Here is a 57671-nt window from a genome sequence, read left to right on the forward strand (position 1 = left end):
GGAAACGATCTCCTGTGTCATCGGGCTGCACTTCTACAGGATCGCCTGTGAATAGACCTCCTTGTCAACACGCACGCCTACGGGTTCCCCGCCGCACATGCCCCGGTCTTCCATCTCCGGCGGCTCTCCGGGGGCGATCTGTTCGACACCTACGCTGACAGCTTCGACCGCGTCTGGTCCAGCGCCGCACCGATCTGGCCCCCGCCCGTGGCAGGCTAGGAGCCGTGGCCAGGACCGAGCACTTCAACAACCCGGACGCCCCTCGACCGAACTCGATCGTTGTCGCTGTGACCGCCTTCGTCCTCGACGCGGACAACCGCGTTCTCCTGGTACGACGCACAGACAACGACCTGTGGGCGCTACCGGGCGGGGCGCAGGACTTCGGCGAGTACATCGCCGAGACAGCCGTGCGTGAGACCAAGGAGGAAGCCGGGGTTGACATCGAGGTGACCGAGATCGTCGGCCTCTACACCAACCCGAACCATGTCATCGAGTACAGCGATGGCGAGGTACGGCAGCAGTTCTCCATCTGCTTCCGCGCCCGGTACCTGTCTGGCGAACCCACCACAAGCGACGAGTCGTCCGAAGTCCGATGGGTCGCCAAGGATGAGCTGAGCACGCTGACGATCCATCCGTCCATGCGGCTGCGCATCGATCACGGCTACGAGGGGCGTTCGAAGCCGTACATCGGTTAGGACACCGCGAGCCGACCCGTGGTGCGCTCGACGGCTTCCAGCAGTGTCGGTCTGGCCCGTACCCAGAATCTGGTGACCAGGTGATCCGGGCCATAGCGTTGCTCGATCTCCGCCAGCCGGTCCGCAACGGCGACGTCGTGTCCGTCCGGGCCGGTCGTCATGTCCGCGTACCAGAGGGCATCAGCCGTGAGCGACTGTTCCTGCGGGAACTCAGCGGCCAACTCGTCCCGAAGGCCACGTTCCTCCGCCTCGAACAACGCGCACGAGTGATGAGCCACCAGAGCGGCCACGCGATCGGACACCCCGACACGACGCAGCCACCGCCCGCCATCGAGAGCGTGCAGGCCGGTATCCGCCACGCCAGGGGCGTACCCGACATCGTGCAGCCACGCGGCAGCGACGAGAACCTCAGCGTCCGTCGGGTCCAGGACATGACTGACCTCGCCGGCCTTCCCGGCAACGGCCTGCACATGACGCCAGCGCCGAGGTAGAGCAGCAGCTAACTGTTCCTCGGCAAGCTCAGCCGCTCGCGCCACCAGTCCCGACATACCCGAGAGCGTACGGCGGCCCTAGAAGTCCCGACCGGCTTACGGCGGTCGGTTACGCGCCCGGTGCCGGCCGCCCGCCCGCCGCCGACTGCCGATGTTCAGCACGTGTGGTGTTGGGCCGGCCACCAGCCGGGGCGCGGAGTGGCCGAGCGCACGCCGCGCCGATCGCACGGGAGCCGGGCGCGTGCGGGGTTGCGGTCGCTGCGCCTCCGGCGGGGGCGCTCCGGCTTCAGGAATGGACGGGCCGCCGTCGGCTCGCGGTCCGTGGGTGGTGACGGTGGGGAGCCATTCCGCCCGCCGTCGACCCGGGCGAGCCGAGCAGACCACTGACCGACCCGCCAGCGTCCGTACGCACGTCAAGGCCGTCTTGACGTGGCGGGCCGGGCGGGCGGCCCGCTCCACGGTGTGCGGGGTCGACGGCAGACGGGATGGGGGGTGGATGCCCCCTATCGCTTCTCGCATTGCAGAGAGGGAGGCCCCGAGATGGTGATCTTGGCTCGTCCTCCGCAGCGAGCTACCCGGAGACCGGTGTGCCAAGTCCGACCTGCACGTGACTGACCTCGCCGGCCTTCCTGGCAACGGCCTGTACATGACGCAGGCTCAGCCGCTCGCGCCACCAGCCCCGACATATTCGAAGCGTACGGCGTCCCTAGACGGGCTAAGGTGCGGGTCAGGGGCCAGGTGAGGCGTGCAGCCCGCAACTCGACGCGGCACCGAACAGCGAGGGCTTACTGGTTAGAAGAGCCCGGCCTGGCGGTCCAGGCCGCCGGGCAGCGCCGGCAGCCGTACGGTGTCCCACGGCACCCGCTGCAGCAGGCGCAGCAGCAGCCAGCCGAGCAGCAGCCCGGCGACCGAGTCGGTCAACCAGTGGTAGCCGAGGTAGACCGTGCTGCAGAACAGGACCGCCGCCGGCAGCAAGCGCAGCGCCAGGTAGCCGGGAAACGGCCGCCGGGCCGGGACCTGCCGGCCGTACGACCGCAGCAGACCGGTGATCAGCAGGGCGATCACCGCGTACCAGACGATAGCGTTGGTGACGTGCCCGGACGGGTACGCCATCGCCGGGGTCGCCTCGGTGAACAGCCGCTCCGGGAACGGGTCGTCGAAGTTGTGCGGGTAGCCCCGGGGCAGCAGCACCTTCATCGCGCCGACGCTGAGGTAGGTCGCCACCACCGCGCCGAGCACCGGCAGCAGCGGGCGCACCGAGCGGACCCGCCGGGCCAGCCAGAGCGCCAGCACGGTCGAGACCGGGATCAGCAGCCAGCCACCCTGGCCGAAGAAGTTGAGCACCCGGGCAGCCCAGTAGGCCACCGGCGGCCGGTGCGCGTCGACCCAGTCCCGTACCGCCAGGTCGGTGTCGAGAAACACACCGGCGGCGAGCGCCCCGGTCAGCCCGGCCAGCGCGGCCAGCAGCACCGCGTCGAGCCACCAGCCGGCCGGCGTCGGCCCGGACCGGCTCGGCGCGTCGGCCAGCGGCGCGGACGGGCGGGTGGCGGTCGGCTCGGGCACGCCGGCCAGGTTACCGAACCGACGCGGTGACGATGTCGTGTCGCTACGGCGACAGCTTGACGGCGGGACCACCACAAAAACCCGAATATGGATCAAATCAACAGTGTTAGCCGAGCCACGGCAGGGGGCATCGCGGCGTCGTACCCGTCATGCTTGATCCCGTGCGGATCACCTCGGCCCTTGTGGACCCGGCGCTGCTCGACCTGCCCTGGTCGACACCGCTGGAGCAGTGGCCTGCCGACCACCTGGTGGCGCTGCCGCAGGGCATCTCCCGGCACGTCGTCCGGTTCGTCAAACTCGCCGGCACCGTCTACGCCGTGAAGGAGACCGGCGAACGGGTCGCCGAACGCGAGTACGACCTGCTGCGCGCCCTGGAGCGGATCGACTTCCCGTCGGTCGAGGCGGTGGCGATCGTCGCCGACCGCACCGACGCCGACGGCGAGCCGCTCGACCCGGTGCTGATCACCCGGCACCTGCAGTTCTCGCTGCCGTACCGGGCGCTGTTCTCCAACCAGCTGCGCCCGGAGACCCTGGCCCGACTGCTCGACGCGCTCGCCGCGCTGATCGTCCGGATGCACCTGACCGGCTTTTTCTGGGGTGACTGCTCGCTGTCCAACACGTTGTTCCGCCGCGACGCCGGCGCGTTCGCCGCGTATCTGGTCGACGCCGAGACCGGGGCGCTGCGGCCGGGCCTGTCCAACGGGCAACGCGGCGAGGACCTGGAGATCGCCCGGGTCAACATCTTCGGCGAGGCCCTCGACCTGCAGGCCGCCGGCCTGCTGCACGAGTCGATCGACCCGGAGACCGTCGCCGACGAGGTGGTCACCCGCTACGAACGGCTGTGGCACGAGATCACCTACGAGCAGCACATCGAACGGGAGTCCCGGCACGACATCGAACGGCGGATCCGCCGGCTCAACGAACTCGGCTTCGACGTCGCCGAGGTGGCGATGTCGGTCGTCGACCGCGGCTCCTACCTGGTCCGACCGAAGGTGGTCGACGCCGGCTACCACAGCCGACGGCTGCTGCGGCTGACCGGCCTGGACGCAGAAGAGAACCAGGCCCGCCGGCTGCTCAACGACCTCGACGCGCACCGGGCGGAGAGCGACCTGACCGACGAGCAGCAGGCCGCGCACCGCTGGCTGACCGAGGTCTTCGAGCCGGTGGTCCGCGCCGTCCCGGCCCACCTGCGCCGCAAGGTCGAGCCGTCGGAGCTGTTCGCCCAGGTCATCGAACACCGGTGGCGGCTGTCCGAGGAGGCCGGCCGGGACGTGGGGCTGGCCCCGGCGGTCCAGTCGTTCCTGGCCGACGTGCTGGTGCACTACCCGGATGAGCAGGCGGTGCTCGGCACCGAGGTGCCGGCCGCCTGACCGACCCGGCCCTGATCAAGGGCCTGCCCGGCCCGGGTCAGGGTGCCGGCTCGGCGTCGTCGACCGCTTCGGTGGCCTGCTTGAGCAGCCAGCTCAGCCCGGACCGGCGGGCCACCACGGTGATCCGGTCCCGGGCCCGCAGCCGGAATCCCGACGCCGGCAGCCACACCGGTCCGGGTTCGCCGAACTGCGCGAACGCGATCACCCGTACGCCCGGATTGTCGCCGGCGGCGGCGAGTGACCCGCCGTCCAGCGCCGACCCGGCGGCGACGATCACCTCGGCGACCAGCAGCACGTGCCGGGCCACCGGGATGGTCGCGATCACCTCGCGGTCCATCAGCGCGGCGGCGAACGCCGGTGCCGCCAGGTACGACACGCTGCGGGATATGCCGATGTTGAAGGTGCGCTGGATCCGGCTGGCGAAGTCGCCGTCGAACAGCCGCAGCACGACGTGCACGTCGCTGTGGATCTCCCGGGCGTACAGCGCCGCCTGCAGGTTCGTCACGTCGTCGGTGGAGACGATCACCAGCGCACGGCAGGTCGCCACCGAGGCGGCGCGCAGCGTCTCCTCCTGGGAGCCGTCGCCGACGATCAACGGAATGTCCAGCTCCCGCGCGACCGAGACGCCCCGCGCGTCCGGGTCCTTGTCGACCCCGACCACCTCGACGCCGAGGTCGTGCAACTGCCACATCACCCGGGTGCCGACATTACCGAGCCCGACGACCACCACGTGCCCAACCCGCTCCGGCCGGGTCTGCCGGTCGGCGATCGCCAGTCGGGCGTTCACCAGACCGTCCACCACGGCGGCGGTGAGCAGCGGGATCAACGCCAGCCCGGCCAGGCTGAGCACCACCTGCATCACCTGTACGGCGGCCGACTTGCCCAGGTCCGGATCGGCGCCGCTGAGCGTCATCACCACGGTCAGGTAGACCGCCTCGGCGACGCTCACCCCCTCGGCACGTGACAGCAGCATGCCGAAGACCACCACCACCGCCAGTACGCCGAGCGTGGCCATCCCGATCTTGCGGGTGGCGAAGGACCGCAACGCCCGGACCGGGTCCCGCCACAGCCGGGCGCGCTGGCGGGCCCGGACGATCCGACGGGCCGCCCGGGCCGGCGTCAGCTGGCTGCCGGCCGCCTCGGCCAGCACCAGATCGGCGGTGTGCTGGTCGGCCGGCAGCACCCGAGGACTGCCGGCGTCGCTCAGGTCGGCCAGCCCGCAGATGACGTGCTCGGGGCGGACCTCGTCGCGCTGCGCCACATGCAGCGTCCGGCCGCCATGGCGGAAGTGGGTCGGCGACACCACCCCGAGGGCTGCCGCGACAAACGCAGGTGCCGCCATCGACGCGTCGGACAGCACCTCGCAGTCGGCGAACAGCCGCTTCACCCGGCTACCCAGCCGGGTGTTGAACATCCGCATCACCACCCGCAGGTCTGGCTCGACCTCCTGGGCGCACAGCGCGGCGTTGATGTTGCCGACGTCGTCCTGGTTGAGCAGCGCCAGGCCGCGCGCGCCGGCCAGCCCGGCGCTGCGGAACGTCTGCTCGGTGAGCCGGTCGGCCCGCAGCAGCCGGATCCCTTTGATCGACCGCATGTCCGGGCCGTCCGGCCGGGGCCGGGTCGGCACGATGACCGTCACCGTGGCGGCCGCCGCCACCAGCTCGCCGACCAGCCGGTAGGCCAGCGGGTCGTGCCCGCAGACGACGTAGTGCGGCCGGTTGTCGCCGTTGCTGCGCAGCCGACCGCCGACGGCGCGGCGGGCGCGGTCACGCCACGGGTCGACAGCCATGGTCCGGATGGTAGCCACCGACGGCACGCGCGGGGTGACCCCAAAGTCGCCTCCCCGCCCGACCGGACCGGCACACTGGACCCCGACACCGGACCCATCACCGCGGGCGGGAGGACGAACTCTTGGGACTGTCCCGAACGGTCGGCCGGCTCTTCGGCGTACGGTCCGAGCTGGTCCGGGCGGATCCGGCCGGCACCGACCGGGTGGCCGCCGGCACCGACGCGCTGGTCGTCGGCGGCGGCATCGCCGGCATGTGCGCGGCGATCGTCCTCGCCGAACGCGGCGTACGGGTCACCGTACTGGAAGGCGCCGCCCAGCTCGGCGGACGGCTGGCCGCCTGGCCGGAGACGCTGACCGACGGTACGGTCCAGCCGGTCGACCACGGTTTTCACGCGTTCTTCCGCCAGTACTACAACTGGCGGGCGATCCTGCGCCGGGCCGACCCGACGCTTGGCATGCTGCGGCCGGTCGACGGCTATCCGGTGTGGTCGGCGCAGTGGCCGCCGGAGGAGTTCGGCCGGCTGCCGACCACACCGCCGCTGAACCTGCTGGCGCTGTTGCTGCGCAGCCCGAGCCTGCGGCTACGCGAACTGCGCGAGATGGACCGTCGGGCGGCAATGCCACTGCTGGCCTACCATCCGGATCGGACGTACGCCGAGCTCGACCAGCGGTCCGCCGCCGAGGTGCTGGACTCGCTGCGGCTGCCGGACCGGGCCCGCGCCATGCTGTTCGAGGTCTTCTCCCACTCGTTCTTCAACCACGAGCGGGAGTTGTCGGCGGCCGAGCTGGTGACCAACTTCCACTTCTACTTCCTGGGTAATCCGGAAGGGCTCGGCTTCGACGCGCCGGAGCAGGACTACGACGCCGCGATCTGGCAGCCGCTGCACGAACATCTGCGCCGGCACGGCGGCCGGGTGGTCACCGGCGACGCGGTACACACCGTCATCCCCCGGCGGGCCAACGGTTGGCAGGTGCGGTGCGCCTCCGGAGCCGCGCACACCGCCCGGTACGTGGTGCTGGCCGTCGACCCGCCGGCGCTGCGCACGCTGCTGGCCGGCTCGCCACGGCTGGCCGAGGCCGCGCCGACGCTGGCCGAGCGGGTCGGCACGCTGGTCGACGCTCCGCCGTACGCGGTGGCCCGGCTCTGGTTGGGTGGCGACGTCGCACCCGACCGGCCGGTGTTCAGCGGGGTCTCCCGCCAGCCGACCCTGGACTCGGTCACCCTCTACCACCGGCTGGAGCGTCAGGCGCGGCAGTGGGCGCAGCGCAGCCGGGGCGCGGTGCTCGAACTCCACGCGTACGCCTGCCCGGAGCAGGTGCCGGCGGAGGTGCTGGCCGACCGGATGCGCGCCGAGTTGGCGTCGCTGTGGCCGGAGGTGGCCGACCTGCCGGTGCTGGAGTCACGGGCGCGGGTCGAGGCGCAGGCCCCGGCGTTTCCGCCCGGGGCGGCGGCGGGGCGGCCCGGTGTGGTCACCGACGCGGACGGGTTGTTCCTGGCCGGCGACGGGATCGACACTGATCTGCCGAGCGCTCTGATGGAACGGGCAGCGGTGACCGGGATCCTGGCCGCGAACCACATCCTGCGTCGGGAGGGCGCGGCCACCGAGCCGCTGCGGACAATCCGGCGGTACGGGCTGTTGGCGCGGGCGCCGCACTCGTCGGCCCCGCCCGGCGTCGACCCGCCGCAGTAGTAGTGCGGCGGGTCGACGACGTCAGGCAGTGCTCCGTCAGCTGGTCTGCTCGACCGCGTCGCGGATCTCGACGAGCGAGCCGGCGGCTTCCTCGCCGGTGCTGAAGTAGAACACGTACATCACCAGCGCGCCGCGGCTCGCCCAGACGCAGACCCCGCCGGGGATGCCTTCCAGGTCGGCGTCGCCGCACCGCGCCGACCCGCCCTTCGGACCGGCGTCGACATCGGTGACGTTGGTCATCCCGAGGCCCGTCGCGTCGCCTTCGGTGGCGTCGGCCAGCTCCTGGTCCGGGTCGGCCATCACGCCGGAGACGCCGGCGATCATCACCAGGTTCTCCTGCTCGATGTCGCCGTAGAAGGCGCCGATGCTGCTGGTCGACTCGGGCACGTCGGCGGCCAGCCCAGTGGCCACCTCCTCGGCGAGACCCTGGAAGGTCGGGTCGGTGTTCAGCTCGCGGCCGGCCAGGGTGTCCGGGGTGACCAGCCGGGTCTGGGTCGCTTCGATGACCTCACCGACGGTGTCCCGGACGAGGAAGAAGGTCACGGCCGCGCCGCCGAGGCAGAGCACCAGCACGGCGGCGAGGGCGATCAGGATGATCCGGCCCGCCTTGGACTTCTTGGGCGGCGGGGCCATCGGAACGCCAGGCTGGCCGGCGTAGGCCGGCCCGGGAGCGGCTCCAGCCGGCGGCACCGGCTGCCCGGCGGGCGCGCCCGGGTACTGCGGCTGAGAGGGGTCAGACATGTTCTACCTACTTCTGATGAGGGCCCCGTGACTCCTGACCGGCAGGCGGCTCGGAGCTTTCCTGGCAACCCGCTGTACGCGGGGCCGGCCGATCGTAGCGGTGGGCGGCGACAACTGAGTCGCCCGACAGGAACCGACGGGGTGGAATCACCACCGAACCGTTACCCGGGGCAGGAGCCACGCCACGACAGCCAGCACCAACCCTCAGCCACCAACTGCAGTCGTTACCGATACGCAACGTCATCTTCTGTGGTCGGGCACCGGTTGAGCCTGATGCCAGAGGTGAATCAGGATGCGCTTGTGGCATCAGGTCCACAGGAGCACCTTGGGTCGGCGGCGACACCGCTGTTGCCGTCGCTGGAGCCTTGAGCCAGCGCGGTAACGATCCATGATCGCATCAGCCACGAGGGCATGTCACACATCGGCCGAGGACGTCCCCCGAAACACGCCACCGGCACATGCAGCTCGCTTCGTTCACCTCCAGGAATTGATCTCAGGGCAAGACTTCAAGACCTTCTCTACTGGATGACAGATAGCGAAGTACTGGAAGAAGTAGATCCGGTTGTAGCAGCAGCAGTCGCCCACTATCAGTTTGAAACACTACATCCTTTTCATGACGAAACGGCAGAACCGGGCGATTCCTCATCGTTGCACACCTGCTGAAACAGGGGGTTCTACTTGAACCCACACTCACCGCCTCCCCTTGGTTCGAGGCTAGGCGAACCGAATACTACGACCACCTTCTTGCAGTCAGCACAAATGGCGACTGGGGTTGCCCATGTAAACGCAAGCGGCCTTGAGTCTTCCGCCAACATCACTCACAAAAAATGCTCAAACTCGTCGAAGCCCGTGAACACATGAAGGAGGTGATCAGAAATTCGACACTCAGAGCGGACACCGCCCACGCGCTCGTCAATTTCGCGATCGCGCATATCGCATTCACGGTCAGATTGACACAAAAAGAACTTGGAATATCTTACGGCCGCGCAAACGTATTGGTACAACAACTGGTTGACCTCGGCATGTTGGCCCCACTAGCATCAATCAAGCCACACGACTCGTCGGTTCTATGCACCAGACGCATTCTCGGTACTTGTGGACTAGAAAAATATCGTTGGGTTGACCTGTTGACCTTCGCTGGCAGGTGGCCTCGAGGGGTCAGCGGTACAGCACACCTGCACGCGCCGTGCGCGCAACCGCCCCGGCAGGCACGCACAGGGTCTGCTCAAGTCTGCCGAGGGTGACCGGCTGCACCTGCGGTACGAGCCCAGCGCCGCTGTCACGGCGACCCGCCGTGCGTCGCACGGCGGGACCTGCGCGGCAGTGCTGGAGCCCCCGGCCGGGCTCGAACCGGCGACATCTCGCTTACAAGGCGAGTGCTCTGGCCAACTGAGCTACAGGGGCAGCGTTCGTTCAGCGTCAGCATAGCCACTGACGTGGCGATACCGCCGCATCGGCCGGCCTGTCCGATCGATCTCTCCCGTTCTGCGTACGGTGTCCGTCGCTGCGGCGGTCGCCGTGGACCGCCGGCCAAGGGTGACGAACAGTGGCATACCCCACGTCGATGTCCGTTTTAGCCAGTTATCGGAGGTAGTTGCGGGCCGTCCCGGTCTTGGCAGCCAGGCAAATCCCGTTTACCGTGGCGTGACACGCGCAACACGTCGCCCCGGCGGCTACGGGTACGCGTGGGCCGGCGCTCGGAGCGCCGGTCGCTCCTTCACTCGGATCGTCCGGCACGTTCCTGCCGGTGAAAGGAAGCACTGACCATGGCTACGGTCACCTACGACCAGGCGTCCCGCATCTACGCGGGCACCGAGCGACCCGCTGTCAACAAGCTCGACCTCGAGATCGGCGACGGCGAATTCCTCGTACTGGTCGGCCCCTCCGGTTGCGGTAAGTCCACCAGCCTGCGGATGCTCGCCGGCCTGGAGGACGTCGACGAGGGCCGCATCCTCATCGACGACCGCGACGTCACCCACCTGCCGCCCAAGGCCCGCGACATCGCGATGGTCTTCCAGAACTACGCGCTCTACCCGCACATGACGGTGTACGAGAACATGGCCTTCGCGCTGAAGCTGCGCCGGACCTCGAAGTCGGAGATCGACCGCCGGGTCAAGGAAGCCGCCGCACTGCTGCAGCTGGAGGAGTACCTCAACCGCAAGCCGAAGGCGCTCTCCGGTGGTCAGCGCCAGCGGGTCGCGATGGGTCGGGCGATCGTCCGGGAGCCGCAGGTCTTCCTGATGGACGAGCCGCTGTCGAACCTCGACGCGAAGCTGCGGGTGCAGACCCGTACCCAGATCGCCTCGCTGCAGGCCAAGCTGGGGGTCACCACCGTCTACGTCACCCACGACCAGGTCGAGGCGATGACGATGGGCCACCGGGTGGCGGTTCTGCTCGACGGCGTACTGCAGCAGGTCGACACCCCGCGGAACCTGTACGACGTACCGGCGAACGTCTTCGTCGCCGGCTTCATGGGCTCGCCCGCCATGAACATCAAGACCGTCCCGCTGACCGAGCAGGGTGCCGTCTTCGCCGACCTGGTCGTCGAGCTGAGCCGCGAGCAGGTCGAGGCGGCCAAGGCCAACGGCGGCGGCAACAAGGTCACCGTCGGGTTCCGTCCCGAGGACTGCGACCTGGTCGGCGCCTCCGAGGGCGGCATGCCGATGTCGGTCGAGTTGGTCGAGGACCTCGGCTCGGACGCCAACGTCTACGGCTACGCGACGCTCGACGGCAGTTCGGAGCGGTTCGTGGTGCGGACCGACCGCCGGCACATGCCGCGGATGAACGACACCGTCTTCGTCCGACCCCGGCCGGGCCAGCACCACGCCTTCCACGCCGCCAACGGCCAGCGGCTCTGACCACCGCCGCCCCGGCTGGGAGTCACGACGTTTGATTCGTCGCGTGCGGCCGGTCTTCCCAGCTGGGAAGACCGGCCGCACGCTTTCCGGTGGACGGTCCTGGTCAGTGGACGAAGCCGGTCACGGTGTCACCACCCGTCCCCCGAAGGTGACCACGAGACGACCGTCCGAGGCGAACGACCAGCCCAACGAGCCCGAGTATGCCGAGCACCGGGGGCCGTTCGAGCCGGACCAGAACTGGTTCGAGCTGTCTGAGTTGCCGATGATCCGGTCGTTCGAGCCGCTGTCGCACGACGTGTTCCCACGGAACACCGAGCTACCACCGTCGAAGTTGAAGTTGCGCTCCTCGCTACCGATGCTGACGTTGTTCGACACCGTCATCGTGCCGAGGTTCCGGTTGTACGTGAACCCGTGCTTGCCGTTGCGGTACGCGATGTTGCTCCGGATGGTGTGATTGACGCCGATGTCCTCGCCGCCGAGCTTGTAGCCGTTGCGGTCGCCGTCGCCGGCCTGACCACCGTTGCTGAGCGTGCCGTTGTCGTACGCCAGGGAGTGCTCGATCGTCACCGCGCCGATCGGTCCGGTGTCACTCTTGGTGTAAAGGTCGTACCCGTCGTCGATGTTGTTGTGCGCCACGGTGTAGCGGAAGACGTTGCCGGGACCGACGGTGAGCTTCGGGGCGAATCCGTCGGCGTCCTCACCGTCAGAGTCGACATTGTCGTGCGACACCGAGCTCAACACCAGGTTGTTTGACGGCCACTGGTCGCGCGGTGCTCCGGCGATGAGCCGCGACAACTGCAGGCCGGTGTCCCGGTTGTGCCGGGTCACCACCCGTTCGATGATGTTGTGGTTGCCAGCGAGCAGGATCCCGTTGTCGCCGGCCCGTTCGACGATGATGCCGTATACGTGCCAGTAGGACCCGCCGATCGCCAGCCCACGGTTGGCCGAATCCTCACTCTGTGCCGAGAAGTTCAGGATCGGCGTCTCGCCCGGGTAGGCGTACAGATTCTTACGGGCACTGGGCGTACCGCTGTTGCCCTGACCGATGGTGATGGTCTGCGAGTATCGGTAGGTGCCGCCACGCAGGTAGATCGTGCCGCCGGGGGCGACCCGGGTGATCGCCGAGGTGAGCGTCGTCGGGTCGGACACCGTCCCGGACGCGCTGTCGCTACCGTTCGGCGCAACGTACAGGGTGTCACCGGACGGCGGCGGGCTGGTCGGCGGCGCGGTCGTGGGCGGCGCGGTGGTCGGCGGCGGGCTGGTCGGCGGCGCGGTGGTCGGCGCGGGGGTCGTGGGTTCCGGTACGGAGCCGAGAGTGTCCACCCTGACGTCGTCGTAGCTGGCCCCGGCGTAGCCGGTGACCAGGGCTATCCGGCCGGAGTCGTATGAGTCGTCGCTGCCGGAGCCGATCTGGCTGCCGTCGACGTAGCCGCGGACGGTGCTGCCACTCGACTCGATCCGCAGGGTGTACCAGGTGCCGGTGGCCACGCTCAGTGCCGCCGAGCCGAGCACAGTGATCTGGCTGCCGTTGACCACCTGCAGCTCGGCGCGATTGTTGCTGGTCAGCGCCAACCGGTACATCCTGGTGTTGCTGGTGACCCGGGAGGCGATGCCGACGAATCGGTCGGATCCGTTGAACGACAACGGCTTGACTCTGGCCTGCAGTTGGTAGTCGGTCCAACTGGTGCTGCCGGCGAAGAACCGGGCCAGGTTGCTGCCGGTGTTGTCCTGCCGTAGCACCTGGCTGCCGTCGGAGACGACCTCCCAACTGCCGCCCGACTTGGACCAGCCGCTGGTGCCGCCGCTTTCGAAGTCGGCCTGGAACAACGTCGCGGCGTGAGCGTTGCCGCTGGTCGCCGCGAGGACCAGCGTCGCGGTGACCGCGCTCGCGCCCAGCGTGGCCAACAGCCCACGACGGCGTCCGCTCGTTCTGCTCTGCACGTGCGCTCCTTCGGTTGGCACCACGCCGGTGGCGGTGCGGATAAAGGGGTGGGCCGGCGGGCGTCTCGCCGGCCCACCCCGCTTGTGACCCGGCCAGGCTGGTCAGTCAGACCGGCAGCCTGCCGACAGGTCAGACCGGGAGCTTGCCGGCGCCTGCGGTAAGCCGGGTGTAGATCGGGACGACGGCGGCGGGCAGCACTGGCCCGTGCCGCAGGGTCGGGGTCCAGCCAGCGTCGTCGCCCAGGTCCGGGTCGTTCGCCGCGTTGTACGCGTCGAGCAGGCTGGCCGGGCGCAGCGGCCGGTGACCCTGCCCGACCCAGCTGCCCTTCTCGGTCAGCACGGTGCCGCCCCAGTCGTGCAGCAGGTCGGCGGTGTCGATCCCGGAGCCCAGCCGGAACGAGTTGTTCTCCAGGTACGGTGCGCCCTGTACGCCTACTCCGACGGCGTACTCGAAATCGTCGCCGAACAGGTCGTAGTGGTTGTTGTAGACGTCGATCTGACCGAACCGGATCCGGGGCAGCCGTTGCAGGCTGCCATCGAAGACGTTGTGGTGCAGGGTGACGTTGAGCCGGCCGACGTCCGGGCCGACAGTGTTCGACGAGCCGATCAGCATGACCTTGTCCCGGCCGTCGAACCGGTTGTAGGAGACGGTCACCAGGCTGGCTGTGTGGGTGATGTCGAGCGCTCCGTCGTGCACCTGCAGCGGCCGGCCAAAGTGGATCGGTTGGGCGCTGTCCGGGTTGTCGCCGTCGGTGAAGGTGTTGTGGTCGACCCAGACATTCTCTGAGCGACGCACCGACATCAGGTCGAACTGGGAGTTCCAGTTGCCGGCGTCGCCGTCATCCGGCGACCAGGCGGGAAAGCAGTCGTACGCGTCGTCGAAGACGATGTTGCGGACGATGACGTTCCGGACGCTGTCCACCATCAGGGTCAGGTTTTCCAGCCGGGCTCCGCGCAGCCCGATGATGGTGGTGTTGGCTCCGACGTTGATCTGGGTGTACCGGGTCTGGTTGGTGACCGACCGTCGACGGGCGTCCTCGAGCGGGCCACTCGGGTCGTTCTCGTATCCCCAGACGGCCGGGTCGTAGGTGACCAGGAACTCGTCGAAGTCGTACTCGGGGTCGGCGAGGTCAGCGCAGGTCAGCAGGTTGCCGTCCGGCCCTTCGAAGCCGTTGACCGTGCCCTTGATGTAGATGATCTTCGGGGTGTCGTTGTTCCGGTTGGTGGCGTTGTCGCCGCCGAGGGCGTCGATCAACTCGGCTCGGCTGTCGACCACGTGGACGTTGTCCTGGCTGGCCGCCGATCCTCCGGTGGTGCCGGCACCGGCGGCCGCCCAACCGTCGTTCGGTGGCAACGCCTGGCGGCCCAGCGACCGGGCCGTCCAGGACAGCCGGTCGGAACCGGTGTCCCGGCCGGCGGCGGCCGGGGCCGGCAGCACCGCCACGATCGCGATTCCGGCAACAGCGGCAGTCAATCTCCTCAGTCGCATTACCACACTCCGCAAACTATTGTCTGGACTCGATCACGTAACACTGACGCAATCTTCCTGAACCCAAACGATAAGTTTCATCACGAAATGTGTCAATGCAAGTTGTTTGCAGATTGTTTGCATTGCATTCGGGCGAGACCTATTTACCCGACATCAATTTGCCGAGAGGACGACTAATCTGTCCGACTTCGCGACACCGGCGGCGGCCGCCAGTTTGCAGTACGTTCTCCGCCGACCCGGTCAGCGGCCCACCACCCCCTGCGCCAGCCGGGCCCGGTGTGGCCGGACCGCCCACGGCACCTCCTGCTCGGAGAAGAGCGCCAACTCGGCCGCACCGCGCCGGACGACCGCGTTCACGCCCTCGATCGTCAGCACCCGGTCCGTTCCAGCCGCCCCGGTCGCGACCGTTCGGTCGGGACCGATCAGACACGGCTCCGGAGCGGCCTGAACCACCTCCAGCAACGCGGTGAACGCCTCGGTCCGGCTCAGCGGGGCGATCAGCGGTACACCGGACGGATCCCTGCGGTGCGCCAGCAGGTTCTCCAGCAGCCCGGTCCGCCCCGGCACCGGCCGCATCGCCTGCTCGCCGGGCAGCCGCAGCCGGTCCGTCGGATACTCGAGCACCGCAGTGCCGGCGGTACCGTGCACCAGCACCTCACCCGGAATGAACTTCTCCCCGGCCAAGGTCACCGCGACCACGATCGACAACCCCGAACTCAGGGTGATCCGCATCGACGCGGTGTCGTCCACCTCAATCGGACGCACCCGGTAGCGCTCCAGCTCGACCAGCACCGGCGGGCTGGGATCCACCGCTGCCGCCACCGCCAGGCACTGCATGGTGGCGTGTGCCAACGGGTTGGCCAGCGCACCGTCCAACGACGGGCGGCCGTCGACCGTACGCCGCCCGGCCCACGGCGACCGCCGGTAGTACGCGTCATCGCGCTGCCAGGACGCGACCGTCGAGATCCCGGTGACCGAGCCGAGCCGACCGCCGGTGGCCGTTGCAATCAGCTCAGCCAGCGCCGCCGATCCGAGCGCCTGGAAACCGACCTGACAGGCCCGGCCGTGCCGGGCCAGGGCAGCGGTCAGCCGCCGGTGCTCGTCCAGCGACAGCACCGGCGGCTTCTCCAGCAGCAGGTCCGCGCCGGCGGTCAGGGCGTCCAGGGCGATCGGCAGATGGGTGTGCGGCGGCGTACAGATCACCACCACGTCCGGCCGGGTGTCCGCCAGAATCCGCCGGTGGTCGGTGTCGACCTGCACCCCGTCCGGGACCGGGGCGTAGGGTGCCGGCTCGACCGGCCGTACGTCAACCAGGCCGACCAGGCGCAGTTCACCAGCGGCGTGCAGCGGGGCGATCTGCCGCCGGTGCCACATGCCATGCCCGTTGGCGCCGATCAGGGCCACCCGGGGCGGGTTGCTCGTCACGTCGGGAACCTCCACCTGTCGACGGCCGCCGTCAGCCGACCGCGCCGGTCAGCGCGCCGACCACCCCATGCTGGTCCAGCGTGGTCAGCCAGGTCGTGATCATTTCCTGGACCTCCGGGTCGGCCGCCAGCTCCGCCGGGAACACCTCGGTGAGCCCGAGCAGCGTGGCGACCACGCCCGCCGGGGTGGCACCGGATTCAGCCAGCGCCGCCCGGATCCGCCCGGCAAGTGGATCGTCCAGCGGCAGCTCGGCCCCATCGTCGGCCCGCCCCTGCACGAACCGCATCCAGGCGGCGACCACCAGCGCAGACCAGTACGGCCGGTCCCCTGTCGCACGCCGCTCGGCGATGGTGTGCAGCACCCGCTGCGGCAGTTTCTGCGAGCCGTCCATCGCCACCTGGATGGTGCGGTGCCGGATCGCCGGGTTGGCGAACCGCTCCAGCACCGACTCGCCGTAACCGACAACCGAAACCCCGTCCGGCGGGGTGAAGCTGGTCGCCACGTCCTCGGCGATCAGCCGGCGCAGCACCTCGGGCAGGCCGGGGATACCGACCAGCGCCTCGGCGATGGTGTCGTACCCGGCCAGCGCCCCGAGGTAGGCGATGGCCGAGTGCACCCCGTTGAGCCCGCGCAGCTTGAGCCGCTCCCACGGGCCGGCGTCGCCGGTCAGCACCGCCCCGGCGGTCTGCCAGGCCGGCCGGCCGCCGGGGAAGTCGTCCTCGACCACCCACTGCGAGTACGGCTCCCCGGCGATCGCCGCCAGGTCGCTGACGCCGAGCGCGGACCGGGCAGTGGCCAGGGTCTGCGCAGTGGCGGCCGGCACGATCCGGTCGACCATGGTGCCGGGGAAGGTGACGTTGGCGTGCACCCAGTCGGCGCTTTCGTCGGGCACCTTCGCGTACGCCAGAGCCTCGCTGACCAGACCACGCAGCCGGCGCCCGTTCGACGGCAGATTGTCGCAGCTGACCAGGGCGAGCGGGCCGGCGTCGGCGGCGGCGCGGGCCGCCAGCCCGCGCAGCAGCAGGCCCGGAACGGTCACCGGCGGCCGGTCGGTGGTCAGGTCGGCGGCGACCGCCTCGTCCGGCCGCAGCCGCCCGGTGACCGGATCCAACTGGTACGCCTTCTCGGTCACGGTCAGCGTGACCACCCGGATCGCCGGGTCGGCCAGCAGCGCCACCACCGCCGCCGGGTCGCTGGCGGCGTGCCGGACCCCGGCGAGCCCGCCGACCACCCGGGTCCGGGCCGCGGCGGTGGACAGCGTGGTGACGCTGAACAGGCAGTCCTGGTCGGTGAGCCGACGCACCACGTCGATGTTGCGTGGCGCGACACCGACGATGCCCCAGTCACCGCCGGCGGCGGCGACCGCCTGCTCGGTGTAGACCGCCTGGTGGGCCCGGTGGAAGGCACCGAGGCCCAGGTGGACGATACCGGCGTCGACGTCGCCGGGGCGTACCAGCGGTCGGCTGTCCGCGGGCACCCGGCCCAGGGTGCCCATACTGAGCAACGGGATGTCGTTGTTCACCGCCACACCGGCCCGTCCGGGAAGGAGAACTCGGCGATCGACGCCGGTTTCATGGTGGCGCTGTAGCCGGGCTGCTCGGGCACCAGGTAGCGGCCGCCCCGGGTGCGGACCGGGTCGACGAAGTGTTCGTGCAGGTGGTCGACGTACTCGACCATCCGGCCGTCCAGCGAGGTGCCGACCCGCAGGTAGTCGAAGATCGCCAGGTGCTGCACGTACTCGCACAGTCCGACGCCGCCGGCGTGCGGGCAGATCGGCACACCGAACTTGGCGGCCATCAGGATCACCGACAGCACCTCGTTGACCCCGGCGATCCGGCAGGAGTCGATCTGGCAGACCCGGATCGCCTCGGCCTGCATCAACTGCTTGAAGATCACCCGGTTGGCGGCGACCTCGCCGGTGGCGACCCGGCACCGGCCGTCGGACAGTTCGGTGACGGCGGCGGCGATCCGGGCGTGGCCGAGCACGTCGTCGGCGTGCGTCGGCTCCTCGATCCAGTACGGGTCGACCTCGACCAGCCGGGCCATGTTGGCGATCGCCTCGTCGACGTCCCACACCTGGTTGGCGTCCATCATCAGCAACGCGTCCGAACCGATCTCGGCACGGATGATCCGGGCCCGGCGCATGTCGTCGTCGATCGGGCCGCCGACCTTCATCTTCATCGCCCGCCAACCCTCGGCGTACGCCGCCCGGGTCAACGCCCGGACCTTGTCGTCGGGGTAGCCGAGCCAGCCAACCGATGTGGTGTACGACGGAAAGCCGTCACGTTCCAGCTCGGCAAGCCGGTCGGCCTGCCCGGCCAGCCCCTTGTCCAGGATCGCGGCGGCCTCGTCCGGCGTGATCGCGTCACTGATGTGGTGGAAGTCGACATTGGCGACCAGTTCGTCGGTGGGCATCTCGGCGAGCAGCCGCCACAGCGGCTTGCCCTCCAGCTTGGCCCGCAGATCCCAGACGGCGTTGACCAGCGCGCCGCACGCCATGTGAATGACGCCCTTCTCCGGGCCGAGCCAGCGCAGCTGCACGTCGGCGGTGAGTGACCGCCAGAAGGCGACCGGTTCGGCGACGATCTCGGCGACGGTCCGGCCGGTGACGTGGTGGGCGAGGGCGCGTACGGCCGCGCAGGTGATCTCGTTGCCGCGGCCGTTGGTGAAGGTGAAGCCGGCCCCGAAGACCCCGTCCGGCGAGTCGGTGCGCAGCTCGACGTAGCTGGCCGAGTAGTCGCCCCGGTTGATCGCGTCCGAGCCGTCGCCGGCCGCGGCGGTCGGAAACCGTACGTCGTGCACGTCGACGCCGGTGATGGTCACATTCATGGCAGCTTTTCCCCGATCTTGAAGACCCGCTTGGGCAGCCGGTACGCCAGGTCGACGATGGTCTCGGCCGCCTCGTCGAGGCCGAGCCGGTGTTCGGCGACGAGCCGGGCCAGGAAGGCGGCATCGACCCGACGGGCCACGTCGTGCCGGGCCGGGATGGAGCAGAACGCCCGGGTGTCGTCGACGAAACCGGCGGTGTTGTAGAACCCGGCGGTCTCGGTGACCGCCTCCCGGAACCGGCGCAGCACCTCCGGCGAGTCCAGGAACCACCAGGGCGCGCCGAGGTAGAGGGCGGCGTACCCGCCGGCGAGCGGGGCCAGCTCGCGGGTGAAGGTGTACTCGTCGAGGGTGTAGACGACGATTCGTAGCCGTGGGTCGTTGCCGTACGCGTCGAGCAGCGCGGTCAGCGCGTGCAGGTACTCGGTGGCCTGCGGGATGTCGCCGCCGACGTCGCGGCCGTGGGTGGCGTACAGCCACTTGTTGTGGTTGCGCACCGAGCCGGGGTGCAGCTGCATCACCAGTCCATCCTCGATGGACATCTGGGCGAACTCGACCAGCATGTGCGCCCGGAACGCCTCGGCGTCCTGCGCCGTCGCCTCGCCGCGCAGCCCTCGGTCGTACAGCTCGGCGGCCTCCCGCTGGTCCAGCCGCAGGGTCAGCGCGGTCGGGTGGCCGTGGTCGGAGCTGGTCGCCCCAGCCGCGATGAACGCCTGCCGACGGGCCCGCAGAGCCGCCAGATAGCCGCCGTATGTGCCGGTGTCGGAGCCGGTGATCGCGCCCAGCGCGGCGACGTTGTCCGCCCAGCCGTCGAACTCGAAGTCGACAACGTTGTCCGGCCGGAACGTGGTGATCACCCGACCGCCGGGCCCGCCCCAGCCGTCGGCGGCGAGCTTGGCGTGCCGGGCCAGGTCGTCCAGCGGCGACTCGGTGGTGGCCAGCACCTCGATGTTGAACCGTTCGAACAGGGCCCGGGGCCGGTACGCCGGTTCGGCCAGCTTCGCCGCGATCGCGTCGTAGACGTCGTCGGCGGTGTCCGGGCCGAGTACGGCGTCCACCTCGAACACTTCGGCGAACGTCTTCTCCAGCCACAGCCGCGACGGGGTGCCCCGGAACAGGTGCCAGTTGGCGGCGAGCCGGCGCCAGATGGTCCGGCCGTCGGTCTCGGTGGCGTAGTCGCCGTCGCCGGCCGGCGGCCGGGCCCGGATCCCCGGCCGGGTCGGTACGCCGAGCTCGCCGGGTGGGATGCCCTGGCTGAGCAGCATCCGCGTGACGTAGTGGTCCGGCACGACGAGCAGCCGCGCCGGGTCGGGGAACGGCTCATCGTCGGCGAGCAGCGCCGGGTCGACATGGCCGTGCGGCGAGATGACCGGCAGGTCCCGGGCGTGCGCGTACAGCTCGCGGGCGATGGACCGCTGGGCGGGTTCGGCTGGGAACAGCTGGTCCGACCGGTCGGGTTGCGGGGACACGGAAGCAGGCTCCTCGGGGTACGAAATCAGGGGTCGTCGCTGTGCGGTGGGGCGGTGCCGGCCGGTACGCCGTGGCCAGACCCGCCGGTCAGTCGACGGTGAGCAGGTCTGACACCCGGACCGGCTGGCCGGTCTCGAAGGACCGGTTGGCGGCCAGCCCGGTCAGCAGCGCGAGCGCACCGTCGCGGGCGGTGGCGGCCCGGCCCATCGGGTCGGTCTCGCCGCCGAACAGCACAGCGGTCATCTTGGCGTCCGCGCCGCCGTGCCCGGACCGGGTGTAGCCGGCGACGGGCACCTGCCGGGGCTGCTCCCAGAACGGTCGGACGGTCAGCTTGGCCCAGCCCTCCTCGACCGCGGCCTGGACGCCGTGCAGCGCGGCGCCCTTGAGTTCGCCGGCGGCGTACGGACTGACGAAGTCGCTCTCCACCACCTCCAACTCGAGCCGACCCCTGCTGCCATTGAACATCACCCGGTAGCCCTCCCAGGGGGCGTACGCGGTGAGGTGGTACGTCATCGTGGCCCCGGTGGAGTAGCTGGCCAGCACCGACATGTCGTCCTCGATGGTCACCCCGGGGGCGAAGACGTTCTGGTCGCGGCGGTAGCCGTCCTCGGCCTCGGCCTCCAGGTAAAGCGCGCGCAGCCGGGGGTGCGCGGCCATCTGCAGGGCGAACGGGTCACCGGCGGCGGCAACCTCGCCGTGCGCCCGGTCGTAGTCGCGGGCGTAGCCGTGCCGGCGGCCGGACTCGCCGTAGAAGAACAGCCGGCCGGCCGCATAGACCTGCACCGGGACCGCGTCCAGCCACCAGTTGACCAGGTCGAAGTGGTGGCTGGCCTTGTGCACCATCAGGCCGCCGGAGTTGGCCTTGTCGCGGTGCCAGCGGCGGAAATAGTCGGCGCCGTGGCGTACGTCGAGCAGCCATTCGAAGTGCACCGAGCCGATCTCGCCGATCTCGCCGTCGGCGAGCACCTGCCGGACCCGTTCGTGCAGCGGGTTGTACCGGTAGTTGAAGGCGACCCGGACGGTGCGACCGGTCCGGCCCACCGCGTCGAGGATCCGCTGGCAACGCGGCACGTCGACAGTCATCGGCTTCTCGGTGATCACGTCGCAGCCGGCGTCCAGGGCGGCGACGATGTACTCGTCGTGCACCCGGTCTACGGTGGTGACCAGGACGACGTCCACCCGTTCCTTGCTCAGCATGGTGACGAAGTCACTGGCCGGGTAGGTGGGTACGGCGTCGCGGCCGAGTTCCTCGAGCCAGGAGTTGTGCGCGTCCATCCGGGCCTGGTTGCTGTCGGCGAAGGCGACGAGTTCGGTGCTGTCCCGGTAGTCGAGGACCAGGGACCGGACGAACATCTCGGCGCGGGCGCCGGCGCCGACGAGCGCGTAGCGCAGCCGCCGATCGGGTTCTGGGGACATCCTGCTCCGCCTCCGGGTTTGGCTGCAAAGGTTTGCAGCAGAAGTTGCCACGGGACGGACACCTTCGTCAATGCCCAGGGATCATCTGGCCCGTTTTATGTCAGTACGCGAGGGTCTGATCACCCAGTACGACCACGGTCGCAACAAACTCGCAATCGAAGACCGTTGACACCTGAGCAACCGTTTGCATTAATTGGCGAACCGACGTGACCCCAGCCACACCGGTCGCCGCCCCGCCAGGGGTGACGGCCGCATCGACGAAGGACGACGCGTGCCAGCCACCATTCGAGACGTCGCACGGGCCTGCGGAGTGCACATCTCCACCGTGTCCCGCACGTTCTCGGCGCCGCACCTGGTCAACCCGGAGACCCGCAGCCGGGTGCTGGCCTGCGCGGAGCATCTCGGCTACCGCCCTAACCGGGCGGCCCGCGCGTTGATCACCGGCCGGACCCACAACATCGGCCTGATCGTCGCCGACATCGCCAACCCGTTCTTCCCGCCGCTGATCAAGGCGGCGGAGAGCCAGGCCCGGCACCGCGACTACCACATCTTCGTCACCGACACGAACGAGGATCCGGCGGTCGAGGAGGAGCTGGTCCACGCCCTCGCCAAGCAGGTCGACGGGGTGCTGCTGTGCAGCCCTCGGATGAGCAACAGTCTGATCGAGCAGCTCAGCCGGGACGTGCCGCTGGTGGTGATCAACCGGCAGGTGACCGGCCTGCCGAATGTGGTGATCGACGTCGGCCAGGGTGCCCGGCTCGCCGTCGAGCACCTGATCGGCCTCGGCCACCGGCGGATCGCGCTGCTCGGCGGGCCGCGCGGATCGTGGACCAATCGGGAGATCCGGCGGACCGCCACCTCGGCGGCCCGTTCGGCGGACGTCACGTTGACCGTGATCGGCCCCAACCCGCCCACCGAGGGCGGCGGCATCGCCGCGGCGGAACAGGTCCGCCGGGCAGAGGTGACCGCTGTGCTCGCCTACAACGACCTGATGGCGATCGGCCTGATCGAAGGGCTCGACGCACAAGGGGTCGTGGTGCCCCGAGACATCAGCGTGGTCGGCATCGACGACATCGCGCTGAGCCGGCTCACCCGACCCAAACTGACGACGGTGGCCACGCCGAATGCGGCCGCCGGTCGGGCGGCCGTCGACATGCTGCTTCAGCATGGCGACGACCGTCGCACCACCGCCCAGGTAACGCTCCAGACCGAGTTGGTCATCCGCGACTCGACGGGCCCGGGGCCGCACCGTCATGCGGACCCGGGCGGCGCGGCTACCGCCGCGCCAGCCGATGTCGCCTCCTAACCCCAAGGAGTGAGCGCAATGCACCCCGCAACATCACCGACGGCGAACATGCCTGCCCAGCGTGCTCACCGTACCCCCTTCGGCCGGCGCCGCCTGCTGCGCGGTATCGCCGCCACCGCTGTCGTGCCGCTGGTCCTCGGCGCCGCCGCCTGCGGAGACGACGGCGGCTCGTCCGACCCGGACGCGCCGGTCACCATCGAGTTCTTCTGGTGGGGCGGCGAGTCCCGTGCCGAGCTCACCGAGCAGGCCCTCGACCTGTACGAGGAGAAGAACCCAAACGTCACCATCAACCCGACCTGGCAGGCGTTCACCGGCTACTACGACAAGCTGGCGACCATCTCGGCCGGCGGCAACGCGCCGGACATCTTCCAGATCGACGACAACGGCCTCGCCGAGTACGCCGGACGCAACGTCACCCTGGATCTCACCCCGTTCGTGGAATCCGGGGCCATCGACCTGAGCAACCACCCGGAGAGCCTGACCCAGTACGGGCAGATCGACGGCAAACAGGTCGCGGTCGCCGCCGGCGAGAACACCCCGGCCCTGGTGTACGACAAAACCAAGATCACTGAGCTAGGCCTGCCGGAGCCGGAAACCGGCTGGACCTACGACGAGTTCATCGCCTGGGGCGTTCAGGTGACCGAAGCGGCCGGCGACGGCTACTGGGGCGCGATGGATCCGAGCTCCGACTACAAGGCGCTCTGGCTGTGGCTCCGCTCGCAGGGCAAGGAGTTCTACGACGGGTCGCAGCTCGCTTTCACCGAGGCCGACCTCACCGAGTGGTTCCAGTTCTGGCTGGACGCCCGGGAGGCCGGGGCCACCCCACCGGCCGACGTGGTACACGAGGCAGTCGGCGGCGGCGTCTCCGACCAGCTGGTGGTGACCGGCAGGGGCGCCACCTCATTCATGTGGTCGAACCAGCTCTCCGAGCTGGGCAAGTCGACCGAGAGCGAACTCGGCATGGTGGCCTACCCCGGCGACCCGAAGGGCCAGTGGGCGCGGGCATCGCTGTACTGGGCCGGGTCGCGCTCCACCGAGCATCCGGAGGTCGTCGCCGACGTCATCGACTTCCTGGCCAACGACCCGGAGGCGGCGCAGATCCTCGGCGTCGACCGGGGCCTGCCATCCAACATCGACAACCGGGAGACGGTCCAGGCGGGTCTCGACGACCCGTACATGACCGCGACGGTCGAGTTCGAGAACGCGCTGATCCCGCAGATGGGACCGGCACCGGCACCGCCGCCGCAGGGCCACGGACCGCTGCGGTCCACCCTGACCACGGTCGCCGAGAGCGTCACCTACGGCCAGGCCAGCCCGGCCGACGCCGCGGCGGAGTTCTTCCGACAGGCTGAAGCCACCCTCAAGTAGGTCCGGGCCGGACTTGCGCGGTCGTGGTGCCCCCGGCGGACGCCGTGGGCACCACGACCGCAATCCGGGCCGTGGGCACCACGACCCGTGATCCGAGAAAGGAGCCAGATCGTGGCCCTGACCACGAAACCCGTCCCGGCCACGAGTACCAACACTGCCCCGGCGGACACGAACAAGCGGCGGGGCAGCGCCAAGGGCGGCAGCCGGCGGCACGGCGAAGGGCTGGCCGGGTACGTCTTCCTCTCCCCTTGGCTGCTGGGGCTGATGGCGATCACCGCCTTCCCCATGCTCTTCTCGCTCTACCTCAGTTTCACCAACTACGACATCCTGTCGTCCTGGGAGTTCGTCGAGTGGGTGGGCTTTGAGAACTACTGGGACCTGTTCGTCAACGACCAGACGTTCCGCCACTCAGTGCAGGTCACGCTGATCTTCGCGTTCGTCGCCGTACCGCTGAAGTTGGCCGCAGCCCTCGGCGTCGCGCTGCTGCTCAACCGGGAGTCCCGCGGGGTGGGGCTGTTCCGCAGCCTGTTCTACCTGCCGTCGCTGCTCGGCGGCAGCGTGGCGCTGGCGTTGATCTGGCGGGCGATGTTCAGCGGCGACGGCGCGTTCAACGACTTCCTCGGGCTGTTCGGCATCCCCGGACAGCCGTGGGTCAACGACCCGGACTGGGCGTTGGAGACCCTGATGGTGCTGGCCATCTGGCAGTTCGGCGCGCCGATGGTGATCTTCCTGGCCGGGCTCAAGCAGGTGCCGACCGAGCTGTACGAGGCGGCCTCGGTCGACGGCGCCGGCAAGATCCGGCAGTTCTTCAACGTGACACTGCCGATGCTCTCCCCGGTGATCTTCTTCAACCTGGTGCTGGAGACGATCAACGGGTTCCAGGGCTTCACCGCCGCGTTCGTGATCAGCAACGGCACCGGCGGCCCGGTCGACTCGACCATGCTCTACACGCTGTACCTCTACACCAAGGGCTTCACCGAGTTCCAGATGGGATACGCGTCCGCGCTGGCCTGGGTCTTCCTGATCGCGATCGGCCTGATCACGGTGCTGTTCTTCAGCACCGGCCGGTTCTGGGTGCACTACTCGGACGGAGACAACGACTGATGGCTACCGAAGCTGCTCCGATGTCGACGGCGGACGGCGGCAGCGCCGCACGCCGCCGGGCCGCCGGCGGCACCGCCCGAGGCGTCGCCCGGGTGGCGGTGCTGGTCGCCATCCTGGTCGTGGTCCTCTACCCGCTGATCTGGGTGCTGGGCTCGTCACTCAAGTCACCGACCGAGGTGGCCAGCAACCTGTCGGTCATCCCGCAGGACCCGACCTGGGCGAACTACCCGGACGGCTGGAACTACCTGAGCAACATCTCGTTCGGCCGGTTCTTCTGGAACAGCACGGTGATCTCGATGGCGACCGTGGTCGCCAACGCGGTCTCCTGCCTGCTGGCGGCGTACGCCTTCGCCCGGCTGCGGTTCCGGGCCCGCAGGTTCTGGTTCGCCATCATGATCGGTACGCTGCTGCTGCCCAGCCACGTGCTGATCGTGCCGCAGTACATCATGTTCAACTCGTTCGGCTGGATCGACACCCCGCTGCCGTTGATCGTGCCGAAGCTGCTGGCCACCGAGGCGTTCTTCGTGTTCCTGATGGTGCAGTTCATGCGGGGCATCCCCCGGGAGCTGGACGACGCGGCCAAGATCGACGGGTGTTCGCCGTTCGGGGTGTTCCGGTACGTCATCGTGCCGCTGGCCCGGCCGGCGCTGGTCACCACGGCGATCTTCTCGTTCATCTGGACCTGGAACGACTTCCTGACCCAGCTGATCTACCTGCCGAGTGTGGAGAGCTACACGGTGCCGATCGGGCTGCGGCTGTTCATCGACTCCACCGGGCAGACCTCGCTCGGCCCGATGTTCGCCATGTCGGTACTGTCGCTGCTGCCGGTCTTCCTCTTCTTCCTGGCGTTCCAGAAGATGCTGGTACAGGGCATCAACACCAGCGGTCTCAAGGGGTGACGTCGATGGCTCCCGCAGAGTGGCCGGACAACCCGGCACCGGCCCGTGCCGACTGGCGCGACACTCTGCGGGCCGCCACCGACCTGGCGCTGCTCGGCATCGTCACCGCGCTCGCGTCGGCGGCCGTACTGACCGCCGGCGCGGCGCTGGCCACCGCCAGCGCCGCGATCCACCAGTGGACGGTCGACGGCCACTGGCCGGATCTGCGGGACCTGGCCGGGCGATTCTGGCGCGGGCTGCTGCCCGGAGCCGTCGCCACCGTGGTCGCCGTGGTCGGCACGCTCCTGCTCGCCGGCAACGCCGTGCTGATCTCGGCCGAGGTGGTGCCCGGCGGCACGGCGATGCTGGTCGGCACCGTGCTGCTTGCCGCGCTGGTGGCCGGCTTCGCCGGCCTCGTCGTGGTCGAGATCGGCCGGGGCGCCGGTGGCTGGCGGGCGGCGGTGCGGGCCAGCTGGCGGATCGCCGAACGGCGACCGCTGGCGGTGCCGGCCGCCGCCGGGGTGGTCGGTCTCGCCGCCGTACTGACCGTGCTGGTCATGCCGATCCTCGCGCCGATCCTGCTCGGCTACACCCTGTTCGCCCTGCACACCGTGCTGCGCCGGTTCAACCGGCGGTGAACCGGTGCGTCACGAACCCGTCAGCGGTCGGGCAGAAGATCACCCTACGGTCCCACGAGCAGGCCACGGTACGCACGCCCTGCAGTACGCCGAGTTCGAGCCGGTCGGCCGGTGCGGCAGCCGGTACGCCGGCGACGCTGGCGTCCTCCGGGTAGCTGCCCGGGTCGTCCAGGAACCACAGCAGGTTCGCCCGGTCGATCCGGACCGCCACCCCGTCGCGGCTCAGCAGTTCCTCGCCGTCGGAGTCGAGCAGCAGCGACAGGTAGGGAGTCGTCGTACGGCGCAGCAGGATCTGGTCGCCGACCGGCACGACCACCTCGAAGTCGGCGGCCGGCACCCGCCACTGCACGCCGTCCTCGGCCGGGTCGATCACCACGAGTTCGTTCGTGTCGCTGCCGTAGCCGGTCGATTCCAGCAGGCAGATCCGGGTACCACCGCATGGCGTGAGGCTCTGCAGCCGCCGCTGGTCGTCGGCCGGAGTGTAGAGATTCACCGGCTCGCCGGAGACTGACAGGTCGTAGGACGCCAGCCGGTACCCGCTGCTGTCCGACGGCGCGATCACCAACCGGCCCGCGTAGACCAGCGCTGGGTCGGTCGGCGCGGCCACGTTCGACCGGTCGCCGAGCAGTTCGCCGGAGCCCGCGTCGAACACCCGGGCGTGCCGGGTCGAGGTGAGCTGCACGATCCGTCGGTCGTCGGCCAGGTCGGGCGTGGTGGGGGCGCCGTCGAAGCCGGCCGGGCCGGTCAGGTCGGCGGCGCTCACCGCCGGGTAGACGGCGGTGTCGGTGGCGTCGTACTGGTCTGCCGGGTTGTCGTACGCCCAGCGTTCGGTGCCGTCCCGCAGGTCCAGCCCGACCAGCCGGGCACCTTCCACGTCGGACCAGACGAGGATGTCGTCGAAGACGAACAACTGGTCCTTGCCGAGGATCTCGAAATCCCACAGCTGCCGGCCGTCGGTCGGGTCGAGCACCGCGACCGGCCGGGTGGCGCTGCTGTAGGCGTCGGCGACGGCGATCACCGCGTCCGGGGTGGCCCGCAGGCCGAACCACCGGTCGGCGCGCACGGTCGTCGCCTCGTCCCACCGCTTGTCGCCGGTCGCCGGGTCGACGGCGACGACACCGAGCCGGCCGTCGTCTCGGACGTAGCCGCCGTACGCCTGGCCGTCGACCAGTTGGGTGAACCCGGCGTCCGCGTCCTCGGGCACCGTGATCGCCTTGCCCACCTGGCTGAACGCCCGGAACTCGATCGGCCGGGCCGGATCCCGCAGCAGGTAGACGACGCTGGCGACGGTCACCGCGACCAGAGCCAGGGCGGCGCCGCCGACCAGCCACGGCAGCCGCCGCCGACGCCGCCGCGCAGGGCCGGACGGTGCGGGTGAGACCGGGGATGGTGCGGGTGCAACCGGCGGTGCGGCTGCAACCGGCGGTACGGGTGACGCGACGGCGGACGGCGCGGCCGGAACGGATGCCGGCGCAGGCAGGTCGGCCAGCGCGCCTTCGGCGACCGGCAGTTCCGGCTGCTCCAGCACGGTCGGTGCGATCCCCAGCTCGCTGTGCAGCATCCGGGCCACCAGCGGCACCCGCGACGAGCCGCCCACCAGGAACAACCCGGCGAGCTGGCCGACGCCGAGGCCGCAGGCCGCGATCACCCGGGCCGTCTCCCGTACGCCCCGACCGATCAGCGGGGTGGCGACCTGCTCCAACTCGTCGCGGGTCAGGTGCACCGCCCGGTCCACGCCGGGCACGGCGACCGGTGCCGACGACGCCCGAGAGAGCATCTCCTTCGCCCCGCGTACGTCGTCCCAGAACTGCCGACGGTTGCGCCACTGCGCCGGGGTGGCCGGCGCGGCCAGCTGCTGCCGTACCTGCGGATCGAGCACCGCGCTGAGCTGTTCGACCAGCGCCGCGTCCAGGTCGAGACCGCCGAGCTCGGTGAGGCCGCCGGAGCCGATCACCGCGAACCGGGCCCGCCCGTGCGGGTCGACTCCGTCGTTGCGTACCACGGCGATGTCGAGGGTGCCGCCGCCGAAGTCGAACACGGCGAGGGCCTGCCCGACCGGCACCGGTCGGCGTAGCACGTCGGCGAAGTAGCGGGCCGCCGCGACCGGCTCCGGCACCAGCCGGGTCCCGGGCGCGCCGGACCCGACCGGCGGCGGGCCGGAGGTGGCCGGCCCGCCGGAGGTCATCGGCGGCCAACCGGCGCGGGCCACCGCGTGCGCCAACACCTCCCGGCGGCGGGCACCCCAGCCGGCCGGGTAGGTCAACGCCGCGGGTGGCAGGAAGCCGACCGCCTCCACCGCCGACCGGGCCACTGCGGCGAGCACGGCTGCCAGCAGGTCGGCGGTGGGCACGTCATGGTCGCCGAGCAGCACCGTCGGCTCGTCGACCCGGCGTTTCGGGTTCGGCTCGAACCGGGCCGGGTCGGCCTGGGCGAGCCGAGACGCGTCCCGGCCGACGTACAGCCGGTCGCCGAGGAACACCCCGGACGGCAGGACCGGCACGCCGTCGAAGAGCAGCGGTCGGGTCCGCCCGTCCGGCCAGCGCAGCACCGCGACCGTGTTGGAGGTGCCCAGGTCGACACCGAGGGCGAAGCCCCCGTCCTGCCCTGTCATCAGCTGTTCCTCCGCCGCACCCCGAACCCGCCCGACACCGACCCCGGGCATGCTACGGGTGACTGACCCGCTGATCAGCGATCGGCCGGTCAGCCGACCAGACGGCGGCGGGCGACCTCGGCGAGGGTGACCGCGGCGGCCACGCTGGCGTTGAGCGACTCGACGTCGGAGTGCATCGGGATGCGTACCCGCAGGTCGCAGGTCTCGCCGACGAGCCGGGACAGCCCCCGGCCCTCGGAACCGACCACCACGACCAGCGGACCGACCGCGGCCTCCAGGTCGTACAGGTCGGTCTCGCCGTCGGCGTCCAGGCCGACCACGGTGAACCCCTCGGCCTGGCACTTCTTCACTGCCCGGGTCATGTTGACCACCTGGCTGACCGGGGTCCGGGCGGCGGCACCGGCACTGGTCCGCCACGCGGTGGCGGTCATCCCGGCGGCCCGCCGCTCCGGCACGAACACGCCGTGCGCGCCAAACGCGGCCGCCGAGCGCACCACCGCGCCGAGGTTGCGCGGATCGGTCACTCCGTCCAGGGCGACCAGCAGCGGCTCCGGCTGCTCGGCGGCGGCGGCCAGCAGGTCCTCGAACGGCTCGTACGCGTACGCCGGCACCTGCAGCCCGACGCCCTGGTGCAGCACACCGCCGGTCATCCGGTCCAGCTCGGCCCGGGTGATCTCCAGGATCGCGATGCCCCGGTCACCGGCGGTCCGTACCAGCTCGGTCACCCGGTCGTCGACGTCGATGCCCTGGGCGAGGTAGAGCGCGGTCGCCGGCACGTTGGCGCGCAGTGCCTCGACCACCGGGTTGCGGCCGACCAGCAGCTCCGGGGCGTCCTTCGGCGGGTGCGCCTTGCGGCCCGGGGAGACCCGCGGCCCGGACCGGGCACCGCCCCGGGCCAGCCGGCCGGTGGCCGGACCGCCCCGGCTGCGGCCACCGCCGCCCCAGGTGGTGTCCTTCGTCCCGGGTACGCCGATCTTCGGGGTGCGCCCCTCGGCGGCCGCCGCCCGGCGTTCCTTCTCCTGCTTCCAGGCCGTCTTGTTCGGCAGCTTCTCGGTGCCGGAGTAGCCCTTGTGCCACGGCCGTTCATCGGCCGGCAGGGTGCGGCCCTTGCCGGCCAGGCTGGACCGGTTCTTGCCGCCGGAGCCCTGGGTGGTGCCCTTCTTGGGGGTGACCCGCCGGCCACGTCGTTGCGAGTTGCCGGGCATCAGGTCTGCTCTCCAATGGTCCAACGGGGGCCGTGCGGGGTGTCCTCGACCGTGACGCCGGCCTGCTTGAGCTGGTCACGCACCGCGTCGGCGGCGGCCCAGTCGCGCCGGGCGCGGGCCTGCGCCCGCTGGTCGAGGGCGAGGGCGATCAGCGCGTCGACCGCGCCACGCAGCTCGTCGCGCGGGGCGGCGTCGCCCCACGCCGGGTCGAGCGGATCGAGGCCGAGCACGACGAGCATGGCGCGGACCCGGCCCAGGCTGGCCCGGACCGCGTCATCATCACCGCCGGCCAGCAGGTTGTTGCCGTCGCGGATCTCGTCGTGCAGCACGGCGAAGGCGGCCGACGTGTTCAGGTCGTCATCCATCGCGGCGGCGAATTCCGCCGGCATGTCGGTGGCGGCGACCGCGCCGACCTGCTCCGCCGCCCGCCGGACGAACCCCTCGATCCGCCGGTACGCGGTGGCACTCTCCAGTAGGACGTCGTCGGAGTAGTCGATGCGGGACCGGTAGTGCGCCGCAGTCAGGTAGTAGCGCAGCTCGACCGGACGCACCCCGAGCCGGGCGACGTGATCGAGGTCGATGACGTTGCCCAGTGACTTGCTCATCTTCGCGGCACCCAGGTTCAACAGCCCGTGGTGCACCCAGTAGCGGGCGAACGGCAACCCGGCCGCCTTGGACTGGGCGACCTCGTTCTCGTGGTGCGGGAAGGTCAGATCCAGCCCGCCGCCGTGGATGTCGAACTCGGGGCCGAGGTAACGCCAGCACATCGCCGAGCACTCGATGTGCCAGCCGGGCCGGCCCGGACCCCACGGCGAGCGCCAGGCCGCGTCGGCGGGCTCCCCCGGCTTGACGCCCTTCCACAGTGCGAAGTCACGCGGGTCGCGTTTGGCCCGATCGGCGCCGTCGCCGGCCGGCTGCATCGCGTCGGGGCGCTGCCCGGACAGCGCGCCGTAGTCGGCGTACGAGGCGACGTCGAAGTAGACGTCGCCGCTGCCGTCGCCGGCCGGGTAGGCGTGGCCGCGCTCGATCAGCCGCTCGATCAGCTGGTGCATCTCCGGAATGTGCCCGGTGGCGCGCGGCTCGTACGTCGGCGGCAGCACGTTCAGGCTGCGGTACTCGGCAACCAGCACCTGCTCGTTGGCGTACGCGATCGACCAGAACGGCTGACCGGCGGCGGCCGCCTTGTCCAGCACCTTGTCGTCGACGTCGGTGATGTTGCGGATGAAGGTGACCCGCAGCCCCTGGTGGGTCAGCCAGCGGCGGAGCACGTCATAGTTGACGCCGGAGCGAAGGTGACCGATGTGCGGGGCGGACTGGACGGTGACCCCACACAGGTAGACGCTGACCTCGCCGGGCTGGCGGGGCACGAAGTCCCGCACGGACCTGGTCGCGGTGTCGTACAAACGGAGCGTCACGCTACGAGGGTACCGACTGGCACCCGTCCGTACTCTGTCGGTGTGCACGCGCGAGGGGCGGAGACGGCGCAGACCCTGGATCGGGGGCTGCGCCTGCTGGGCCTGGTCGCCGAGGCGACCGGCGGGATCACCGTCACCGAGGCCGCCGGCCGGCTCGGTATCGGCCGGGCCGCCGTCTACCGGCTGGCCACCACCTTGGCCGCGCACGGCATGCTGCGCCGCGACACCGCCGGTCGGCTGCGGCTCGGTGCCGGGCTGCTGCAGCTGGCCCGGCGGGCACAGCCGCTGCTGGCCGATGCCGCGCTGCCGGCGCTGCGCCGGCTCGCCGAGTCCTCCGGTGCCACCGCCCACCTGACCGTCGCCGATGGTGCCGAGGCGGTGGCGCTGACCGTCGTCGAGCCGAGCTGGACGGCGTTCCACGTGGCGTACCGGGCCGGGTCGCGGCACCCGGTCGGTCGCGGGGCCGCCGGCCGGGCGATCCTGGCCGGCCGCGACGGTACGCCCGGACCGGTGACCAGCAGCGGCGAGTTGCAGCCCGGCGCGTACGGGGTCGCCGCCCCGGTGCTCGGCGTGCCCGGCATGGAGGCCAGCGTCGGGGTGGTGGCGATGGGCGCCCTGGACGTGTCTGCGATCAGCGTGCAGGTGCAGGCGACCGCCGAGGCGGTGTCCCAGCTGCTCGCCGGCGAGCTGTGACCGCTTTGCTGTGCAGCAGCGCAGTCGGGTTCAGAACAGGTCGGCGAGGGCGTCGGGCAGCTGCGCCAGGCTGGTGACCTGCGCGTCCGGGCACACCTCGGGCGGGCAGGACTCGCCGCGCCGGTTCAGCCAGACGGCCCGCAGCCCGGCCGCCTGGGGGCCGACCACGTCGTGCGGGATCGAGTCGCCGACGTAGACCACCCGGTCGGCGGCGGTGACCCCGGCGGCGGTCAGTACGGCGTCGTAGAACCGCTGGTCCGGCTTTTTCGGCAGGCCGTCGACGTGGGCGTACACCTCGAAGGCGAACTGGCCGCGCAGCCCGCACCGGTCGGCGCGGCTGTTGCCGTTGGTGGCCAGGCCGACGGCGTACCGGCGGCGCAGCCGGTCCAGGGCGGGCAGCGTGTCGGCGTACGGCCGGCTGAGCGCGAACCGGCGCTCGAAGAAGATCCCGGTGATTCGGTCCAGCTGCTCGGGCAGGCCGACCCGGTCCAGCGAACGGGCCAGCGCGCCCCGGCGGATCTGCATCACCGGCGCGGACGGGTCGGCGGCGAACGCGGCCGCCCAGTCGTCGGCCATGTCGCCGAGGGTCAGCTCGGCGGCGCGCGGGGTCAGCCGGCGCAGCTCGGTGAGGACGGTCTGCAGCGCGCCGGTGACCGCGGGCCGCAGGTCGACGAGGGTCTCGTCGACGTCGAACACCACGGTGGTAATCACCCCACCAGGGTATGCCGACTCAGCTTGGCCGCGTCATCCGCAGAACGTCCAGCGCCGCGTCCAGCTCGGCGGCGGTCAGCGTGCCGGCGTCGACGTGGCCGCGTTCCAGCACCACCGCGCGGATCGACTTGTTCTCGGCGAGCGCCTGCTTGGCGATCGAGGCGGCCTCGTCGTAGCCGAGGTGGCGGTTGAGCGGGGTGACGATCGACGGCGACCCTTCGGCGTACGCCAGACAGGTCTCCGGGTCGGCGGCGAGGTCGGCAACGCAGCGCTGGGCCAGCAGTCGGCTGGCGGCGGCCAGCAGCCGGACCGCTTCGAGCAGGTTGCTGCCCATCACCGGCAGCATCACGTTCAGCTCGAAGTCGCCCTGGCTGCCGGCGAACGCGATCGTCGCGTCGTTGCCGATCACCTGGGCGCAGACCTGGCGTACCGACTCGCAGACCACCGGGTTGACCTTGCCCGGCATGATCGACGACCCGGGTTGCAGGTCGGGGATGCGCAGCTCGCCGAGGCCGGCGCGCGGGCCGGAACCCATCCACCGGATGTCGTTGGCGATCTTGTAGAGGCCGACGGCGATGGTGCGCAGCTGCCCGGACGTCTCCACCAGGGCGTCGCGGGCGCCCTGGGCCTCGAAGTGGTTGCGGGCCTCGGTCAACGGCAGCCCGGTCGCCTCGGCCAGCCTGGCGATGACGGCGGCGGCGAAGCCGGGCGGGGTGTTCACCCCGGTGCCGACGGCGGTGCCGCCGAGCGGCAACTCGGCCAGCCGGGGCAGGATCGAACGCAGCCGTTCCTGGCCGTAGCGGACCTGCGCGGCGTAGCCGGAGAACTCCTGGCCGAGGGTGACCGGGGTGGCGTCCATCAGGTGGGTACGCCCGGCCTTGACCACGGTGGCGAACTCGTCGACCTTGCCGTCCAGCGCGGTCGCCAGCTCGTCGAGGGCCGGGATCAGCTCGTGCACCACCTGGTGCGAAGCGGCCAGGTGGATCGAGGTCGGGAAGACGTCGTTGCTCGACTGCGAGGCGTTGACATGATCGTTCGGGTGGACGGGGTGGTCCAGTTCGCGGGCGGCCAGGGTGGCCAGCACCTCGTTGGTGTTCATGTTCGACGAGGTGCCCGAGCCGGTCTGGAACACGTCCACCGGGAACTGGTCGTCGTAGCCGCCGGAGGCGACGTGCGCGGCGGCGGTGACGATCGCCTCGGCGACGCCGGCCGGGATCACCCCGAGGTCGGCGTTGACCTGCGCGGCGGCACCTTTGATCTGGGCGAGGGCGCGGATCTGGGCGGATTCGAGCGTACGGCCGGAGACCGGGAAGTTGTGCACCGCTCGTTGGGTCTGCGCCCGCCACAGCGCGTCGGCGGGGACGCGCACCTCGCCCATCGTGTCGCGTTCGATCCGGTAGCCCTCGTCCCGGACGCCGTCCTCGCTGATCCCACCGTCGCTGATGCCCTCGTCAGTCACCCTTCCCATCCTGCCCCGACCGGCGGCACCCCGCAGGGCGGTTACTCACGGGTGGCGGCGGGCTACGCCTCGCGGGTGGTGGCGTCGCTGGTCGTGCCGCCGGCCGGCGTACCCATGCCGCCGCTGGTGGCGTCACCGGTCGTGGTCGGCGCCACCTTGCCCCGACCGCGGCTCTTCTTCCCCCGGCCGGGCTCTTTGGCCCGACCGGGGCCGGTGGCGCGGCGGGTGCTGGCCGGGCCGGCGGTACCACCGGTGGTGGTCAGGCCGCCACCGGAGCGGGTCGGGCCGCCGTCGCGCAGCGTCTCGGCCGGGATCGGTACGTCGGCCGGGTCGTCAAGGTCGCGCTCCTTCACCTCCCGGACCGGGTCGTTCGGCGGCGCGACGACGTCGTCCAGGATCTCCTGACGGTACGCCGACCGCTGCTCCAGGTCGTCGACGAACGCCTGCCCGCGATCACGCTCGGAGAACTGGTCCCGGCCCTGGTCGGCGCTGCCGTCTCGTCGCCCCATGTCGTCACCCCTCCCGTCCCTGGTGCCGGGTGTGCCCGGATCGGCGGCGGCGAAACCTGAGCTGACCGGCCTGCCCTCAGCCGTTGGTGAGTCGTACCCGGTGGCTGTCGCCGTCAGTAAGGAACGCCACCACGCGCTCCCCTTCCTCGGCCACGGCGGCACGCTCGGCGCGGGTGAGGCCACACAGCCCGGTCACGGTGACGGTGCCGGCGTCGACGGTCCAGGTGGCGGCCACCCGGCCGTCGACCAGCACCACGCGTGCCCCGGCGACGGACAGCCCTCGGTGGGCGTCGTCGATGATCCGGCTGCGGTCGTCGTAGCCGAGGATCGCGTTGTCGAACGCCGGCAGGAACCGCACCGGGGCCGGGGTGTCCGGGTCGGGGCGCGGCGCGTCGGGCAGATCGAGCAGTTGCCGGCCGCGCTGGTCGCGGAAGACGACCAGTTCGTCGCGGACCGCCGCCACGGCGGCCGGCAGCCCGGCCAGGCCGCACCAGGCACGCAGGTCGGAGCTGGCGGCCGGCCCGTACGCCGCCAGGTAACGCCGTACCAGCGTCTGGCCGACCGGGTCGGTGCCGGCTACGGCCGGGTCGGTGCTAGCTTCGGCCGGGTCGGTCCCGGCTGCGCCGGTCAGCTGGTCCGGCTGCTGGCCCGCCCACTCCGCCAGCGGCCGGTAGCGTGCCCCGCCGGCAGTACGCCACAGCCCGCGCGGCGGCAGCTGCACCATCGGGATCAGCGCCGCGACCAGCGCCTCCCCCAGCGCTCTCGGGTCGCGCTGCCGCCACGGGTCGGGCAGGGCGCGGGCCAGGCCGGTCATCGTCCGGGGTTCGCCGTCGGCCAGCACCGCCCGGCCGGCCGCCGCGAGCGCGTCGAGGTCGACCCCAGCGAGCTCCCGGCGGTACGCCCCGAGCACCCGTTGCCGCAGCATGGCGTCGTGGCGGGGACGCCAGGCCACCGCGTCGGCGGCGGTCAGCAGATGGACGGTGCGGCGCATCAGATGGGTCCGGACCACCGCGCGGCGCAGCAGCAGGTCCGACAGGTCAGCCGGGTCGAAGCCGCGCAGCCGGCTCCACAGCCCGACGAACGGCTCCTGCGGCTCCTGCGCCTGCAGGCCGCCGAGATGGGCGACGGCGTCGTACGCCGGCAGGTCGGCGCGGTCAAGCAGCAACTGCCGGGCCAGCGTCGCGCGGTTGAGCGCCCGGGTGTCGAGCACCGTCATCGGTCGCGCTCCCGACTACCCGTTGTACGGGGCAGCGACGTCGACGACCTTGTCCCAGTAGCCGGTGACCTCCTCGACCGTTTCGCCGCGTACGCGCGCCTCGCCGCGGAAGTTGAGGTGGTGGTGGTGATCGACAAGGTCGGCCTCTTGCTGTGTGGTTCAGGCCCGACGGGTGTCGGGCGCAGGGGGCAACATTCGCAGCGGTAGCGGCCAGGTTGTGTCCGCTACTACGGTCAGAATGAGAAGCATGCCGAAAACCTCGGAGCGGCTGCTGATGCTGCTGTCGCTGCTGCAGGCCCGCCGCGAGTGGCCGGGCGGGCTGCTCGCCGAGCGGCTGGCAGTCAGCGCGCGGACCGTCCGGCGCGACGTCGACCGGCTGCGCGATCTCGGCTACCCGATCACGGCGGTCAAGGGACCGGCCGGCGGCTACCGGCTGGACGCCGGCGCCCGGCTGCCGCCGCTGCTGTTCGACGACGAGCAGGCGGTCGCGCTCGCCATCGCGCTGCGGACCGCCACCGCCAGCGGTGCCGGCATCGGGGAGGCAGCGACGCGGGCGCTGCACACCGTCCGGCAGGTCATGCCGCAGCGGCTGCGCCACCGGATCGACGCCGTAGCGGCCATCGAGGCGATCGGGGCCGTCACGACCGGGCCGACCGTCGAGCCGGCCGCCGCGCAGCCGGTCGACAGCGCGACGCTGCTGGCGGTGAGCGACGCCGTACGGGCCCGTGAGGTGCTGCGCTTCGACTTCCGATCAGCGCCCATCCCCCGCCGGGTCGAGCCGCACCACCTGGTCACCTGGCGGGGACGCTGGTACCTGGTCGGCTGGGATCTCGACCGCGACGACTGGCGGATCTTCCGGGCCGACCGGATCACCCCGCGCACCCCGACCGGGCCGCGCTTCACCCCGCGCGAGCTGCCGGCGGACAGCGTCGCCGCGTTCGTCATGGCCAGGTTCCGGGGCGCGGACGGCACAAGCGGTGCGGCCGGCTCGGCGGGCTCAGCCGGCTCCGACGGCTCGGCGAGCTCAGGTGCCTGGCCCTGCCGGGGCCAGGTGATCCTGGACCTGCCAGCCGCCGAGGTCGCCCGGTACGTCTACGGCGGCGTCGTCGAGGAGATCGGTCCACGCCGCTGCCGGCTGACCCTGGGCTCCTGGTCGTGGGTGGGTCTGGCGAGCGCCGTTGGCATGTTCGACGCCGGCATCGAGGTCGTCGGCCCGCCGGAGCTGGCCGCCGCATTCACGACCCTGGCCCGCCGGTACGCCCCCGCCGGGCAGCCTCCGAACGCCGACCACCGCCCGGTAGCCGCACCCTGACACCAGGTTGCCGCCGGTCGGACCCTTCGGCGCAACGGCACCCGCCGAACGCGACCCGACCATCATCGCCACGGCCCAGTCCACGCAACCGGTCACCGACTGCGGCACCGGCGGCTGACGTGATCGGCTGACCAGCCGTCGCATCTGGCCTAGGCTCTCTGGCCGTGACACGAGGTCGTCTTTCGGCAGCGTCACACGTGGGTGACGACGTCGAAGTTACTGGCACCGACCGTCGACTCCAGGGTCCGCATGATCGCGCGGGGGTCGTCGTACGGGCCGGAGATGTAGAGCGGTTTACCGTCGCGGCCGAACTGGATCGGCGTGGGGGTGGCCGGTGCGCCGAGGTAGGCGGCCGTCGGGCCGAAGTCCGGGTGCGGTTCGAAACCCAGACCCCGGGCGTACGCGACCGCGCCGTGCACCAGATGCTGGGCCAGCTCCAGCGGTGCGACCAGCGGAGACACGTCCAGGGTGCCGAAGAACTCGCGGCGGAAGTCGTCGATGGCGCCGACGCTCATCGGCAGCGGGCCGATGGCGTTCTTGACGCCGAGGCAGTAGACGTCGATCAGGAAGCCGCAGACGGTGGCCCGGCTGGCGCGCTCCTGGCGGGCGACGAGCACGTGCACCAGGCCACTGGGGCCGACTTCGACGCCGGCCTGCGGGTCGGTGGCCACCCACTCGTCGGGTGCTTCGGCCAGACCGAGGCCGACGCTCCAGCCGGGGTTGATCCAGCAGCCGAGCAGCGCCCGGTCGGCCGGGTCGGTGTGTGCCTGCTGGGCCGCCGCGATCTGGCGGACCAGCGGCGCGACGGCCGACGGCGCCATCCCGAGGGCCTTGGCGATCTGCTTGGGTGAGCTGCCCCGTTCCCGCAGCTCCCGGACACGGGCGAGAAGGTCCTGATCGGTCATCCGAGCGATTATGCCGGCGGAGCAGGCGGCTCGACGAACCGGGCGCGCGAACAATGATGCGGCTCGGCGGCGCGGCCCTACGGTCGGCTCGTCGGTGGAGTCTCGGCCTGGCCGGTGGAGCGTTGGCGGCGTTGCTCGTCGTGGTCACCGTCGGCGCTCTGGTACGGGGTGGCTGGCCGGCTGGCGGATCGGCACCGCCACCGGGTACGGCCGAGGCAGCCGACATCCTGCGTACCGCCGCGTTTGTGGCGCACGAGGCGGACCTGCCCGTCCCACGAGCCGGGCAGTTCGTGTTCACCGAGACGGTGGCGAGCCCGATCAACCAGGTGCAGCAGCCGGACGGCGGCTTCAGCACCGCTCAGGGGCCTCGGGTGTTGCGGCAGACCTGGCTGTCGGCGGACGGCACCCGGGACGGGCTGGTCCGCGACCGGCCGTACCGGCAGGACCGGGCCGCATCCGACGAGCTGGTGCTGCCGGCCTGCCCCGCCGTTTTGTCGGCCGACGCGGTGTCGGGCCGACCGTGTACGCCGCAGCCGGGCTTCGACGCCGGCATGCCGGACAGCCCGGCGGCGGTGCTCGACTGGCTCCGAGCCGGTGTGTCCTCGGCGGCGGGGCCGAAGGTGGCGTCCGTTGCCGCCCCCGGTGGCGGCGTCGCCGATGCGCTCGTCTTGCAGCGGGCCGGTGAGCTGCTGGTCGGCGGTCGGTATCTCACCTCGGGTCAGCGGAGCGCCCTGTTCGCCGCGTTGGCTTCGCTGCCGGGGGTGACCGTCCGGCAGCAGGTGCGGGACCTTGCCAACCGCCCCGGGGTGGGGGTCGGCCTGGCCGACGGGACGACCCTCGTCTTCGACGCGACGTCGTACGCGTTCCTCGGCACCACTAACAGCGCCCTGCTCCGCCAGGCCACCGTCGACGGATTAGGAGACATACCGTCCTAGATCGATATGAAACGGGTGCTCTGGCGAAGGACGGCCAGGGCGGCAACCGGGTCGGCCAGTCGGGCGGCGAGGGTGGCCGTCGCGAGCCGCGCCGGCAGGGCGGCGCTGAACTTGAGCCCGGCCAAAGCCTTCTCGTCGACGTCGGGCAAACAGATCCGTTCGGTGGCGTCTGCGGTGAGGGAACACCAGTCGGCGGGGGTCAGGTCGGCGCGCAGCCGGATCTGGCAGTCGTCGAAGCGCTGCACCGGGTCGACCACTTCGCTGAGGGTCGCGGCGAGGGTGGCGTTGGCCCGGTATCCGGCCCAGGTCCACCAGCGCAGGTCGCCGGAGCGGTCACGCAGGATGACGTTGCCACCGGGGTGCACCAGCGAGGAGCGCTCGTCGCGTACGCGGTGCAGCCGGTCGACCGCGCGGCGGGTGAGCCGTACCGGTGGATCGGTGCCGAGCAGGACGTCACGCATGGCCCGGGTCAGTTCGTAGCCCAGCCCGGCGAGGCCGCCAGCCGTCCAACGGGCCTTCCCTCCGCCGTCGGCAGGTTCGACGAAGCAGCGCCGTCGCCGCCAGTCGATGTACGTGACCCGCCAACTCTGCCCGGTGAGCAATAGCCGGCGGTCACCCCGGACCTCCTCCGTGAGCAGGCTCGGGTCGATCCGGCCGAGCTCGGATTGTCCGTAGAGGACGGTGAACTCGGGTGGACCGGTGAAGACCGCGGTCATCGACATGAAGTGCCGGTGCCCGAACCGCTTTTCGGCTTCGGGGCCGATGAACAGCATGCCGCTGTCGGTGTCGAGGTATCCGCTGTCCACCAGGTGCCGCAGGATCGGCCGGGCGCTTTCGTCGAACGGTGCCAGCCCGTTCCACCACCCGATGCACTCCTGGTCGCCGACCTGACCCTGCTGCAGGCTCAGGGCGAGGATCTGCTGGGCGACGATGTGCCGGGGTTCAGGCGGCGGGACGACCGGCTCCACCCAGCCACGGCCCCACAGGGTCAGCAGCGCGGCCGCTTCGATCAGTGCGTCGCCGTCGCGGGCGAGGAACAGGCAGTTGCGGGTGGCACCGGGGCGGCGTCCGGTCCGGCCGAGTCGCTGCAGAAACGACGCGACGGTCGCCGGGGCGTCGATCTGGATCACCCGGTCGAGGTCACCGACGTCGATTCCCAGCTCCAGGGTGCTGGTGGAGACGATGACGCAGTCCCGGGCCTCGGCGAACGCCTGTTCGGAGCGGCGTCGTTCGTCGGCCGAGAGCGAGGCGTGCGACAGGAACGTGGTGATGTCGCGTTGGCGCAGCAGCTGGCCGAGCTCTTCGACGGTCTGCCGGGATTCGCAGAAGACCAGCCGTTTCTCGCCCGCGTGCAGCGCGGCGATCACGGTGGCGGCGTTGGACAGCGAGCCGACGAAGTCAAGCTCGACGTCGCCGGGCGGTGCCCGGTCCGCGACGGCTGCCCCCGCGACCGGGGCGGAAGCGGCAGCCGGGGCGGAAGCGGTGTCGGGGGCGACGACCCGGCTCGGGCGGCTGGCCGCGCCGGAGCCCTGCAGCCAGGTCAGCAGGGCGTCCGGGTTGCCGACGGTGGCCGACAGCCCGATCCGTTGCAGCGGTCGGCCGATCAGGTGGGTGAGCCGTTCCAGGACGGCCAGCAGATGCCAGCCACGGTCGTCGTCGGCGAAGGCATGCACCTCGTCGACGACGACGGCCCGCACCCCGGCGAAGAACGACCGGTGGTCTACGTTGGCGCTGACCAGCATCGCTTCCAGCGATTCCGGGGTGGTCAGCAGGATGTCGGGCCGGCTGGCGAGGATCGCCCGGCGGCGGGCCGGGGTGACGTCACCGTGCCAGAGGGCGGCCCGGCGGCCGAGCCAGTCGGCGTAGCGTTCCAGCCGGGGCAGCAGGTTGTTCAGCAGCGCCTTCAACGGGCACAGGTAGAGCACCGAGGTGCCGGGCCAGCCGGCGTCGGCCATCTTCGACAGCAGCGGAAAGACGGCGGCTTCGGTCTTGCCGCCGGCGGTGGGGGCCAGCAGCAGGGCGTCCGCACCGGCCAGGATAGGGCCGACCGCGGCCCGTTGCATCGGCCGCAGGTCCCGCCAGCCCAGGCTGTTGACCAGGTGGTACGTCAGGACCGGGTGCAGCTCGCCGGTGTCGGTCACGGCAGGTCCAACGGGACCTCGCCGGCGCTGGCCGCGTTGCGTTCGACCGGGGTCAGCTCGTCGGAGCGCACCGTCAGCTGGTAGTGCCGGCGCGGGTCCCAGTCGGTGAACTGGTCGGCCCGGTCGAGCACGTCGGCGACCAGCTTCTTCAGGTAGATCCGGGGCGCCATTCCGACGGTGCCGCCGAGTCTGCCGGTGACCGAAGTCGCCAGCTCGGTCAGGTACGCGTCGTCGACCCGGCCGGCGAGCCGTCCGCTGCCGTAGATCCGGCGGACCCGTACGCCGAGCTCGACGAGCGCCGGCACGGTGAAACCGGGCAGCCGCAGCTGCACCGCACGCGGGTTGTCCCAGCGGGGGTCGCCGCCGAAGTCGGTGGCGAGGCGTTGGGCCAGCGGGGCGAGGCGCTGCACCCCCTGTGCGCCGTCGTAGAAGGCGGGGGTACCGGTGATCACCAGGAACAGGCCGGGAATCCGTCCGCCGTGGACGTCGTCGACGAGTTGGCGCAGCGCGTTGAGGGCCTTGTCCCGGGAGTCGGAGCGGACCCGTTGCAGGGTCTCCACCTCGTCGAGGACGAGCAGCAGACCGGGGTGGCCGCTGTCGCGCAGCACGGTGAGCAGGCCACGCAGGAAGCTCAGCGCGGCGAAGTGGTCCAGGTCGCCTTTCACTCCGGCGGCCCGGCGGGCGGTGGCGGCGACGTGCGGCTGCCCGGCGAGCCAGGCGGCGAGCCCGTCGGCGGTGGGCTGGTCGCCGGCGGCGGTGGCGGCGCGGTAGCCGCGTAGCGCGGCGGCGAACCCGGGGGTGCTGCGGGAAATTTCGGCGAGGCGGCGTTCCAGCAGGTCGCTGACGGCCCGGTCGAGCCCGTCGCGGTCCGATTCACTGACGGTGCCCGACGCGAGTACGTCCTCCTCCAGCGCGAAGATCCAGCCGTCGAGGACGGGCCGTAGCGCGCTGGCGGCGAACTGTTCGGTGTTGAGGTGCTCGACGAGCCGGCGGTAGACGGTCTCCATCCGGTGCAGCGGGGTTTCCAACTCGGAGATCTGCACTTCGGCGGCGGCGAAGCCGCGCCGTTTGGCCCGTTCGGCCAGCCAGCGGGCGAAGAACGTCTTGCCGGCACCGTACTCGCCACGGACGGCTTTGAAGACGCTGCCGCCACCGGCGACCCGGTCGAGGTCGTCGTCGATGGCGGCGGCGAACCGGTCCAGCCCGACCGCGAGCGCGTCGAGGCCGTTGGCGGGCACGGCACCGCGCCGCAGCGCGTCGATGATGTCGCGGCGGCGACGCGGCGAGATTTCCGGTGGGCTGCCCGGCGGGGTCGGCACGGTCACGACGACTCGCCGAGGTCGAACTGCTCGACCAGCAGCGGCCTGTCGAGCACGACGGTCTGCCCGTCGGCGTCGATGGTCAGCACCGGGTACCCCTCGACCTGCAGCAGCCGACGCAACGCGGTCACCGTGCCCTGGATCCGATGGGCGGGCACCCCGGCCTGCGCGGCGAGGGTTTCCAGCCCGGCCCGGCCGTTGCCGGCCAGCAGCACCCGGAGCAGGGCGGCGACCCGGTCGTCGTCGAGCGGGGTACGCGGGTTGCGGCGCTGGGCGTACCGCTCGCTGGCGAGCAGCCGGTCGATCAGCGCCCGGTCCGCATCGGCCGGCGCGGCGACCGGCGGCGCGGCCGCCGTCGGCTGCTGCGGATCGGCGGGTACGTCGAACAGCTGCTCGGTCTGGACCGGCTTCGCCGACTGGCCGCCTTTGCCGGCCCGCCTGCCGCCCGTACCGGACCGGCCGCCGCCACCTCCGCCGGTGCCGGGCTGTGCTGTCGACGACACCGGTTCCCGCCACCAGTCAGGGCTGGCGACCGGAGCGGGCTGCCAGTCGGGCACCGACTCTTCGTTGCCGGCGGTGAACATCAGCAGCGGGATGACGGCTTCGGCCGGGGCGGCGCCGCCGTGGTAGCCGGCCTTGCGGGGGCCGTAGCGCAACTCCTCCCGCCACGGCAGCACGACGGTGCCGCCGCCGAGCAGCACCCGCCGCCCGGTGACCACGGTCTCGCCGTCACCGAGCCGGTCACTGGCGCTGTCGCCGCTGCTGTCCGCGGTGCTGTCGGTGGTGCTGTCGGTGGTGCTGCTGGTGACCGGTCGCCACCGGTTGTTCTGCCCGTCGCCGCCGGGCAGGGTGACCGCCTCGGGCCCCCGGTCGACGACGTGCCCGTGGTCGGAGACGATCACCACCACCCGGTGCCGGGCGACGGCGAGCAGGTCCCGTACGGCCGGGACGGTGTCCTGGCCCCAGACGGTGCTGCCGGGCTCGCCGTAGCCGAGGGAGTCGTCGATGGTGTTGACGACGGCGGCTACCACCGGCACGGCCGGGTCGTCGATCGCGGCCCGCACCTCGGGGTCGATGGCGGCACCCGCCCCCGCGCGCAGGGAGTTCTTGTGCAGCAGTCGACCGCCGGTGAACCGCCCTTCGAAGGCGCTCTGCTCGGTCTGCCGGTCGCCGACGGCGAGCTGGCCGCTGAGCAGGCTGCACCGGCTGGCCTCGGTCACCGTGGGCAGCGCGGCGAGGACACCGGCCCGGGGGCCGCCGGCCTGGGTCAGCTCGATCCAGCTGCCGTCGCGGGTGAGCGATTCGGCGAGTTCGGTGGCGGCGGCGACGCCCATGCCGTCCATGACCAGCAGCAGCGCCTGACGTCCGGCGTCGAGGATCGGGGCGACGACCCGGTCCAGGACGTCTTCGACGCGCAGCATCCGGCCGGGTTCGGCGTCGGCGCGGGTGGCTTCGGCGAGCAGGCCGGCGAACTGTTCGTCGTGGCGGGCGCGGCGGGCGTCGACGGCCCGGTGCAGCGCCTGGTACGCCTCGGCGACCTCGGGGTCGACGTCCCCGGCAAAGACGTCGAGCCGGGCCCGGTCCACCCAGCCGTCGACGGTGACCTGCCGTTGCAGGGCGGCGTACAGGGTCCGGGGTGGCTGGCCGGCCGGCCGGCTGAGCCAACGCAGCAGGCGCAGGGCCATGTGGGCGGTGGTCCGCCGGCCCTGGTCAGCGGCCCGGTGTTCGGTGAGCCGTTTGAACGCGGCTTCTGCTCGGCTGAGCCCGGCCGTGGTGACGGTGCCGGCGGCGGGTGCGCCGGGCGGCGGCAGGGCGGCGTGTACGGCTGCGGCGAAGGCGCGCAGCCGCCAGGTGACCCCGGCGGGCAGCAGGCTGGACGCCGCCAACTGGCTGGTCAGCTCGATGTCGGCGGCGATGGCCTCGGCCCGGCGGACCAGCCGAAGCCCCTGCTGGCGGACCATGTCGTCGTCGGAGTCGAGGGCACGGGCCACCCAGGCGTCGGCGGCGTCGTGCAGCGCCGCGGCCTGCACGGGGGTCATCCGCAGGGCACCGAAGCGGGGTTCGAGCCGGGTCCGGGCGACGGCGACTTCGACTCCGGCCGGTCCGCTGGCCGCCGCGCCGGCTGGCCTGCCGGCCGGCGTGGGCCAGAGCACCTCGGCGAGCAGCCCGATGGGGATGACGTCGACGCCGTGGCCGGCGCGGACCGCCGCCATCACCGGCTCTGCGATCGGCCCGGCGACGTCACGGAGATAGGCGGTGATGCCGTCGGCGACGTCGGCGGCGACCCTGTCGGTGAACCGCTGCTGCGCCTGCGCGTCGGTGGTCCACTGCAGCAGTCCGGAGGCGTCGAGCTGGTCACGGTCGACGCCGAGCAGTTCGGCGGTGAGGCAGCGCAGCGCGTGGTCGCGGGTGAGGATCGTGCCGGGCGGGGTGGGCCAGCCGTCGACGGGGGCGTGGTCGGCGAGCGCGGCGGGCAGCCAGCGGCGGTCGGTCGGCAGGCTGGGGTCGAGTCGCACGCCGCCGAACATCTGCCGGACGAGTTCCCAGGCGTTGACGCTGCGGACGGACTGCCGGCTGAGGTGGGCGAGCAGCCCGTCACCGAGGACGGCGTCGGGCAGGTCGGTGAGCAGCACCAGCTTCTCGTCGTCGGCTCGGTCGTGCAGGGCGGCGCGGGCGGCGAGCGGCGTCGGGCAGGCGACGACCCGCAGCCGGACACGACCGACGACGATCACCGCATCGCTGTCCCAGACCGGTGCGGCGCGCAGCGCGATGGCGTCGGTGCCGTCGTCCTCCTTCAGCCAGGCGGCGACTTTGCGGCGTACGGCGTCGGGCCGTACGGCGTCCGGTCGGCCCGGCGGGGTCGGGGTCGCGGTCGACCGGGTGGGTGCCGCGGTCACTCGGTCTCCCAGGTGATCCGGACCCGTCTGCCCTGGGCGAGTTCGCCGCTGATTTCGTCGGTGAGTTCCTTGAGGCCGGCCTCGTCGACGATGGTCCGCTGGCGCGGCGGCTTCGCACCGGGCACGGCAGGCGAGCCGCCGCCGGTGTGGTCGTAGCCCATGGCCCGCGTACCGCTGGGGTCGGCGACGGTGACCGTGGCATCCCCGTCGGGCAGCTGCGGGTTCGGCCTCGGATCCGGAGCCGGGTCCGGGTCCGGCGGGGGCGACGGCGTCGAGGTGGGGCGGCGTTCGGCGAGCAGTGCCGCCGCCGCACCGAACACGGCGTGCAGCTCGCCGACCAGGTCGAGGGAGTGCTGGTGGTGGCCGGCGGCGGTGTGCAGCCGGTCGACCAATGCGCGGGCCCGCTCGTCGTCGGCGGCCATCGAGGTGATGGCGGTCAGCACCGCCCACTGGGTGTCCCGCAGGGCGCGGACCATCGTCGGCGCGCTGGCGATCGCCGTACCGGCGGTCGCGTCGTCGATGTCGCCGAGGTCGGCGCCGGCGAGTTGGGCGATCAGGACGACGTCGTCGCGTTCGTGGCGCAGGTCGGTGAGCAGCCGGGCGAGGCGGCGGGTGACGCCGATCCGGCCGGTGTCGGCGGCGGGGTCGAGGCCGAGGGTGCCGGCGTGCGCGGTGAGCTGGTCGAGCAGGTCGCTGACGGCCGGTCCAAGTTCGGTGGCGGCTTTCCGGACCTGGGCCGCCGCCTTGGCGAGGTTTGCTGGGATGAGCCAGGCCGGCAGCACCTGGCCGAACAGGTGCTGGGCGCGTTCGATTGCCCGTTGCCAGTCGGTGTCGCTCGGCATCGGCGGGAACTTCAGTTCGTGGGCGTCGGTGACGGCGTCGACCCGGTCGACGGTGACCTGGCCCTCGTTGAGGTACCAGGCGAGCTGGTGGTCGAGGGCGAAGACGCAGAGGATCAGGTTCTGCAGGCTGCGGTCGAAGCCCCGGGGCTCCGGCTGGTCGAGGTGGCCGCGCAGTCGGTGCACCGGGAAGCTGTCCCGGTAGCCGTCGGCGGCGGCCCGCTGCAGCAGGTGCCGGGTCCAGTAGCTGGTGCTGGTGGTGAGCACGTAGCGGTGGTCGGCCAGCTCGCCGAGTTGCAGGTTGTTGCAAATCCGCCGCAGGGTCCGCTGGTCGGTGGCCGGGACGGTGACGCCCCGGGTGGGGTCGGCGACGGCCTGCCGGGCGTAGGTAAGGACCTTGGCCAGCTCGGCGCTGGTCGGCGGTTTCTCGTCCTCGGGCAGCGCCGGCCGGCCCGGGTAGGTCGCGGCCAGCAGCTGTCCGGTGAGATTGTGGAACGCTTGGGCCAGGGTGCCGCCGCGCGGGTCGCCGAGTTCGCCGTCGACGGCATCGTCGAGGGTGTGCAGCACCCCGACGCTGTCCTCGACGACGTCGCCGGGCTGCGGGGCGGCGACGCCGTACGCCTGTTTGAGGGCGTTGGTGACGGTGCCGCGCAGCTGGGTCTGTCGCTGCTGAAGGTAGACGCGGCCCTGCTGGCGTTCGCTCACCGACCAGTCGCGGACGGCGTCGTTGTACCGTTCGCCGGTGCCGCCCAGCAGGTAGTTGATTTTCGACAGTTGGGCGAGGTGGCCCATCATCTGGTCGCTGAAGTAGAGCGGCAGCCAGAAGACGCTGCGTTCGCCGCGCGGCAGGGCTTCGATCCGGGCCCGGTCGTCGCTGCGTGGGCGGCCCTGCGGGTCGAACGGGTAGTCGATGACGATGCGCCAGGCTTCCCCGGTGGGTAGCAGCGCGGCGACGGGCATGCTGTCGCCGTCGCGTACGTTGCCGAACTTGACCTGGACGGTGTGTCGCCGGCCGCGCCACTCGCGGGGGTGTTGCAGCTCGCCGAGCTGCCCGGTGGCACCGGTCAGCCCGATCTCGGTGCTGACCAGCTCGCGCAGCAGCTGCTGCAACGCGCCGCCGGTGGTCGCCTCTTCGGGCCGGACCCAGTCGAGGAGCTTGTCGTAGTCGACGGTGTGCAGCTCGATGGTGACGACCGGGTCGGCGCCGTCGGTGAGGTGCAGCTCGCCGGCCTCGTTGGCGACCTTGTTGAGCCGATTGAGCACGATCTGGTGCTCGTAGCCGGGGATCGGCGAGGTGATGGTGCCGAAGTTGAGCGCGTGCAGTTTGCCGGCGGTGAGGTTGTGCAGGGCGGGCACCTCGGGCACCAGCGCCCCGAGCAGCACCGTCTTGATCAGCTTGTCGTCGAGCTCGAACTGGGTGTTTGCGGCCGCGTCGGCTTCGGTGATGCTGTTGAGCCGCAGCAGCAGCGGGCGCAGCTTCTTGCCGTACAGGTCGCGGGCGGCTTCGAAGCGCTGCCTGAGCTCGACCCGGTCAGGTAGTTCGCCGCGCAGCACCAGCGGCTCGAACAGCGCGGCCACCCCGATGAGGTCGTTGATCCGCAGGGTGTCGCGGCGTTCGACGAGCAGCTCGGTCATCACCTTGATCGCGGTCCGTTCCCGCTGCAACGCCTGGGAAAGGGCGACGAGGGTGGCGACCAGGGCTGGTGAGAAGGGGTAGAGCTTGCGGAAGGCGGTGGCGTCGGAGCCGATGCCGGCGTCGCCGTACTGCGCGCCGAGCAGCAGGATGTCCCAGACCTGCCGGTTGCCGCGGACCACGGCGAACGCCCGGTCGATTTCGGCCTTCGCTTCGTCGCTGCGCGGCTTGAGCAGCCGTTTCTCGGTGATTTCCGGCAGGTTGGTGTCGGCGAGCGGGATCTCCCCGAGCCGGCCCTGGACGCTGCGTAGGACCAGCGCGAGGACTTCGCGTTCGGTGCCGCCGACCTGCGGGCCGAGGAACTCCTCCAGGTTGCGTTGCCGGGCGACGAAGGAGATCAGCGGGATCGGCCGGTCGGCGTCGGCCGACTCGACCAGCTTGTTGAGCTTGGCGCCTTCGGTGTTGACGAAGACGTGGTCGCTCATCTTGGTGGACAGCCACAGGATCATCTCGTCGAGGAAGAGGACGATCCCGTCATAGCCGAGGTTGCTGGCGTGCCGGGTGATGACGGCGAGGCCGGTGTCGAGGTCGAGGTACTCGCCGCTGCGTACCGCGTTGGTGAAGAACGCGGTGGTGAGGGCGGTGACGAGCCGGTCGCGGTCGGCGGTGCCCGGCGGCTCGGCGGCGGCAGCGGCGTACCGGTCTGCGGTCCAACCCTGTCGCTGGCTGTGTAGCACGGCCAGGCCGGGGGTTCCGTCGTCCGAGCTGACGGCGGAGGCGGATCCGGCGGCGCTGCCTGCGCCGCTGCTGGCCGACCCGGCGGCGACGCCGGGGTCGGCGTCACTGAGCGCGGCGAAGAACGCCTCGTCACCCATCCGGGCGCGCAGCCCGGCCGCGTCGGTCAGCAGCGCGTCGGACCGGTGTACGGCGGGCGTCGGCGCGTCGGGGTGCAGCGCGGTGATCTGGTTGAGGTAGCCCTCCAGCACGGCCTGTTCGACCGAGCGGGCGTCGAGCATGTGGAAGGTGAGGGTGAGCAGCCGCCGCCCGGTGAGCCACCTGTCGGCGGCGACCACCTGCTCGCCGAGGTTGCGCAGGGCGCGGGCCTCGGGGTTGCCGTGCAGGATCTCCCGCAGTACGGCCATGAAGTGCGACTTGCCGGAGCCGAAGGAGCCGTGCAGGAAGGTTGCCTGGGACCGGCCGGTGGTGACGGCGTGCTCGACCTTGGCGAGTGCCTTGGTGAAGCTGTCCCGGAGCTGGTCGGTCACGACGTAGTTGGCCAGGTCGGCACCGGCGGCGGCGCGTACGACGAAGTCGGAGTCGCCCACCGAGGTCGGGATGTTGATCAGATCCCGCAGCAGTGTCATCCCGCTCCCCTCCACCCGGTTGAGCACGTGTGAAGCCGTGACCGCCTCAGCCCGTCGATCCTAGGCGGCAAGCGCCGGCAAGCCCAGACACGTCGCCCACAGTTCGCCTCGTCCCGTAATGAAGCGCACGCGCCATACCTGGTAGCGCGGCGAAGATCGTGCAATCAGTTCGATGTAGGCAAACTCCCACTACATCCACGTTCATCAACGCCGCTAAGATTGAACACGATATCGACGTTGCGGTATCATCACCGTACGCACACCCCCGACAACCAAGGGTTGATCAAGAAAGTCAGATAGCCGACAGATGTGACCTCGCGAGCAAAGATCAACACTATCCGCACACCAATCACCACCAGCAGTTACCCATGATCATCAGCCAGATAACGGAGAGATGCGAAGAAGAGCCCAACAGCCCAGCTTGCCCGATTAGCTGTTTTTGCACGTCAAACTCAACAACACGAAAGCTCTTATGATCCTCAGTCATGCGGGAGAGCAACAAAGAGATCATGATGAGGTCAGCGAACACCCACAGAAGCAGATAGACGACCTCGAAAAAGAGAAACTACGGCTGCAAATCGATCGAGCAAACCTGCGAACTGAACGGACCGAGCAGGCACTCAAGCAGCTGAGGGAAGATAGCAGAAAGGGCCACAAGTTCCAGATTATTCAAGGGATTGTCGACGGCACGCGGTGGATCGCGGTCATCGCCGTAGCATGGATTCCACTTCAAGCGGTGCAGCCTATCGCCGCCGCCTTTGCCGGCGAGACAACAGCCGTGAATGCCGACATAAGAGTAAGCATAGCAGTTGCCTACTCCGTTGCATCCACCACCATCCTTGGCGTGACAGCAAATCAGAGTCGCCTGAGGAAGAAGAAAATCAAGCAACAGAGAGAGCGCCTTGACAAACTAGAGAAGGAGCTGGAGAGCGCGAATAGCCGACAGAAAGAGGAAGAAAATGCACATTGACTCGCTGGCATTCTTCATAATGCTGATCTCTGCGGCCCTGTCACCATTCCTGCTAATTTATCAGCTTACCCGCCTAGCGCACAGCCAATTTCGCAACGAGCTGTGGCTAATTCGAGACGGACTAGTCGACGACCTACGAACCGGGAGGATTCAACGCAGCCCCGCCGCAGAGCGCCTTCTCAAACTAGTGAAGACCCATATCAGCGTCGCCGGGCGACACACTTTGACCGATGCGCTGATCGCACTCGCCATCTTCAAACCTTCCAACAGCACCCCGATTGCGGACCAGATCCTAGGCGACGTGCCACCACGCGACCGTCCGATACTAGCCGAGTATCTACGGCGGCTGCAGGACGCGAGCCTGAGACACATCAGCCGCGCTTCTGCGGCCAGTTGGCTGATGGCGGTGTCCTTCAAAGCGCTCCGCCGAGCCGCGCGCACCTCCGGCAAACGGGAACGGGCCGAGAAGCACAGCATGCAGACGATCCGCGAGGATCTGGATCACGTCGAGGTACAGCTCATGCCACGGCTGATGCCATCACGGAGCGCCCGGAAAAGCAGAAGAAACCGGTCGGAGATGCCGACCCTCGTCGGCTGATTGTCACGGCAGCAGCTGCGCCAGGTCGTGCTGGTCGAGCAGGTTACGCATGGGGAGGAAGAGTGGATCAGGCATCGTGGGCGGGGCGGTCCAGCGGAGGTCGACGAACTTGTCCGGCTCGCGGACCTGTGGACTGCCCCGCAGGTGGTCACTGATCATCCAGATCGTCACGTAGTGCCGGGCGGCGTCGAAGACGTCGTTGGTTACCGCTCCGAAGCGTACGTTGGTGATCTCGACGCCGGTTTCCTCCTCGACCTCCCGCCGCGCGGTCTGCTCGAAGCTCTCCCCGTGTTCGAGGTGGCCGCCGGGCAGCGACCAGGTGCCGGCCCCGTGGGCACCTTTGCGGAAGCCCATCAGGAAGCGACCTTCGCTGAGCACGAATGCCGCCACACCGACCCTGGGTTGCTGCACGCCCACCACCTAAACGCCCAGCAACCCGAGCCGTCAACATCGTCAGGCAGAGGCTACCTCGGGTGGTCTGTGGTGCGGGTGTGGGTGCCGTCGGGGTGGAGGCGGACAGTGACAGGTTCGCCGGGCCGGGTGGCGGCGTGGCGGCGTACCTGGGTGATGCAGGTTGTGGTGTCGGGGAGGGTGCCGGCCGCTGCGGGCTGTTGCGGCACGGGGATCGGCGTGGTCGGGTCGGTGGGGATGGTGGCGCGCAGTGCGCCGTGTAGATAGCGGTAGCACAGCGCGACGGCTTCGGGCAGGGCGGCGCTGGTGGGGACGGGGTCGACGGCCAAGCGTGTGGCCGGGTCGACGACCCGGACCGACCAGGAGTGACCTTGGGACAGTTCGGGTCGGCCGATGGTGTTGCGGTGGTCGATGACGGTGATGTCGAGGGCGAGGCCGAGGCCGCGGGTCAGGGCGGCGAGTTCGTCGAGGGTGGGGCCGGGCCAGCCGTTGGCGAGGACCATGACGCGGGCGCCGTCGTGGGTGGCGCCGACTTCACCGAGGTACGCGTCGAGTGGGTCGCCACCGGTGTGGGGGACCTGGCTGACGCCGTTGCGCAGGTGCTGGTCGATGCTGTGTTCGCCGTCGATGTCGGTCAGGTCGGTCGGCTCGACGCCGAACTGCGCCGCGAGCGAGCCGATCTGGTAGTGCTCGTCGAGCTGCCACACGGTGGTGCCGGACGGTCGGTCGGTGAGCACCAGGGTGGGCGGTTGCGGGCCGACGGCGGCTTCCGGGTCGCCGGTCGGTTCGCTGTCGGGTCGCCAGTTGCGGTGCACGGTCCGGCCACGCAGGTCGGTGACGGTGAGCACCGCGCCGCGTCGCACCTGGCGGGTGCCGTAGCAGTCCAGGCAGTACGGCGGGTCGGGCCGGTCGGCGCACCGCGTGCAGGGGTGGGTGGGGATCGGCTCGCCCCAGTGTTTCGGTGCCGGCGGTTCCCAGCCGCGGACGAACGTGCCGGCGGTGTCGGCGGGCCGCAGGCTGGTGTGCCACCAGTGCCGGTTACGCCAGATGGCCTGCGCCCCACCGTGCTGCTCGGCATCGGCGATCATGCGGCGTTCGACCTGGTCGAGGTCGTGGCCGCCGGGGTGCCCGTCCAACCCGACCGGCACCGCACGCCCGGTGAGGGCGGCGTCTGTGAGGTAGTGGGCGGGCAGCAGCGGATTGGCGACGGTCAGGCCGGTCACCGCCCGTTCGGCGGGGATGGTGGCGAGCGCGGTCGGCAGGTCGGCGATCCACCGGTGCTGGTAGTCGGGCACCGCACCGCCGGCATGCTCGAACCGGACGTCCCAGCTCAGCCCACGCCCGATGGAGCTGGGCCGCACTTCGAGGACCAGGTCGACGTGCAACTGGTCGGCGAGCGCGCACAGCCGACCGAGCAGCCGGCCCGGATCGCCCGGTGGCGGCAGCTCGACGCTGCGGCCGATCAGCACCAGCCACGGCGACACCAGCCGGTCGGTGAGCGCGACGGCTTCCCACCGCAGCCGGTCCCGCTGCGGAACGGTGGGCTGCCACTGCCGGGGCAGCGTCAACCCGGACGACGGCAGCCGGCCGGGCTCGTCGGGGAAGTCCAGGTCACGCAACGTCGCCTCGACCACCCCGGCACGGGCGGCGAGGTCGGCGACGATCGGCGCGTACGGCAGCCACCACGTCCCACCCGGCGTCGGCAACGGCGTAAACGAGCCGGGGACCAGGCTGGTTGACGCGACCTGCCCGGTGTCGAGGTTGGCGACGGTAAAGACGCGTTGCGCCCGCCGGCGGTCCGCGCCGACGCCGACGATGTGCAGCGAGCCGGCCGGCACCTGGTTGACGCCGTTCACGCCGCCACCCCCGCCCCGAACCGGTGCGACTGCTCGAACTGCTGCGACTGCCAGTCCCGCAACGCCTGCTTGAGCCGGGCGTTCTCCTCGCGGGTGGAGCCAAGTTCGGCGCGCAGCGCGGTCAGCTCGTCGGCGACCAGGTGCAGGAAGGCCCGTACCTCGACCGGGTCGCAGCCGCGCCGGACCCGGTCGCCGAACGCACGGTCGCGGACCAGGCCGGGGCTGATCGACGGCCGCACCGGCCGCCCGTACAGGTGACCGGCAGCGTTCGGGGCGGGCCGCACCGACGGACGCGGCCCGGCCGCGGCGTCGGTCGGCCGCCGGTTGTTGTGGCGGGCGATCTCAGCGAGCAACCGCCGGTTACGCCGGCTCCGCACCGGAGCCCGCCGGAACAAATCAAGGAATCCACGCACAGCAGGAACCACCTTTCACACAGTCGAAAAACCTTCAGAGGTACGGATAGAGCGCGCGGTTACGTCGCAGTTGTGCCGCCGCCCGGGTCAGCGGTGGGGCCGGCGCGGGCGCGGTGCCCAGCGGAGACCGTCGCGCTGGACGAAGATCTCCCGACGTTCACGCGCTTCACCGTCGGCTGCCAACACGTAGCCGGCCAACCAGACCCAGCCCTCGTACGTCAGCTTTTGGTCCACTGTCGTCACCCGGAACCGGAAACCCCGCCCGGCCGCGAACTGCACACTCGCCCGACCGTCGATGATCAACTCGTCACCGGGCCGGGGATCGGCCGGGGACCGGTCGGCCGGCACGCTACCGATCAGCGGCGGGCAGCGTCGTCCGACCGCAGTCGGGACACCACCGCGATTTGATCTTGAAACTGAACAACCCGACGAAGAACCCGAGCAGGATTCCGGAAACCAGGGCACCAAGCGCCACCATGATCAACCCTTCCGATTGGGCTGGGGACGACCGGGCGAGCCGTTACCTCAGCCTGCCCGATCACCTGGGACTTCAGCGAAACGCAGCGGGAAACGATCATGGACTCGCCGTTCCCCGCTACCCAGTAGCCGGCTAGTTGATCAACCGTCCACCTTCGATGCACCGCCTACGTTGGCACCAATAATGTGATCTTGCAACTCATCACTTCACAAAAATTTGCCGCCCGATGGGTACTCGCCAAACAGTGCTCGCATGGTGCACACTGTCCGCTGTGGCAGGAATCCAGACCATCCAGCGCCGTCGACTCGCAACGGAGCTCCGCGCACTTCGCGAAGCCGCCGATCTGACACTCGACCAGGTCATTCAGAAGGTGAAGATCGGCAAGTCGACGCTGTCTCGCGTCGAGAATGCCCAGGTATCGGTGACGACTCGGAACGTCATGAAGTTGCTGCGCCTCTACGGCGCTCCCGCCGAGAAGGCCGCAGAGATCCTCCAGCTCGCTGGCGAGGCCCGTCAGCACAGCTGGTGGCTTGACTACTCGAAGACCTTGCCTGACTGGTTCGCCGAGTACGTGGCCTTCGAGAACGAGGCGACCCAGCACCGCATCTACGACGTCCAGCTCGTCAACGGTCTACTCCAGACTGCGGACTACGCTCGCACCATCATCAGCGCCGAGTTCCCGGACGCTCCGCCAGAGAAGATCGAGGACCGAATCGACGTCCGCGCCACGCGCCAGCGGATCACGGATCGCCCCGATCCGCCCCGGATGTGGTTCGTCCTCGACGAAGCAGTCCTACATCGGCCGATCGGTGGCCCACAGGTGATGGCAGCCCAGCTGGAGCACCTGATCACCATGGCGCAGCGGCCGGCGATCACCATCCAGGTGCTGCCGTTTCGCCAGGGCGCGCACATGGGCATGGGCGTGCCCTTCACGCTGCTCGACTTCAGCGACCATCCGACCGTGGTCTACCAGGAAAATCTGAGCGGTGCCGCAGTCCTCGACAAGGACTACCATGTAGAGACGCACGGGCTGGCGTTCGACCACCTCCGCGCGACCGCGCTCTCACCCGCCGACTCGCTTGCCTTCCTGCGGATGAGGGCCGAGGCGATGCTGGAGCAGGGAGCAAGGGAGAGCACCGAATGACCACCACCCCTCGTAGCCTGGATCTGGCGATCTGGCGCAAGAGTTCCCGCAGCAACGGGCAGGGTCAGTGCGTCGAGGTAGCCACCAACGTCCCCGCCACAGTCCTCGTACGCGACAGCAAGGACCCCGCCGGCCCGGCACTCACCTTCTCCCCCGCCGGCTGGACGTCCTTCCTCTCCACCCTCACCCCCGACGCTCCTCACTGACCCGAGACAGAGAGCTGTCTCCATGCTGAGGGCAGACGACTGGAGTGCGGCATTCAGCGGGTGGAGGTTCCGGCCCTCCACCGTTTAGGCGATGTCTGCCCTGAGCGCAAGCGACGTACCCTCAATCGTCTGTGGACTGTATGCCTGGCCTGGTCGTCGGCCGAAGCTCACCGCCGCTTGCCGCCCGGCAGTGCCATCATGACCCAGTCATCCCAGTCGAATGGAGGCCATCGATGAGCACTGTCGCTGACTCGCTCGCCGACGGCGCAACCCCGATGAGTGCATACGAAGAGCAGGTGTGGGACAGGCTCAACGAGCACTGGCAGCGCCGCAACAACCGCCGTGGTCTACCGAACTGGGCGAGCACTGCACTCGATCGCTCCGGCGAGGCCGCGCGAAACGCCGCGAGCCGGGCCACCAGGGCGGTACCGGAGACGATCAAGGAACCAGTGCGCCGCGGAGGCGACGCGGTTGCCAGCATGGCCCTGCGGCCAGCGGCCGAGGCTGCCGCAGCGCTGCTGGAGTTGGTCAACGCCTGGGCCTTGGAGCTCAACGACCCGAAGGGCGTCGAGAAGATTGCCCGCAAGCGCGGCATGGAGCTGAACAGTTTCACTGAGCTGCGGCAGCAGGACCTCAAGGCCTGCGACCGGCTACTGACCCGCAACACACTGAGGTGGCGTTCCGCCGGCGCGGTCGAAGGTGGTGCCATGGGCTTGCTGGCCCTGGTCCCCGTGGCAGGGATCCCCGCCGCAATTACTGCCGACATCCTCGTCATCCAGGTCCTGAGCACCTCGATCGCGTCGCGCATCGCGTACTCCTACGGCTACGACGCCAAAGACCCCTCGGAGCAAGCTTTCATCGAACGCCTGGTGCACCGGTCCTTCATGGCACAGGCAGCCAAGGTTGGGCCGCTGCGCGACACCGCACGAGCGGCCAACGCTCTGAAGGGACGCGTGAATTGGTCAGCCAAGCTCCGCGCGGACCATCGCCTCGTGATCGCCCTTGAGAAGTTGCTGCAGCACTTGGGTCCGGCTGGTGCCAGGGTTCCAGTTCAAAACGTCGCCAAGGCCGTGCCCATCGTGGGCGTCCTCATCGGTGCAGGGGTGAATTCCACCGTCCTCGGCAACGTGGCCGCCGATGCCCAGCGATACTGCCAGACCCGGTTCCTGTGCGACAAGTATGGACTGCCGATGCCGGCCGCACTGGCCACCTATCAGACCGAGCCCGACGCCATGTAAACCGTAGATAGCCCTCGAAATCGGCGAGATAACAGGAATCTAAGCACGTCTGCAGAATTACGCGACCCGGTCCGATCAGCAGCTCAGCACCGGCATCAGAGTCGACTTGCGGTATCGACAGCGCTGGCGAGAAT

General features: G+C 70.6%; 46 protein-coding genes and 1 tRNA gene (1 of these 47 running past the window's edge). 18 read left to right on the forward strand and 29 right to left on the reverse strand.

The genetic code is table 11. The features are described 5' to 3' along the window. The first annotated feature begins 224 nt into the window (after positions 1-224). Positions 225-695 (forward strand): NUDIX hydrolase, encoded by a 471-nt coding sequence (locus ACFHWS_RS19445; RefSeq protein WP_416551904.1) that lies wholly within the window; start codon positions 225-227, stop codon positions 693-695. On the opposite strand, the gene ACFHWS_RS19450 is transcribed toward ACFHWS_RS19445, so the two are convergent. Both ACFHWS_RS19450 and ACFHWS_RS19455 read right to left on the reverse strand, forming a co-directional pair. Further along, positions 692-1243, reverse strand: coding sequence for an HD domain-containing protein (locus ACFHWS_RS19450; RefSeq protein WP_416551905.1), 552 nt, complete (start codon positions 1241-1243; stop codon positions 692-694). The two genes, ACFHWS_RS19445 and ACFHWS_RS19450, sit on opposite strands and share 4 nt — an antisense overlap. Before the next feature lie 735 nt (positions 1244-1978). Further along, entirely contained in the window at positions 1979-2749 is a 771-nt protein-coding gene (locus ACFHWS_RS19455) for a phosphatase PAP2 family protein (RefSeq protein WP_416568718.1), read from the reverse strand. 149 nt (positions 2750-2898) lie between these two features. Between ACFHWS_RS19455 and ACFHWS_RS19460 the strand changes: the two genes are divergently transcribed. After that, positions 2899-4119 carry a DUF4032 domain-containing protein gene (locus tag ACFHWS_RS19460; protein WP_416551907.1) on the forward strand — a complete coding sequence of 407 codons (1221 nt, stop codon included), beginning with the start codon at positions 2899-2901 and terminating at the stop codon, positions 4117-4119. Positions 4120-4156: 37 nt separating this feature from the next. Here the strand turns inward: ACFHWS_RS19460 and ACFHWS_RS19465 are convergent, their stop codons facing one another. Next, complete coding sequence (locus ACFHWS_RS19465) at positions 4157-5908, reverse strand: NAD-binding protein (RefSeq protein WP_416568719.1); 1752 nt, start codon at positions 5906-5908, stop codon at positions 4157-4159. A 122-nt stretch (positions 5909-6030) separates the two neighbouring features. Between ACFHWS_RS19465 and ACFHWS_RS19470 the strand changes: the two genes are divergently transcribed. Then, entirely contained in the window at positions 6031-7599 is a 1569-nt protein-coding gene (locus ACFHWS_RS19470) for an FAD-dependent oxidoreductase (protein ID WP_416551909.1), read from the forward strand. A 36-nt stretch (positions 7600-7635) separates the two neighbouring features. Here ACFHWS_RS19470 and ACFHWS_RS19475 read toward each other — a convergent pair whose 3' ends face one another. Beyond that, positions 7636-8340, reverse strand: coding sequence for a hypothetical protein (locus ACFHWS_RS19475; RefSeq protein ID WP_416568720.1), 705 nt, complete (start codon positions 8338-8340; stop codon positions 7636-7638). 384 nt (positions 8341-8724) lie between these two features. Here ACFHWS_RS19475 and ACFHWS_RS19480 point away from each other — a divergent pair, with 384 nt between their 5' ends. After that, the gene (locus ACFHWS_RS19480) at positions 8725-9003 is read left to right on the forward strand and encodes a Fic family protein (protein ID WP_416552085.1); all 279 of its coding nucleotides are present in this window, start codon (positions 8725-8727) and stop codon (positions 9001-9003) included. A gap of 664 nt (positions 9004-9667) precedes the next feature. Here ACFHWS_RS19480 and ACFHWS_RS19485 read toward each other — a convergent pair. Further along, positions 9668-9744 (reverse strand) — tRNA-Thr (locus tag ACFHWS_RS19485). 362 nt (positions 9745-10106) lie between these two features. On the opposite strand from ACFHWS_RS19485, the gene ACFHWS_RS19490 reads away from it, so the two are divergent. Then, positions 10107-11198: an ABC transporter ATP-binding protein gene (locus tag ACFHWS_RS19490; RefSeq protein ID WP_278171834.1), complete on the forward strand. Its 1092-nt coding sequence runs from the start codon at positions 10107-10109 to the stop codon at positions 11196-11198. A 120-nt stretch (positions 11199-11318) separates the two neighbouring features. Here the strand turns inward: ACFHWS_RS19490 and ACFHWS_RS19495 are convergent, their stop codons facing one another. From ACFHWS_RS19495 to ACFHWS_RS19525, 7 genes are all read right to left on the reverse strand, one after another. Then, complete coding sequence (locus tag ACFHWS_RS19495) at positions 11319-13139, reverse strand: family 16 glycoside hydrolase (RefSeq protein WP_416551911.1); 1821 nt, start codon at positions 13137-13139, stop codon at positions 11319-11321. Positions 13140-13269: 130 nt separating this feature from the next. Continuing rightward, the gene (locus ACFHWS_RS19500) at positions 13270-14622 is read right to left on the reverse strand and encodes a pectate lyase family protein (RefSeq protein ID WP_416552086.1); all 1353 of its coding nucleotides are present in this window, start codon (positions 14620-14622) and stop codon (positions 13270-13272) included. A gap of 246 nt (positions 14623-14868) precedes the next feature. After that, positions 14869-16053, reverse strand: coding sequence for a Gfo/Idh/MocA family protein (locus ACFHWS_RS19505; protein ID WP_416551912.1), 1185 nt, complete (start codon positions 16051-16053; stop codon positions 14869-14871). Positions 16054-16084: 31 nt separating this feature from the next. Continuing rightward, on the reverse strand, positions 16085-17548 hold the full coding sequence (locus ACFHWS_RS19510) for a mannitol dehydrogenase family protein (RefSeq protein ID WP_416552087.1): 1464 nt from the start codon (positions 17546-17548) through the stop codon (positions 16085-16087). Between the two features lie 23 nt (positions 17549-17571). Beyond that, entirely contained in the window at positions 17572-18882 is a 1311-nt protein-coding gene (locus ACFHWS_RS19515) for an enolase C-terminal domain-like protein (RefSeq protein WP_416551913.1), read from the reverse strand. Beyond that, positions 18879-20348, reverse strand: a complete 1470-nt coding sequence (gene uxaC / locus ACFHWS_RS19520; protein WP_416551914.1) for a glucuronate isomerase — start codon at positions 20346-20348, stop codon at positions 18879-18881. The genes ACFHWS_RS19515 and uxaC overlap by 4 nt, the downstream gene beginning before the upstream one ends. Before the next feature lie 88 nt (positions 20349-20436). Next, complete coding sequence (locus tag ACFHWS_RS19525) at positions 20437-21765, reverse strand: Gfo/Idh/MocA family protein (RefSeq protein WP_416551915.1); 1329 nt, start codon at positions 21763-21765, stop codon at positions 20437-20439. Between the two features lie 271 nt (positions 21766-22036). Between ACFHWS_RS19525 and ACFHWS_RS19530 the strand changes: the two genes are divergently transcribed. From ACFHWS_RS19530 to ACFHWS_RS19550, 5 genes are all read left to right on the forward strand, one after another. Continuing rightward, positions 22037-23071 (forward strand): LacI family DNA-binding transcriptional regulator, encoded by a 1035-nt coding sequence (locus tag ACFHWS_RS19530; protein ID WP_416551916.1) that lies wholly within the window; start codon positions 22037-22039, stop codon positions 23069-23071. A gap of 48 nt (positions 23072-23119) precedes the next feature. Then, positions 23120-24439 carry an ABC transporter substrate-binding protein gene (locus tag ACFHWS_RS19535; protein WP_416551917.1) on the forward strand — a complete coding sequence of 440 codons (1320 nt, stop codon included), beginning with the start codon at positions 23120-23122 and terminating at the stop codon, positions 24437-24439. A 111-nt stretch (positions 24440-24550) separates the two neighbouring features. Beyond that, positions 24551-25543 carry a carbohydrate ABC transporter permease gene (locus ACFHWS_RS19540; RefSeq protein WP_416551918.1) on the forward strand — a complete coding sequence of 331 codons (993 nt, stop codon included), beginning with the start codon at positions 24551-24553 and terminating at the stop codon, positions 25541-25543. Further along, positions 25543-26442, forward strand: a complete 900-nt coding sequence (locus tag ACFHWS_RS19545) for a carbohydrate ABC transporter permease (RefSeq protein ID WP_282232480.1) — start codon at positions 25543-25545, stop codon at positions 26440-26442. Before ACFHWS_RS19540 ends, ACFHWS_RS19545 begins: the two co-directional genes overlap by 1 nt. 5 nt (positions 26443-26447) lie before the next feature. Beyond that, entirely contained in the window at positions 26448-27059 is a 612-nt protein-coding gene (locus ACFHWS_RS19550; RefSeq protein WP_416551919.1) for a hypothetical protein, read from the forward strand. Here ACFHWS_RS19550 and ACFHWS_RS19555 read toward each other — a convergent pair. The 3 genes from ACFHWS_RS19555 to cysS all read right to left on the reverse strand — a co-directional run bounded on the left by ACFHWS_RS19555 (position 27046) and on the right by cysS (position 32290). Next, on the reverse strand, positions 27046-29670 hold the full coding sequence (locus ACFHWS_RS19555; protein WP_416568721.1) for an Hsp70 family protein: 2625 nt from the start codon (positions 29668-29670) through the stop codon (positions 27046-27048). The two genes, ACFHWS_RS19550 and ACFHWS_RS19555, sit on opposite strands and share 14 nt — an antisense overlap. Positions 29671-29759: 89 nt before the next feature. After that, positions 29760-30875, reverse strand: a complete 1116-nt coding sequence (gene rlmB / locus ACFHWS_RS19560; protein ID WP_416551921.1) for a 23S rRNA (guanosine(2251)-2'-O)-methyltransferase RlmB — start codon at positions 30873-30875, stop codon at positions 29760-29762. Further along, positions 30875-32290, reverse strand: a complete 1416-nt coding sequence (gene cysS / locus ACFHWS_RS19565; protein WP_416551922.1) for a cysteine--tRNA ligase — start codon at positions 32288-32290, stop codon at positions 30875-30877. The genes rlmB and cysS overlap by 1 nt, the downstream gene beginning before the upstream one ends. Positions 32291-32332: 42 nt before the next feature. On the opposite strand from cysS, the gene ACFHWS_RS19570 reads away from it, so the two are divergent. Next, the gene (locus tag ACFHWS_RS19570; protein ID WP_416551923.1) at positions 32333-32983 is read left to right on the forward strand and encodes a helix-turn-helix domain-containing protein; all 651 of its coding nucleotides are present in this window, start codon (positions 32333-32335) and stop codon (positions 32981-32983) included. Positions 32984-33013: 30 nt separating this feature from the next. Here the strand turns inward: ACFHWS_RS19570 and ACFHWS_RS19575 are convergent, their stop codons facing one another. From ACFHWS_RS19575 to ACFHWS_RS19590, 4 genes are all read right to left on the reverse strand, one after another. Next, positions 33014-33694, reverse strand: a complete 681-nt coding sequence (locus tag ACFHWS_RS19575) for an HAD family hydrolase (RefSeq protein ID WP_416551924.1) — start codon at positions 33692-33694, stop codon at positions 33014-33016. A gap of 19 nt (positions 33695-33713) precedes the next feature. Beyond that, positions 33714-35162, reverse strand: a complete 1449-nt coding sequence (locus ACFHWS_RS19580) for a class II fumarate hydratase (protein WP_416568722.1) — start codon at positions 35160-35162, stop codon at positions 33714-33716. Positions 35163-35215: 53 nt separating this feature from the next. Then, positions 35216-35662: a hypothetical protein gene (locus tag ACFHWS_RS19585; RefSeq protein WP_416568723.1), complete on the reverse strand. Its 447-nt coding sequence runs from the start codon at positions 35660-35662 to the stop codon at positions 35216-35218. 76 nt (positions 35663-35738) lie between these two features. Then, positions 35739-36878, reverse strand: a complete 1140-nt coding sequence (locus ACFHWS_RS19590) for a winged helix DNA-binding domain-containing protein (protein ID WP_416568724.1) — start codon at positions 36876-36878, stop codon at positions 35739-35741. A 247-nt stretch (positions 36879-37125) separates the two neighbouring features. Between ACFHWS_RS19590 and ACFHWS_RS19595 the strand changes: the two genes are divergently transcribed. Continuing rightward, the gene (locus ACFHWS_RS19595) at positions 37126-38190 is read left to right on the forward strand and encodes a helix-turn-helix transcriptional regulator (protein WP_416568725.1); all 1065 of its coding nucleotides are present in this window, start codon (positions 37126-37128) and stop codon (positions 38188-38190) included. Between the two features lie 191 nt (positions 38191-38381). On the opposite strand, the gene ACFHWS_RS19600 is transcribed toward ACFHWS_RS19595, so the two are convergent. After that, a complete protein-coding gene (locus ACFHWS_RS19600) occupies positions 38382-39095 on the reverse strand; it encodes a hypothetical protein (protein ID WP_416551929.1) in 714 nt (237 codons plus the stop codon). Here ACFHWS_RS19600 and ACFHWS_RS19605 point away from each other — a divergent pair. Further along, positions 39038-40030, forward strand: a complete 993-nt coding sequence (locus ACFHWS_RS19605) for a CU044_5270 family protein (protein WP_416568726.1) — start codon at positions 39038-39040, stop codon at positions 40028-40030. The genes ACFHWS_RS19600 and ACFHWS_RS19605 overlap by 58 nt on opposite strands. Here the strand turns inward: ACFHWS_RS19605 and ACFHWS_RS19610 are convergent. From ACFHWS_RS19610 to ACFHWS_RS19625, 4 genes are read right to left on the reverse strand one after another with little or no spacing between them, the layout of a single operon-like run. After that, the gene (locus ACFHWS_RS19610; RefSeq protein WP_416568727.1) at positions 40027-42171 is read right to left on the reverse strand and encodes a DEAD/DEAH box helicase; all 2145 of its coding nucleotides are present in this window, start codon (positions 42169-42171) and stop codon (positions 40027-40029) included. The genes ACFHWS_RS19605 and ACFHWS_RS19610 overlap by 4 nt on opposite strands. Beyond that, complete coding sequence (brxD, locus tag ACFHWS_RS19615; protein WP_416568728.1) at positions 42168-43496, reverse strand: BREX system ATP-binding protein BrxD; 1329 nt, start codon at positions 43494-43496, stop codon at positions 42168-42170. Before brxD ends, ACFHWS_RS19610 begins: the two co-directional genes overlap by 4 nt. After that, complete coding sequence (pglZ, locus tag ACFHWS_RS19620; RefSeq protein WP_416568729.1) at positions 43493-46387, reverse strand: BREX-2 system phosphatase PglZ; 2895 nt, start codon at positions 46385-46387, stop codon at positions 43493-43495. Before pglZ ends, brxD begins: the two co-directional genes overlap by 4 nt. Next, positions 46384-50223 (reverse strand): phage resistance protein, encoded by a 3840-nt coding sequence (locus ACFHWS_RS19625; RefSeq protein ID WP_416568730.1) that lies wholly within the window; start codon positions 50221-50223, stop codon positions 46384-46386. Before ACFHWS_RS19625 ends, pglZ begins: the two co-directional genes overlap by 4 nt. A 439-nt stretch (positions 50224-50662) precedes the next feature. Between ACFHWS_RS19625 and ACFHWS_RS19630 the strand changes: the two genes are divergently transcribed. Both ACFHWS_RS19630 and ACFHWS_RS19635 read left to right on the forward strand, forming a co-directional pair. Then, positions 50663-51193: a hypothetical protein gene (locus tag ACFHWS_RS19630; RefSeq protein WP_416568731.1), complete on the forward strand. Its 531-nt coding sequence runs from the start codon at positions 50663-50665 to the stop codon at positions 51191-51193. Beyond that, the gene (locus ACFHWS_RS19635) at positions 51183-51791 is read left to right on the forward strand and encodes a hypothetical protein (RefSeq protein ID WP_416568732.1); all 609 of its coding nucleotides are present in this window, start codon (positions 51183-51185) and stop codon (positions 51789-51791) included. Before ACFHWS_RS19630 ends, ACFHWS_RS19635 begins: the two co-directional genes overlap by 11 nt. 3 nt (positions 51792-51794) lie before the next feature. Here the strand turns inward: ACFHWS_RS19635 and ACFHWS_RS19640 are convergent, their stop codons facing one another. From ACFHWS_RS19640 to ACFHWS_RS19655, 4 genes are all read right to left on the reverse strand, one after another. Continuing rightward, a complete protein-coding gene (locus tag ACFHWS_RS19640) occupies positions 51795-52202 on the reverse strand; it encodes a nucleotide triphosphate diphosphatase NUDT15 (protein ID WP_416568733.1) in 408 nt (135 codons plus the stop codon). Between the two features lie 53 nt (positions 52203-52255). Further along, positions 52256-54058: a hypothetical protein gene (locus tag ACFHWS_RS19645; RefSeq protein WP_416568734.1), complete on the reverse strand. Its 1803-nt coding sequence runs from the start codon at positions 54056-54058 to the stop codon at positions 52256-52258. Beyond that, positions 54055-54471 (reverse strand): DivIVA domain-containing protein, encoded by a 417-nt coding sequence (locus tag ACFHWS_RS19650; protein WP_416568735.1) that lies wholly within the window; start codon positions 54469-54471, stop codon positions 54055-54057. Before ACFHWS_RS19650 ends, ACFHWS_RS19645 begins: the two co-directional genes overlap by 4 nt. A gap of 87 nt (positions 54472-54558) precedes the next feature. Continuing rightward, the gene (locus ACFHWS_RS19655) at positions 54559-54819 is read right to left on the reverse strand and encodes a hypothetical protein (protein ID WP_416568736.1); all 261 of its coding nucleotides are present in this window, start codon (positions 54817-54819) and stop codon (positions 54559-54561) included. A 401-nt stretch (positions 54820-55220) separates the two neighbouring features. Here ACFHWS_RS19655 and ACFHWS_RS19660 point away from each other — a divergent pair, with 401 nt between their 5' ends. The 3 genes from ACFHWS_RS19660 (at position 55221) to ACFHWS_RS19670 (ending at position 57537) form a co-directional block, all read left to right on the forward strand. Continuing rightward, positions 55221-56093 (forward strand): helix-turn-helix domain-containing protein, encoded by an 873-nt coding sequence (locus ACFHWS_RS19660; protein WP_416568737.1) that lies wholly within the window; start codon positions 55221-55223, stop codon positions 56091-56093. Then, entirely contained in the window at positions 56090-56299 is a 210-nt protein-coding gene (locus ACFHWS_RS19665; RefSeq protein WP_416568738.1) for a DUF397 domain-containing protein, read from the forward strand. Before ACFHWS_RS19660 ends, ACFHWS_RS19665 begins: the two co-directional genes overlap by 4 nt. A gap of 233 nt (positions 56300-56532) precedes the next feature. Then, entirely contained in the window at positions 56533-57537 is a 1005-nt protein-coding gene (locus ACFHWS_RS19670; RefSeq protein ID WP_416568739.1) for an EcsC family protein, read from the forward strand. A 95-nt stretch (positions 57538-57632) separates the two neighbouring features. On the opposite strand, the gene ACFHWS_RS19675 is transcribed toward ACFHWS_RS19670, so the two are convergent. Continuing rightward, positions 57633-57671: the 3' end of a hypothetical protein gene (locus ACFHWS_RS19675; protein WP_416568740.1), read on the reverse strand. 390 nt of this gene lie beyond the right edge of the window; only the last 39 of its 429 coding nucleotides appear in the window; the start codon falls outside the window, past its right edge; the stop codon is at positions 57633-57635.

The sequence above is a fragment of the Micromonospora sp. LOL_013 genome (assembly GCF_048060315.1).
GTDB lineage: Bacteria > Actinomycetota > Actinomycetes > Mycobacteriales > Micromonosporaceae > Micromonospora_E.

What these genes read in the sequence shown, in the direction of transcription:
- ACFHWS_RS19450 (WP_416551905.1), bottom strand. Translation starts at nt 1,243, where the DNA reads ATGTCGGGACTGGTGGCGCGAGCGGCTGAGCTTGCCGAGGAACAGTTA.
- ACFHWS_RS19460 (WP_416551907.1), top strand. Translation starts at nt 2,899, where the DNA reads ATGCTTGATCCCGTGCGGATCACCTCGGCCCTTGTGGACCCGGCGCTG.
- ACFHWS_RS19465 (WP_416568719.1), bottom strand. Translation starts at nt 5,908, where the DNA reads ATGGCTGTCGACCCGTGGCGTGACCGCGCCCGCCGCGCCGTCGGCGGT.
- ACFHWS_RS19475 (WP_416568720.1), bottom strand. Translation starts at nt 8,340, where the DNA reads ATGTCTGACCCCTCTCAGCCGCAGTACCCGGGCGCGCCCGCCGGGCAG.
- ACFHWS_RS19490 (WP_278171834.1), top strand. Translation starts at nt 10,107, where the DNA reads ATGGCTACGGTCACCTACGACCAGGCGTCCCGCATCTACGCGGGCACC.
- ACFHWS_RS19510 (WP_416552087.1), bottom strand. Translation starts at nt 17,548, where the DNA reads ATGGGCACCCTGGGCCGGGTGCCCGCGGACAGCCGACCGCTGGTACGC.
- ACFHWS_RS19515 (WP_416551913.1), bottom strand. Translation starts at nt 18,882, where the DNA reads ATGAATGTGACCATCACCGGCGTCGACGTGCACGACGTACGGTTTCCG.
- ACFHWS_RS19525 (WP_416551915.1), bottom strand. Translation starts at nt 21,765, where the DNA reads ATGTCCCCAGAACCCGATCGGCGGCTGCGCTACGCGCTCGTCGGCGCC.
- ACFHWS_RS19535 (WP_416551917.1), top strand. Translation starts at nt 23,120, where the DNA reads ATGCCTGCCCAGCGTGCTCACCGTACCCCCTTCGGCCGGCGCCGCCTG.
- ACFHWS_RS19545 (WP_282232480.1), top strand. Translation starts at nt 25,543, where the DNA reads ATGGCTACCGAAGCTGCTCCGATGTCGACGGCGGACGGCGGCAGCGCC.
- ACFHWS_RS19550 (WP_416551919.1), top strand. Translation starts at nt 26,448, where the DNA reads ATGGCTCCCGCAGAGTGGCCGGACAACCCGGCACCGGCCCGTGCCGAC.
- ACFHWS_RS19555 (WP_416568721.1), bottom strand. Translation starts at nt 29,670, where the DNA reads ATGACAGGGCAGGACGGGGGCTTCGCCCTCGGTGTCGACCTGGGCACC.
- rlmB (WP_416551921.1), bottom strand. Translation starts at nt 30,875, where the DNA reads ATGCCCGGCAACTCGCAACGACGTGGCCGGCGGGTCACCCCCAAGAAG.
- ACFHWS_RS19580 (WP_416568722.1), bottom strand. Translation starts at nt 35,162, where the DNA reads ATGGGAAGGGTGACTGACGAGGGCATCAGCGACGGTGGGATCAGCGAG.
- ACFHWS_RS19585 (WP_416568723.1), bottom strand. Translation starts at nt 35,662, where the DNA reads ATGGGGCGACGAGACGGCAGCGCCGACCAGGGCCGGGACCAGTTCTCC.
- ACFHWS_RS19590 (WP_416568724.1), bottom strand. Translation starts at nt 36,878, where the DNA reads ATGACGGTGCTCGACACCCGGGCGCTCAACCGCGCGACGCTGGCCCGG.
- ACFHWS_RS19595 (WP_416568725.1), top strand. Translation starts at nt 37,126, where the DNA reads ATGCCGAAAACCTCGGAGCGGCTGCTGATGCTGCTGTCGCTGCTGCAG.
- ACFHWS_RS19600 (WP_416551929.1), bottom strand. Translation starts at nt 39,095, where the DNA reads ATGACCGATCAGGACCTTCTCGCCCGTGTCCGGGAGCTGCGGGAACGG.
- ACFHWS_RS19625 (WP_416568730.1), bottom strand. Translation starts at nt 50,223, where the DNA reads ATGACACTGCTGCGGGATCTGATCAACATCCCGACCTCGGTGGGCGAC.
- ACFHWS_RS19635 (WP_416568732.1), top strand. Translation starts at nt 51,183, where the DNA reads ATGCACATTGACTCGCTGGCATTCTTCATAATGCTGATCTCTGCGGCC.
- ACFHWS_RS19665 (WP_416568738.1), top strand. Translation starts at nt 56,090, where the DNA reads ATGACCACCACCCCTCGTAGCCTGGATCTGGCGATCTGGCGCAAGAGT.
- ACFHWS_RS19670 (WP_416568739.1), top strand. Translation starts at nt 56,533, where the DNA reads ATGAGCACTGTCGCTGACTCGCTCGCCGACGGCGCAACCCCGATGAGT.